The organism is Yoonia sp. F2084L (genome assembly GCF_023015625.1).
Taxonomy (GTDB): domain Bacteria; phylum Pseudomonadota; class Alphaproteobacteria; order Rhodobacterales; family Rhodobacteraceae; genus Yoonia.
In genome coordinates, this window is record NZ_JALKAH010000004.1 from 394,116 (window position 1) to 448,916 (window position 54,801).

At 57.0% G+C, this 54,801-nt stretch carries 63 protein-coding genes (2 of these 63 running past the window's edge); 38 read left to right on the forward strand and 25 right to left on the reverse strand.

What is annotated here, in order from left to right:
- A protein-coding gene (locus tag MWU60_RS13685; protein ID WP_247227926.1) for an endonuclease/exonuclease/phosphatase family protein crosses the window boundary here: on the forward strand, window positions 1–108 show its end. 807 nt of this gene lie to the left of the window's left edge; 108 of the gene's 915 nt are visible here — the last part of the coding sequence; its start codon lies off the left edge, out of view; it ends in the stop codon at window positions 106–108.
- A 10-nt stretch (window positions 109–118) separates the two neighbouring features.
- Here MWU60_RS13685 and MWU60_RS13690 read toward each other — a convergent pair whose 3' ends face one another.
- From MWU60_RS13690 to MWU60_RS13700, 3 genes are all read right to left on the reverse strand, one after another.
- Complete coding sequence (locus tag MWU60_RS13690; RefSeq protein ID WP_247227927.1) at window positions 119–487, reverse strand: ABC transporter permease; 369 nt, start codon at window positions 485–487, stop codon at window positions 119–121.
- Window positions 488–596: 109 nt separating this feature from the next.
- Window positions 597–935 (reverse strand): hypothetical protein, encoded by a 339-nt coding sequence (locus tag MWU60_RS13695; protein ID WP_247227928.1) that lies wholly within the window; start codon window positions 933–935, stop codon window positions 597–599.
- Window positions 932–1,630: a DUF599 domain-containing protein gene (locus MWU60_RS13700; protein WP_247227929.1), complete on the reverse strand. Its 699-nt coding sequence runs from the start codon at window positions 1,628–1,630 to the stop codon at window positions 932–934. The genes MWU60_RS13695 and MWU60_RS13700 overlap by 4 nt, the downstream gene beginning before the upstream one ends.
- Before the next feature lie 92 nt (window positions 1,631–1,722).
- Here MWU60_RS13700 and MWU60_RS13705 point away from each other — a divergent pair, with 92 nt between their 5' ends.
- The 5 genes from MWU60_RS13705 to MWU60_RS13725 all read left to right on the forward strand — a co-directional run bounded on the left by MWU60_RS13705 (window position 1,723) and on the right by MWU60_RS13725 (window position 7,120).
- Window positions 1,723–3,156, forward strand: a complete 1,434-nt coding sequence (locus tag MWU60_RS13705) for an FAD-linked oxidase C-terminal domain-containing protein (protein WP_247227930.1) — start codon at window positions 1,723–1,725, stop codon at window positions 3,154–3,156.
- A gap of 60 nt (window positions 3,157–3,216) precedes the next feature.
- Window positions 3,217–4,338: an FAD-binding protein gene (locus MWU60_RS13710; RefSeq protein WP_247227931.1), complete on the forward strand. Its 1,122-nt coding sequence runs from the start codon at window positions 3,217–3,219 to the stop codon at window positions 4,336–4,338.
- Entirely contained in the window at window positions 4,338–5,657 is a 1,320-nt protein-coding gene (gene glcF, locus MWU60_RS13715) for a glycolate oxidase subunit GlcF (protein WP_247227932.1), read from the forward strand. Before MWU60_RS13710 ends, glcF begins: the two co-directional genes overlap by 1 nt.
- Window positions 5,658–5,714: 57 nt before the next feature.
- Complete coding sequence (locus MWU60_RS13720) at window positions 5,715–6,521, forward strand: trypsin-like serine protease (protein ID WP_247227933.1); 807 nt, start codon at window positions 5,715–5,717, stop codon at window positions 6,519–6,521.
- Between the two features lie 131 nt (window positions 6,522–6,652).
- Window positions 6,653–7,120 (forward strand): Hsp20 family protein, encoded by a 468-nt coding sequence (locus MWU60_RS13725; protein WP_247227934.1) that lies wholly within the window; start codon window positions 6,653–6,655, stop codon window positions 7,118–7,120.
- A gap of 49 nt (window positions 7,121–7,169) precedes the next feature.
- Here MWU60_RS13725 and MWU60_RS13730 read toward each other — a convergent pair whose 3' ends face one another.
- The 3 genes from MWU60_RS13730 to MWU60_RS13740 form a co-directional block, all read right to left on the reverse strand.
- Window positions 7,170–7,529 (reverse strand): hypothetical protein, encoded by a 360-nt coding sequence (locus MWU60_RS13730; RefSeq protein ID WP_247227935.1) that lies wholly within the window; start codon window positions 7,527–7,529, stop codon window positions 7,170–7,172.
- Window positions 7,530–7,546: 17 nt separating this feature from the next.
- Window positions 7,547–10,363, reverse strand: a complete 2,817-nt coding sequence (gene polA / locus MWU60_RS13735) for a DNA polymerase I (RefSeq protein WP_247227936.1) — start codon at window positions 10,361–10,363, stop codon at window positions 7,547–7,549.
- A 61-nt stretch (window positions 10,364–10,424) separates the two neighbouring features.
- Window positions 10,425–10,604, reverse strand: coding sequence for a zinc-finger domain-containing protein (locus MWU60_RS13740; RefSeq protein ID WP_247227937.1), 180 nt, complete (start codon window positions 10,602–10,604; stop codon window positions 10,425–10,427).
- Between the two features lie 87 nt (window positions 10,605–10,691).
- On the opposite strand from MWU60_RS13740, the gene MWU60_RS13745 reads away from it, so the two are divergent.
- On the forward strand, window positions 10,692–11,621 hold the full coding sequence (locus MWU60_RS13745) for an ABC transporter ATP-binding protein (RefSeq protein WP_247227938.1): 930 nt from the start codon (window positions 10,692–10,694) through the stop codon (window positions 11,619–11,621).
- Between the two features lie 61 nt (window positions 11,622–11,682).
- Here the strand turns inward: MWU60_RS13745 and MWU60_RS13750 are convergent, their stop codons facing one another.
- Both MWU60_RS13750 and MWU60_RS13755 read right to left on the reverse strand, forming a co-directional pair.
- Window positions 11,683–12,045 (reverse strand): HIT domain-containing protein, encoded by a 363-nt coding sequence (locus tag MWU60_RS13750; protein WP_247227939.1) that lies wholly within the window; start codon window positions 12,043–12,045, stop codon window positions 11,683–11,685.
- A gap of 8 nt (window positions 12,046–12,053) precedes the next feature.
- Window positions 12,054–13,631 (reverse strand): DUF5928 domain-containing protein, encoded by a 1,578-nt coding sequence (locus tag MWU60_RS13755; RefSeq protein ID WP_247228025.1) that lies wholly within the window; start codon window positions 13,629–13,631, stop codon window positions 12,054–12,056.
- A gap of 144 nt (window positions 13,632–13,775) precedes the next feature.
- On the opposite strand from MWU60_RS13755, the gene MWU60_RS13760 reads away from it, so the two are divergent.
- Window positions 13,776–14,570 carry a sulfotransferase family protein gene (locus MWU60_RS13760; RefSeq protein ID WP_247228026.1) on the forward strand — a complete coding sequence of 265 codons (795 nt, stop codon included), beginning with the start codon at window positions 13,776–13,778 and terminating at the stop codon, window positions 14,568–14,570.
- 106 nt (window positions 14,571–14,676) lie between these two features.
- Entirely contained in the window at window positions 14,677–15,402 is a 726-nt protein-coding gene (locus MWU60_RS13765) for a hypothetical protein (protein WP_247228027.1), read from the forward strand.
- On the opposite strand, the gene MWU60_RS13770 is transcribed toward MWU60_RS13765, so the two are convergent.
- The gene (locus tag MWU60_RS13770; protein ID WP_247227940.1) at window positions 15,368–16,357 is read right to left on the reverse strand and encodes an adenosine kinase; all 990 of its coding nucleotides are present in this window, start codon (window positions 16,355–16,357) and stop codon (window positions 15,368–15,370) included. The two genes, MWU60_RS13765 and MWU60_RS13770, sit on opposite strands and share 35 nt — an antisense overlap.
- A complete protein-coding gene (nth, locus tag MWU60_RS13775) occupies window positions 16,354–16,998 on the reverse strand; it encodes an endonuclease III (RefSeq protein WP_247227942.1) in 645 nt (214 codons plus the stop codon). Before nth ends, MWU60_RS13770 begins: the two co-directional genes overlap by 4 nt.
- A 95-nt stretch (window positions 16,999–17,093) precedes the next feature.
- Between nth and MWU60_RS13780 the strand changes: the two genes are divergently transcribed.
- The 3 genes from MWU60_RS13780 (at window position 17,094) to MWU60_RS13790 (ending at window position 19,595) form a co-directional block, all read left to right on the forward strand.
- On the forward strand, window positions 17,094–17,948 hold the full coding sequence (locus MWU60_RS13780) for a bifunctional helix-turn-helix domain-containing protein/methylated-DNA--[protein]-cysteine S-methyltransferase (protein ID WP_247227943.1): 855 nt from the start codon (window positions 17,094–17,096) through the stop codon (window positions 17,946–17,948).
- Window positions 17,949–18,060: 112 nt separating this feature from the next.
- Window positions 18,061–18,717, forward strand: coding sequence for an OmpA family protein (locus tag MWU60_RS13785; protein WP_247227944.1), 657 nt, complete (start codon window positions 18,061–18,063; stop codon window positions 18,715–18,717).
- Window positions 18,718–18,827: 110 nt separating this feature from the next.
- The gene (locus MWU60_RS13790; protein ID WP_247227945.1) at window positions 18,828–19,595 is read left to right on the forward strand and encodes an FCD domain-containing protein; all 768 of its coding nucleotides are present in this window, start codon (window positions 18,828–18,830) and stop codon (window positions 19,593–19,595) included.
- Here the strand turns inward: MWU60_RS13790 and MWU60_RS13795 are convergent.
- The 7 genes from MWU60_RS13795 to MWU60_RS13825 all read right to left on the reverse strand — a co-directional run bounded on the left by MWU60_RS13795 (window position 19,592) and on the right by MWU60_RS13825 (window position 24,067).
- The gene (locus tag MWU60_RS13795; RefSeq protein WP_247227946.1) at window positions 19,592–20,332 is read right to left on the reverse strand and encodes a CPBP family intramembrane glutamic endopeptidase; all 741 of its coding nucleotides are present in this window, start codon (window positions 20,330–20,332) and stop codon (window positions 19,592–19,594) included. The two genes, MWU60_RS13790 and MWU60_RS13795, sit on opposite strands and share 4 nt — an antisense overlap.
- A 121-nt stretch (window positions 20,333–20,453) precedes the next feature.
- Window positions 20,454–21,014: a F0F1 ATP synthase subunit B gene (locus MWU60_RS13800; protein WP_247227947.1), complete on the reverse strand. Its 561-nt coding sequence runs from the start codon at window positions 21,012–21,014 to the stop codon at window positions 20,454–20,456.
- 4 nt (window positions 21,015–21,018) lie between these two features.
- Entirely contained in the window at window positions 21,019–21,564 is a 546-nt protein-coding gene (locus MWU60_RS13805; protein WP_247227948.1) for a F0F1 ATP synthase subunit B', read from the reverse strand.
- An 80-nt stretch (window positions 21,565–21,644) separates the two neighbouring features.
- Window positions 21,645–21,875, reverse strand: a complete 231-nt coding sequence (locus tag MWU60_RS13810; RefSeq protein ID WP_247227949.1) for a F0F1 ATP synthase subunit C — start codon at window positions 21,873–21,875, stop codon at window positions 21,645–21,647.
- 56 nt (window positions 21,876–21,931) lie between these two features.
- On the reverse strand, window positions 21,932–22,678 hold the full coding sequence (locus tag MWU60_RS13815; RefSeq protein ID WP_247227950.1) for a F0F1 ATP synthase subunit A: 747 nt from the start codon (window positions 22,676–22,678) through the stop codon (window positions 21,932–21,934).
- On the reverse strand, window positions 22,671–23,003 hold the full coding sequence (locus MWU60_RS13820; protein ID WP_247227951.1) for an AtpZ/AtpI family protein: 333 nt from the start codon (window positions 23,001–23,003) through the stop codon (window positions 22,671–22,673). Before MWU60_RS13820 ends, MWU60_RS13815 begins: the two co-directional genes overlap by 8 nt.
- 176 nt (window positions 23,004–23,179) lie before the next feature.
- Complete coding sequence (locus tag MWU60_RS13825) at window positions 23,180–24,067, reverse strand: LysR family transcriptional regulator (protein WP_247227952.1); 888 nt, start codon at window positions 24,065–24,067, stop codon at window positions 23,180–23,182.
- Window positions 24,068–24,177: 110 nt separating this feature from the next.
- Between MWU60_RS13825 and MWU60_RS13830 the strand changes: the two genes are divergently transcribed.
- Window positions 24,178–24,363 carry a hypothetical protein gene (locus tag MWU60_RS13830; protein ID WP_247227953.1) on the forward strand — a complete coding sequence of 62 codons (186 nt, stop codon included), beginning with the start codon at window positions 24,178–24,180 and terminating at the stop codon, window positions 24,361–24,363.
- Window positions 24,364–24,405: 42 nt separating this feature from the next.
- Window positions 24,406–24,729, forward strand: a complete 324-nt coding sequence (locus tag MWU60_RS13835) for a metalloregulator ArsR/SmtB family transcription factor (RefSeq protein ID WP_247227954.1) — start codon at window positions 24,406–24,408, stop codon at window positions 24,727–24,729.
- Between the two features lie 23 nt (window positions 24,730–24,752).
- Here the strand turns inward: MWU60_RS13835 and MWU60_RS13840 are convergent, their stop codons facing one another.
- Together MWU60_RS13840 and MWU60_RS13845 are read right to left on the reverse strand one after the other, a co-directional pair.
- Window positions 24,753–25,631 carry a DMT family transporter gene (locus MWU60_RS13840; protein ID WP_247227955.1) on the reverse strand — a complete coding sequence of 293 codons (879 nt, stop codon included), beginning with the start codon at window positions 25,629–25,631 and terminating at the stop codon, window positions 24,753–24,755.
- Window positions 25,631–26,509, reverse strand: a complete 879-nt coding sequence (locus MWU60_RS13845; protein WP_247227956.1) for a LysR family transcriptional regulator — start codon at window positions 26,507–26,509, stop codon at window positions 25,631–25,633. Before MWU60_RS13845 ends, MWU60_RS13840 begins: the two co-directional genes overlap by 1 nt.
- A gap of 105 nt (window positions 26,510–26,614) precedes the next feature.
- Here MWU60_RS13845 and MWU60_RS13850 point away from each other — a divergent pair, with 105 nt between their 5' ends.
- The 11 genes from MWU60_RS13850 to trmD all read left to right on the forward strand — a co-directional run bounded on the left by MWU60_RS13850 (window position 26,615) and on the right by trmD (window position 33,259).
- The gene (locus tag MWU60_RS13850; protein WP_247227957.1) at window positions 26,615–27,154 is read left to right on the forward strand and encodes an NAD(P)H-dependent oxidoreductase; all 540 of its coding nucleotides are present in this window, start codon (window positions 26,615–26,617) and stop codon (window positions 27,152–27,154) included.
- 37 nt (window positions 27,155–27,191) lie between these two features.
- Window positions 27,192–27,551: a hypothetical protein gene (locus MWU60_RS13855; protein ID WP_247227958.1), complete on the forward strand. Its 360-nt coding sequence runs from the start codon at window positions 27,192–27,194 to the stop codon at window positions 27,549–27,551.
- A gap of 24 nt (window positions 27,552–27,575) precedes the next feature.
- A complete protein-coding gene (locus MWU60_RS13860) occupies window positions 27,576–28,076 on the forward strand; it encodes a DUF4564 domain-containing protein (protein WP_247227959.1) in 501 nt (166 codons plus the stop codon).
- A 183-nt stretch (window positions 28,077–28,259) separates the two neighbouring features.
- Window positions 28,260–29,762 carry a signal recognition particle protein gene (gene ffh, locus MWU60_RS13865; RefSeq protein ID WP_247227960.1) on the forward strand — a complete coding sequence of 501 codons (1,503 nt, stop codon included), beginning with the start codon at window positions 28,260–28,262 and terminating at the stop codon, window positions 29,760–29,762.
- Window positions 29,763–29,848: 86 nt separating this feature from the next.
- Window positions 29,849–30,397 (forward strand): GNAT family N-acetyltransferase, encoded by a 549-nt coding sequence (locus MWU60_RS13870; protein ID WP_247227961.1) that lies wholly within the window; start codon window positions 29,849–29,851, stop codon window positions 30,395–30,397.
- Complete coding sequence (locus MWU60_RS13875) at window positions 30,394–30,906, forward strand: GNAT family N-acetyltransferase (protein ID WP_247227962.1); 513 nt, start codon at window positions 30,394–30,396, stop codon at window positions 30,904–30,906. Before MWU60_RS13870 ends, MWU60_RS13875 begins: the two co-directional genes overlap by 4 nt.
- Before the next feature lie 73 nt (window positions 30,907–30,979).
- Window positions 30,980–31,276 carry a chorismate mutase gene (locus MWU60_RS13880; protein WP_247227963.1) on the forward strand — a complete coding sequence of 99 codons (297 nt, stop codon included), beginning with the start codon at window positions 30,980–30,982 and terminating at the stop codon, window positions 31,274–31,276.
- 49 nt (window positions 31,277–31,325) lie between these two features.
- Complete coding sequence (rpsP, locus tag MWU60_RS13885) at window positions 31,326–31,748, forward strand: 30S ribosomal protein S16 (protein ID WP_247227964.1); 423 nt, start codon at window positions 31,326–31,328, stop codon at window positions 31,746–31,748.
- A gap of 65 nt (window positions 31,749–31,813) precedes the next feature.
- Window positions 31,814–31,960, forward strand: coding sequence for a hypothetical protein (locus MWU60_RS13890; RefSeq protein WP_247227965.1), 147 nt, complete (start codon window positions 31,814–31,816; stop codon window positions 31,958–31,960).
- A complete protein-coding gene (gene rimM, locus MWU60_RS13895; protein WP_247227966.1) occupies window positions 31,960–32,475 on the forward strand; it encodes a ribosome maturation factor RimM in 516 nt (171 codons plus the stop codon). Before MWU60_RS13890 ends, rimM begins: the two co-directional genes overlap by 1 nt.
- Window positions 32,468–33,259, forward strand: a complete 792-nt coding sequence (gene trmD / locus MWU60_RS13900) for a tRNA (guanosine(37)-N1)-methyltransferase TrmD (protein WP_247227967.1) — start codon at window positions 32,468–32,470, stop codon at window positions 33,257–33,259. The genes rimM and trmD overlap by 8 nt, the downstream gene beginning before the upstream one ends.
- A gap of 58 nt (window positions 33,260–33,317) precedes the next feature.
- Here trmD and MWU60_RS13905 read toward each other — a convergent pair whose 3' ends face one another.
- The 3 genes from MWU60_RS13905 to MWU60_RS13915 are packed head-to-tail and all read right to left on the reverse strand — an operon-like array spanning window position 33,318 to window position 36,274.
- The gene (locus tag MWU60_RS13905; RefSeq protein ID WP_247227968.1) at window positions 33,318–33,746 is read right to left on the reverse strand and encodes a DUF1801 domain-containing protein; all 429 of its coding nucleotides are present in this window, start codon (window positions 33,744–33,746) and stop codon (window positions 33,318–33,320) included.
- A 46-nt stretch (window positions 33,747–33,792) separates the two neighbouring features.
- Window positions 33,793–34,623 (reverse strand): hypothetical protein, encoded by an 831-nt coding sequence (locus MWU60_RS13910; RefSeq protein ID WP_247227969.1) that lies wholly within the window; start codon window positions 34,621–34,623, stop codon window positions 33,793–33,795.
- On the reverse strand, window positions 34,613–36,274 hold the full coding sequence (locus MWU60_RS13915) for an NAD+ synthase (protein ID WP_247227970.1): 1,662 nt from the start codon (window positions 36,272–36,274) through the stop codon (window positions 34,613–34,615). The genes MWU60_RS13910 and MWU60_RS13915 overlap by 11 nt, the downstream gene beginning before the upstream one ends.
- Window positions 36,275–36,413: 139 nt before the next feature.
- On the opposite strand from MWU60_RS13915, the gene MWU60_RS13920 reads away from it, so the two are divergent.
- Window positions 36,414–37,823 carry a 2-isopropylmalate synthase gene (locus MWU60_RS13920; RefSeq protein WP_247227971.1) on the forward strand — a complete coding sequence of 470 codons (1,410 nt, stop codon included), beginning with the start codon at window positions 36,414–36,416 and terminating at the stop codon, window positions 37,821–37,823.
- 67 nt (window positions 37,824–37,890) lie between these two features.
- Here MWU60_RS13920 and MWU60_RS13925 read toward each other — a convergent pair whose 3' ends face one another.
- From MWU60_RS13925 to MWU60_RS13935, 3 genes are all read right to left on the reverse strand, one after another.
- Entirely contained in the window at window positions 37,891–38,670 is a 780-nt protein-coding gene (locus MWU60_RS13925; protein ID WP_247227972.1) for a class I SAM-dependent methyltransferase, read from the reverse strand.
- Window positions 38,671–38,739: 69 nt separating this feature from the next.
- Window positions 38,740–40,257 (reverse strand): cryptochrome/photolyase family protein, encoded by a 1,518-nt coding sequence (locus MWU60_RS13930; RefSeq protein WP_247227973.1) that lies wholly within the window; start codon window positions 40,255–40,257, stop codon window positions 38,740–38,742.
- Window positions 40,251–40,913: an SDR family NAD(P)-dependent oxidoreductase gene (locus MWU60_RS13935; RefSeq protein WP_247227974.1), complete on the reverse strand. Its 663-nt coding sequence runs from the start codon at window positions 40,911–40,913 to the stop codon at window positions 40,251–40,253. The genes MWU60_RS13930 and MWU60_RS13935 overlap by 7 nt, the downstream gene beginning before the upstream one ends.
- A gap of 333 nt (window positions 40,914–41,246) precedes the next feature.
- Between MWU60_RS13935 and MWU60_RS13940 the strand changes: the two genes are divergently transcribed.
- The 12 genes from MWU60_RS13940 to MWU60_RS13995 all read left to right on the forward strand — a co-directional run.
- Window positions 41,247–42,806: a 2-isopropylmalate synthase gene (locus MWU60_RS13940; protein ID WP_247227975.1), complete on the forward strand. Its 1,560-nt coding sequence runs from the start codon at window positions 41,247–41,249 to the stop codon at window positions 42,804–42,806.
- Between the two features lie 308 nt (window positions 42,807–43,114).
- A complete protein-coding gene (locus MWU60_RS13945; protein WP_100367661.1) occupies window positions 43,115–44,152 on the forward strand; it encodes a rod shape-determining protein in 1,038 nt (345 codons plus the stop codon).
- A gap of 25 nt (window positions 44,153–44,177) precedes the next feature.
- Window positions 44,178–45,101: a rod shape-determining protein MreC gene (gene mreC / locus MWU60_RS13950; protein ID WP_247227976.1), complete on the forward strand. Its 924-nt coding sequence runs from the start codon at window positions 44,178–44,180 to the stop codon at window positions 45,099–45,101.
- Window positions 45,094–45,633 (forward strand): rod shape-determining protein MreD, encoded by a 540-nt coding sequence (locus tag MWU60_RS13955; RefSeq protein WP_247227977.1) that lies wholly within the window; start codon window positions 45,094–45,096, stop codon window positions 45,631–45,633. The genes mreC and MWU60_RS13955 overlap by 8 nt, the downstream gene beginning before the upstream one ends.
- Window positions 45,630–47,570, forward strand: coding sequence for a penicillin-binding protein 2 (gene mrdA, locus MWU60_RS13960; protein WP_247227979.1), 1,941 nt, complete (start codon window positions 45,630–45,632; stop codon window positions 47,568–47,570). The genes MWU60_RS13955 and mrdA overlap by 4 nt, the downstream gene beginning before the upstream one ends.
- Window positions 47,567–48,706 carry a rod shape-determining protein RodA gene (gene rodA, locus MWU60_RS13965; RefSeq protein ID WP_247227980.1) on the forward strand — a complete coding sequence of 380 codons (1,140 nt, stop codon included), beginning with the start codon at window positions 47,567–47,569 and terminating at the stop codon, window positions 48,704–48,706. Before mrdA ends, rodA begins: the two co-directional genes overlap by 4 nt.
- Window positions 48,706–49,638: a glyoxylate/hydroxypyruvate reductase A gene (locus MWU60_RS13970; protein ID WP_247227981.1), complete on the forward strand. Its 933-nt coding sequence runs from the start codon at window positions 48,706–48,708 to the stop codon at window positions 49,636–49,638. Before rodA ends, MWU60_RS13970 begins: the two co-directional genes overlap by 1 nt.
- A 452-nt stretch (window positions 49,639–50,090) precedes the next feature.
- Window positions 50,091–51,794, forward strand: coding sequence for an ABC transporter ATP-binding protein (locus MWU60_RS13975; protein ID WP_247227982.1), 1,704 nt, complete (start codon window positions 50,091–50,093; stop codon window positions 51,792–51,794).
- Window positions 51,791–52,618 carry an ABC transporter ATP-binding protein gene (locus tag MWU60_RS13980; RefSeq protein ID WP_247227983.1) on the forward strand — a complete coding sequence of 276 codons (828 nt, stop codon included), beginning with the start codon at window positions 51,791–51,793 and terminating at the stop codon, window positions 52,616–52,618. The genes MWU60_RS13975 and MWU60_RS13980 overlap by 4 nt, the downstream gene beginning before the upstream one ends.
- Window positions 52,615–53,613: an iron ABC transporter permease gene (locus MWU60_RS13985; protein ID WP_247227984.1), complete on the forward strand. Its 999-nt coding sequence runs from the start codon at window positions 52,615–52,617 to the stop codon at window positions 53,611–53,613. Before MWU60_RS13980 ends, MWU60_RS13985 begins: the two co-directional genes overlap by 4 nt.
- Window positions 53,610–54,659, forward strand: coding sequence for an iron ABC transporter permease (locus MWU60_RS13990; protein ID WP_247227985.1), 1,050 nt, complete (start codon window positions 53,610–53,612; stop codon window positions 54,657–54,659). The genes MWU60_RS13985 and MWU60_RS13990 overlap by 4 nt, the downstream gene beginning before the upstream one ends.
- A gap of 100 nt (window positions 54,660–54,759) precedes the next feature.
- Window positions 54,760–54,801 carry the 5' portion of an ABC transporter substrate-binding protein gene (locus MWU60_RS13995; RefSeq protein WP_247227986.1) on the forward strand. Its footprint extends 915 nt past the window's final position, so the window shows 42 of its 957 coding nt (coding positions 1–42); the start codon lies at window positions 54,760–54,762; its stop codon lies beyond the right edge, outside the window.

Genomic DNA, 54,801 nt, shown 5'->3' on the forward strand with positions numbered 1-54,801 from the left:
GGCAACACCCAACTGGTGGGCCCGCCAATCGTATTACGCCAAAAGTTTGCGGGCGAATGGCCAACCGACCACTATCCTGTCATCGCCGATTACCGGTTGGGTCAGTAGGCCGGAACGATTAGCACAGCGGGTTCAGGCGACAGTACCATTTCACCTCGTCCTCACTGCCGCTTGCTTCAACCTCAACTTCGGCATCACGACCCCAAGGCCACCAGCCTTTTGACTTTTCCGGTTCTTCCACGGGGTTTGGCGCACTGTTAAAAGGCCAGAAATCAAACCAACTGCTGAACCACCCGGTGAAACTGTCGACGACGTATGTGACAACCATCAGCGCAATAATCGCAAGCATGACGAAAAAGATGATGCGGCCAAATGATTTGCCGCCTTCTTTCGCTGCATTGAATGTAAAAAGCTTGAGCGAGCGGCTCAGCACTTCGCTCCACGGTTTCTTCGAAACACAGTCTTCGTCTTTTGGAGTTTCAGTCATGCGTCATCTTTTCATCGTGCTAATAAGTCGCGAAATGGTTGGCAAATGAATACGGCAACAATAAGAGTTGCAATAGAAAAACGATGTTCTTGTCGATCTCCCGCTGAGATTACTGGGGCAGCACGACCTCAAACAGGTCATCCGACCAGCCATCCACGTTGCAGCGCGCGCGGACATAGACGACAGATGCCCCGTCTGGCACCTGCACCCCTGACAGTGACCTTGTGAACGGTTGTTCGGTCACATGCGGATGCAAAAGTTCGCGGATACCAAGGCTGTTGCCATCAGCGTCCAGCACCTCCCACCCGTCGGCATAATGGTCCCATCCGGTGTCGGGATGTGACAGGGTCACGCTAAAGCGGTCACCGTTGACAGTGACATCTTCAACAACAGGGGCATCGGCGAATGCGGGACCAGCGATCAGAGCGGCAATCAAAGCGTATTTCATGGCATATCCTTTAGCAGGATACTGCGCGGAAGGGATGCAAATTCGCGTGACCAGACCACCCAGGCGACGATTGCCGTTGAAACCATCAACGCAATCGGCCCCAATAGCCATGCCAAAGCGCCCAGCGCAAAATACATCGCCTGCAAACCGCGGTTGAAATTGACTGCCGCGCGGATGTTCAACTCGGCCGCTTGGGCGGCACGTGGATAGGCGATCGGATCATCAGGGTCGTTTGGCACAGCGGCCATCATCACAGCGCAATACCCAAAAACACGGTTGGCCCAGACAAATTTCAGAAAGGCGTTGGTCAGAAAAAACGCAACCAAGGCAAGCTTCAGCTGAAAGATCACAACAGGCACCGCCATTTCCGTGACTTCGGCAGCAACACCGCGCAACGGGTCGGTATTGCCGGCAAGCGCCAGAACAGCCCCAAGGGCCAAAAGGCAGGTCGATGCGAAAAACGATGTTCCTTGCCGCAAACTGTTCAGTATCTGGCTATCAAAAATCCTGGGATCGCGCGTCACAAAGACCTTCATCCAGTCGCGTCGCCGCTCTGACATCAGAATCGTCACAGACGGGCGTTTGGCACCAGGATGTTCAATCATCCACCCCAGCACAAACCAAGCTGCGACAATTGCGCCCGATGCGGTCCAATCAAGGGGTGAAAGCAGCGCCATGTGATCCAGTATTTGCATGATGCATTGTGTAGCCTCTACAGTTGAGACTTGCCATATCGCAAAATTGGTAATATATTTTTACCAATCAACCGTTCGGGAGGAGTCGCCACATGGAAATGCCAGTACCAGACGCCAGCGTTCTGTCACGCAAAGCAAAGATTGTGGAGCGCTTGTCACAAGTCCTGCCACGCGACGCTGTCATCTCGGATGAACGTGAAACGCGGGCTTACGAATGTGACGCCCTGACGGCATATAAATGCCCGCCACTCTGCGCGGTACTGCCTGCCAACACCAAAGAGGTCGCGGACGTCCTGCGCGTTTGTCATGAAATGGGCGTGCCTGTTGTACCGCGTGGTTCTGGTACCTCCCTCGCTGGTGGTGCGCTGCCCACGGCCGACTGCGTCATCCTTGGTGTTGCCAAGATGAACGACGTGATCGAGACGAATTACGATGACCGCTATATTCGGGTGCAAACCGGGCGGACAAACCTTTCTGTGACCGGCGCTGTTGAAACAAACGGTTTCTTCTATGCCCCTGACCCCTCCAGCCAGTTGGCCTGTGCGATTGCGGGTAACATCGCGATGAATTCTGGTGGCGCGCACTGCCTGAAATACGGGGTGACGACGAACAACCTGATGGGGGTCACCATGGTCCTGATGGACGGCACCGTCGTCGAAATCGGCGGTGCACACCTGGACTCAGGTGGTTTGGACATCCTTGGCGTGATCTGCGGGTCCGAAGGGCAGTTGGGCGTCGTGACCGAAGCGACCCTGCGCATCCTGCACAAGCCAGAGGGCGCGCGGCCCGTGTTGATGGGCTACGACAGTTCAGAAGTGGCAGGGCAAGTTGTCACCGATATCATCAAGGCTGGCATCCTGCCTGTCGCTATCGAGTTTATGGACCGCCCTTGCATTGAAGCAACAGAGGCTTTCGCTAAGGCTGGCTATCCTATGTGCGAGGCCCTCTTGATCGTTGAAGTCGAAGGATCAGACCCCGAAATCGACGCGCAACTCAAGCTGATCATGGAAATCGCCGCCAGCCATAACCCAGTCGAGCTGCGCGAGGCCAAGGACGCTGAGGAAGCGGGCCGCATCTGGCTGGGTCGTAAATCAGCCTTTGGCGCGATGGGCCAGATCAACGATTATATGTGCCTTGATGGCACGATCCCTGTGTCTTCCCTCCCCTTCGTGCTCAAACGGATTGGCGAGATGTCCAAGGAATTTGGCCTCGATGTGGGCAACGTATTCCACGCAGGCGATGGTAACATGCACCCGCTGATCCTGTTTGATGCCAACAAACCTGGCGATCTGGAACTGTGCGAAGAATTTGGCGCGGAAATCCTCAAGCTTTGTGTCGAGGTCGGCGGTTGCCTGACAGGCGAACACGGGGTGGGCATCGAAAAGCGCGATCTGATGAACGTGCAATACGATCCGGCTGATCTGGAGGCGCAGATGGCCATTAAGGATATCTTTGATCCGGCTTGGTTGCTGAATGCCGCCAAGGTGTTCCCGCTAGAGACATCCGATGCGCGGCGGGCGGCGTAAAGGGGCTCTGCCCCCGCTCCGCTCCCCCGAGGTATTTTTGAACATGAGAAGAAGATAACCATGACGCCGAAAAGCGAAGAGGAACTGGCCCAGATGATCACCGGGGCCAACGGCCCCTTGCGGATCAAAGGGGGCGGCACCCGGCCCATCGGGCGGTGTGAAGGTGATGAGTTGAGTACCTCCGCGATGAGCGGGATCAGCCTTTATGAACCCGGCGCGCTGACGATTGTCGCCGGTGCTGGCACCCCGATTTCTGAGGTGGAAAAAGTGCTCGCCGCTGAGAACCAGCGTCTTGCGTTTGAACCGATGGATCACCGCACTTTGCTTGGCACCAAAGGCGAGCCAACCTTGGGTGGCATGGCCGCGGCCAACGTATCAGGCCCGCGCCGGATATCCGTCGGTGCTTGCCGCGATTTCATGCTCGGCGTGCGCTTTGTCGACGGGCACGGCAATATCATCAAGAACGGCGGCCGCGTGATGAAGAACGTGACCGGCTATGATCTGGTGAAACTGATGACCGGATCTTACGGGACGCTGGGCGTGCTGACCGAAGTGTCGCTGAAGGTGCTGCCGAATGTAGAGACCATTGGCACCGTCATGCTGCGCGGCCTGACAGATGCCAAAGCCATTCAAGCGATGTCTGCGGCCCTTGGGTCGCCCTTTGAGGCAACCGGTGTCGCGCATTTCCCCAAGAGCAAATTCGGCGATCCATTGACCATGATCCGTGTTGAAGGGTTCGAGACGTCTGTGACCTATCGCGCGGAGAAACTACGCGATCTGTTGACGTCTTACGGAGATGCGGAAATCCAGGTTGGCGCGACAGAAGGTCCGGGCTCTGCTGAAGGGTGGGCATGGGTTCGCGATGTGACCGCCTTTGCGGAACAGCCCGGCGACGTCTGGCGCATCTCTGCCAAACCGTCTGATGCGGCAGAATTGGCCGCAAAAATGGACGCCAAAGCCGTGCAATACGATTGGGGTGGCGGCCTGATCTGGGCCCTGACGGACGAAGGCCGCGACCTGCGCACCGCGTTGGGCGATTTCGATGGGCACGCGACGTTGATCCGCGGCACCGCCGATGTGCCAACCTTCCAACCTGAAGCCCCTGCCCTGGCCGCGATCACAGCTGGCCTGCGCGCGAAATTCGACCCACGTGGCATTCTTAACCCCGGGATCATGAACTGATGCAAACGACCTTTACCCCCGAACAGCTGACCGATCCTGCCATTAAGCGATCCAATGAAATTCTGCGGTCCTGCGTGCACTGCGGGTTTTGCACGGCGACATGCCCGACCTATCAGGTACTGGGCGATGAACTCGACAGCCCGCGCGGGCGTATATACCTCATCAAGGATATGCTTGAGAATGAGCGCAAGCCGGATGCCAAGACGGTCAAACACATCGACCGTTGTCTGTCTTGCCTTGCCTGCATGACGACCTGCCCTTCCGGCGTGCACTACATGCATCTGGTCGACCACGCGCGGGCGTATATCGAAAAGAACTATGACCGCCCTTGGTCCGACCGCGCGTTGCGTTGGATTTTGGCGCGCATTCTGCCTTATCCGATGCGGTTTCGCGTGGCCTTGCTGGGTGCCAAGATCGGGCGCCCCTTCGCGCGGCTGATGCCGGATGCGCGTCTGCGGGCGATGTTGGAAATGGCGCCCAAGACGATCCCACCCGTCAGCCGCAATGACGATCCACAGACCTTCCCTGCGCAGAACAAGAAAATGCGCGTCGCCTTGATGACGGGTTGCGCCCAAAAGGCGCTGAATACCGATATCAACGATGCCACGATCCGCCTGCTGACCCGACTAGGGGCCGAAGTCGTCGTTGCTGAGGGTGCAGGCTGTTGTGGCGCGCTGACCCACCACATGGGTAAAGAGGACGAAAGCCACGTGACGGCGGCCAAGAATATCCGTGCATGGGCCAAGGAAATGGACGGCGACGGGCTTGATGCCATCGTGATCAACACATCAGGCTGCGGTACGACAGTGAAGGACTATGGGCATATGTTCCGCAACGATGCACTTGCTGCGGATGCCGCGCGGGTGTCTGACATCGCGATGGATGTGTCTGAAATCCTGATGAAACTCGATATGCCTGAAGGCGAAAATAAGGGCACAAAGGTCGCCTATCATGCGGCATGTTCCTTGCAGCATGGACAGCAGATCAAGACGTTTCCCAAGGACTTGCTGAAAAAGGCCGGGTTTACAGTGTTAGAGCCTGCGGACAGCCATTTGTGCTGTGGTTCTGCGGGCACATATAACCTGATGCAGCCGGAAATATCCAAGCAGCTTAAGGATCTTAAGGTGCAGACGTTGGAGGCCCTGACGCCCGATATCATCTCAGCCGGGAACATCGGCTGCATGATGCAGATCGGCGGTGGCACAGACGTGCCTATCGTGCACACTGTTGAGTTGCTGGATTGGGCAACAGGTGGCCCGCAGCCCCCTGCCCTGACGGCACCCGGCAAGCAGGAACCACAAATCCCAATTTTGCGTTAATGTCATAATCCTGCCCCAACTGTCGGCCAAGTTTCGGAGACGAAGCGAGGACGACTGATGCGGCAACTTGTAATCTCGGCAATTCTGACAATCGCAGCGACCTTTGGGGCGCAGGCACAAGAATCCGGGCTGGTCGCGCTTGAAACCCGTCAGGATAGCCAAGGCTGGGAAGCCGTCGGACGTCTGGATATTCGCGGTAAAGGGTTTTGCACTGCCGCGTTGATCCGCGACCGGTTAATTCTGACAGCAGCTCATTGCCTTTACGACACTGACGGCACTTTGCTGTCCCCTGATCGCTTTCAATTCCGCGCCGGCCTGCGCGATGGCCGGGCCGAAGCCACGCGGGCCGTGGCCCGCGCGATTGCGCACCCTGAATATGACTTCAACGGTAACGCCACAATTCCCGAAGAGGTCGCGATGGATATCGCGGTGCTAGAATTGGACCTGCCCATTCGCAACACCCGCATTCGGCCCTATTTGATTGCGGCCCGCCCGATCACAGGGGACGAAGTCGGCGTTGTGTCATATGGGCGTGGGCGCGAAGACGCAGCCAGCCTGCAAGAGGTCTGCAACGTGTTGGGCCGCCAAACAGGCGTGATCGTAATGACCTGCGATGTGGAATACGGCTCAAGCGGATCGCCGGTATTCATTGTGCGCGATGGCGAAACGCGGATTGCGTCTGTGGTATCAGCGATGGCGCAGGTGAACGGACAGAAAGTCGCGCTTGGTACGTCACTGGAAGGGCCGCTGAACGCTTTGCTCAGCCATTTTGCAGCCCTTGGCCCGGCGCGTCCGGGTGGGACGCAACGGCTGATCAATGTCCAGGAACGCAACAATACAGGCGCAAAATTCGTTCGGCCTTAGGCCTCTTGAAACCCGGAAATGCTGTGCCCAAATAGGTGGTACGGGGACGCCAATGATGGGTCCCTGCAAACCGGCCTGTCCTCCATGGGAAGGCTACACAATTGTTATCGCTTAAGAAAAGGATGACCCAAATGCGTGCATTTGATATGACACCCCTCTACCGTGCCACCGTTGGCTTTGACCAGATTGCCGATCTTATGGATCGTGCGCTTGCCAGTGATGTCGGCCAGAACACCTACCCTCCATATAACATCGAAAAGACGGATGATGACGCTTGGCGCATCTCTATCGCGGTTGCGGGCTTTTCCGATAACGACCTCGCGATTGAGGTCAAGGACCGCGCGCTTCACGTTACAGGCCGCAAGGCTACCGACGAAGAAGACCGCAAATACCTGCACCGCGGCATCGCAACCCGCGCATTCGAGCGTCGCTTTCATCTTGCCGACCACGTCCGTGTAACCGGTGCAAGCCATGAAAACGGTATGCTGCATATTGATCTGATGCGCGAAGTGCCCGAAGCGCTAAAGCCGCGCCGGATTGAGATCACGGCTGCTGGCAAGACTGACGCAAACCTTGTTGAGGCAAAATCAGTTAACTAAACCGCTGACCTATGAAACCGCGCCATCCTTCGGGGTGGCGCATTTCGTGTCAGCCGCGACAGCGATTGCGGCTGACAACGTCAATCTCCTGACCCGGAAACACGACCTGAACGCCCGGAAATTCAACTAAAAAACCACCGTCCGTTGCTGACCATCGCCCGTCACCAAACTGCAGGCTAAACGCGTCACAAGACCGGCCCAAGTAAAGCGCGTTCCCGGGCGCGACCACCGATCGGCCTGAGGTCCCTGCCAAGAGTGACCCTCCGCTTGGATCAACTGATTTCAGAACAGCGCCATGGCGGTTCTTTTCATACGAAAACAGGCCGCCATCCGCAGACAGATATTGTGTATCTTGTGCCGCCGCAGCCCCTGCGATCACCATACACACACCAACTAAAACGTTCCGCATCCTGATCCTCTAACCTGTCAGTGGGCCTCGGCCCAGTTCAGTCCTTGCCCCGCATCGACCGCCAGTTTGACGTCAAGTTTGACCGCCGGGTCGCTTGCATTTTCCATGACCGCGCGCGCTGCATCAATGAGCGCATCGGTCGCACCTTCCTCAACTTCGAACAACAATTCGTCATGCACCTGCAAAAGCATTTTTGCAGGCAGCCCTTCGATTGCCGCTGGCATCCGTATCATCGCACGCCTGATCACATCTGCCGCAGTGCCCTGAATCGGCGCATTGATGGCCGCCCGTTTGGCAAACCCGGCGTGCGGGCCTTTGGCATTGATCTCTGGCGTGTTGATCTTTCGCCCAAACAATGTTTCCACATAATTGTGGTCTTTGGCAAAGGCGATTGTGTCATCCATATACTTTCGGATACCCGGGAAGCGCTCAAAATAGCGGTCAATGAACCCCTGCGCCTCACCACGCGGAATGCGCAGGTTCCGCGCCAGCCCAAAACCAGAGATACCGTAGATCACACCAAAGTTGATCGCTTTGGCCTGCCGCCGCACATCCGGAGTCATCTCATCCAATGGCACGTCAAACATTTCTGACGCGGTCATCGCGTGAATGTCGATCCCATCGAGGAACGCCTGCTTGAGCGCGTCAATCCCCGCGATATGCGCCAGAATACGCAGTTCGATCTGGCTGTAGTCAAGGCTGACAATCACCTTGCCGGGTTCCGCGACAAAGGCCTCGCGGATCCGCCGCCCTTCCTCGGATCGGACGGGGATGTTTTGCAGGTTGGGATCGGTCGAGGCGAGCCGTCCAGTGTTCGCACCCGCGATTGAATAGGACGTGTGCACGCGACCCGTCTCGGGGTTGATGTGTTCTTGTAAAGCGTCCGTATAGGTCGATTTCAGCTTTGAAAGCTGTCGCCAGTCCAGAATTCGGCGCGGCAGGTCATGCAGCGTGGCGAGGTCTTCCAACACATCGGCCCCGGTGGAATAGGCCCCCGTTTTCCCAGTCGATGGCTTTTTGCCATCGGGCATTTCCAGCCCCATTTCATCAAACAGGATTTCACCCAACTGCTTGGGCGAGCCCACGTTGAAAGGCCGCCCTGCCATTTCCTGTATTTCTGCTTCCAGTCCCGCCATCTTCTGCGCAAAGGCGTTCGACATCCGGCTAAGCGTATCGCGGTCTACCTTGATGCCGTGCCGTTCCATCTGCGCCAGCACCGGGACCAAAGGCCGCTCCATCGTTTCATAAACGGTCGTGACCCGGTTCACATGCAGTTGCGGTTTGAACTGCTGCCACAGGCGCAGGGTGATGTCGGCATCCTCGGCGGCGTATTTCACCGCGTCATTGACAGGCACCCGGTCAAAGGTAATCGCTGATTTACCGCTTCCCAACAACGGCTTAATCGGAATGGGCGTATGTCCCAGATAGCGTTCCGACAGCACATCCATCCCGTGATTATGCTTGCCCGCGTTCATCGCGTAAGACATCAGCATCGTGTCATCAATCGGGGCGACGTCGATATCCAGACGAGCGAAAATCTTGGTATCATACTTCATGTTCTGACCGATTTTGATGACCGCAGGATCTTCCAAAACCGGTTTGAGCATCGCGAGGCATTCCTCGAAACCCATCTGTCCTTCAGCCAGATCATCCGATCCAAACAGATCGTCAGAGGCCGCAGATTTATGGGTCAAAGGGATATAGCAGGCCTGCCCCGCCTCAACGCAAAGCGAGATGCCAACCAGATCGGCAATCATCTCATTCAGCCCGGTCGTTTCGGTATCAACGGCAACATAGCCACGCTCGCGAATACGGTCGATCCAGATCTGCAAGGCGGCGGCATCGCTAACACATTCGTAGAGGTCAGGATCAAAACCAACAGCCTCCGGCGTCGCTATATCCGCAGCAGCAGGTGCTGCGGGCTCAACCACTGGTGCTTCAACGCCCAATTTATCGGCTATCCGTTTGGTTACCGTGCGGAATTCCATCTCTGCAAGAAACCCCAGCAGAACCTCTGGATCAGGATCGCGCACTTCCAGATCATCCAGACCAAAGTCCAGCGACATATCACAATCCAGCTGCACCAGCTTCTTTGACAGCTCAATCTGCGCGCGGTTCTCGATCAACGTCTCACGGCGCTTGGGTTGTTTGATCTCTTCGGCGCGGTCCAACAGGCTTTCCAAATCGCCATATTCGTTGATTAGCAAGGCGGCCGTCTTGATCCCGATCCCCGGCGCACCCGGCACGTTATCAACGCTATCGCCAGCCAAAGCCTGCACGTCCACCACTCGATCTGGCCCCACACCAAACTTTTCAATCACCCCATCGCGGTCAATGCGCTTGTTCTTCATCGGATCAAGCATGTCGACGCCGTCACCGACCAACTGCATCAAATCCTTATCCGAGGACACGATCGTCACGCGGCCCCCGGCATTGCGGCCCTGATGGGCAAGGGTGGCAATGATATCATCGGCCTCAAAGCCTTCGACCTCTTCACATGCGATGTTGAACGCTTTGGTCGCCACACGGGTCAGCGGGATTTGCGGGCGCAGATCCTCTGGCATCGCCTCGCGGTTGGCTTTGTACTGATCATACATATCATTGCGAAACGTATGGCTGCCCTTGTCAAAGATGACCGCGACATGGGTGGCGGCGTCAGCCCCATTATTGCCGTCAACATAACGCTGGAGCATGTTCACAAATCCACTGACCGCTCCAACAGGCAGACCATCAGACTTGCGCGTCAGCGGAGGCAGCGCGTGGTAGGCGCGAAAGATAAATGCCGATCCATCAATCAGATGTAGGTGACAGCCTTTGCCGAATTGAGTGCTCATGGGGTGGCTCCTTCGCACGGGTACGCGGTGGTTCTGCTGCGATCAGGCATGATCCGCGAGGTCAGACTTTGCCTTCAAACTCTTTATGCACCAGCTTGGCGTCGCAATAGGGGCATTCGATCCAGCCATGTTCTTGCGGAATTTGCAGCCAGACACGGGGGTGGCCCAAGGCACCTTCACCACCGTCACAGGCCACACGCCAATCATGAACAATACGGGTCTCGGGTGCAGGTGTGGCCATGATTACTCTCATCTGGTTGCAGCAGGGGCAGCCCCGCCTTAAGTCTGCACCAGACATACCGCAGACGCGGACAAGGGGAAAGACGGCATGAGCGACAACGCCATAGAAATTCAAGGCCTGCAAAAGACATATGCCGCCACCGGACGCAGCCCCGCGAAAGAGGCGTTGAAGGGCATTGATCTGACGATCCCGCGCGGGTCGATATTTGGGCTTTTGGGGCCAAATGGGGCGGGTAAATCAACGTTGATCAACATCCTCGCCGGTCTCGTCGTGAAATCCGCAGGCAGCGTCAAAATCTGGGGTTTTGATCAGGACCAAAACCCCCGCCAATCGCGCGCTGCCATCGGGATTATGCCACAAGAACCGCATTTGGATCCGTTCTTTACGCCCGCCGGTTCGCTGGACGTCCAAGCGGGGCTTTATGGCGTGCCCAAAAGCCAACGCAAAACAGCCGAGATCCTCGAACTGATCGGGCTGACTGACAAAGCAGATGCTTATGCGCGCTCGCTGTCCGGCGGCATGCGGCGAAGGCTACTGCTTGGGAAAGCACTGGTGCATTCACCGCAAGTCCTCGTGCTGGACGAGCCCACCGCCGGGGTCGATATCGAGTTGCGCAACATGCTGTGGCAAAACGTGCGCAAGCTGAATGAAGACGGCATGACAATCATCCTGACGACGCATTACCTCGAAGAAGCCGAGGAAATGTGCGACGACATTGCCATCATCAACCACGGTGAAGTCATCGTGCGCGATAGTACAGCAAATCTGCTTGGGCGGTTGGATCGCAAAACACTGGTGATCACCCCAGAGACTGACGCGGCATTGCCCGCCTTGCCTGACAATATCACCGGCCAAAAACATGCAAACGGCACGCTGACCTTTACGTATCAAAGTGGGATCACACCGGCAGGCCAAATCCTGTCACTGGTGCAAGATGCTGGGATCACAATCAAAGACGTCAAAACCGAAGAAGCTCATCTTGAAGATGTGTTCCTATCACTCACGTCATCGCGCTGACCCGCATCTTTCTTCGTCCAATCAAACTTCCGCCGGAGGCATCAAAATTCTAGAATTTTGATCAACCCTGTAACATCCGCCCCAACTGACGCCCGCCTAGGATATGCATGTGATAGTGCGGCACATCCTGCACACCATGCACACGCGTATTGGAAATACTGCGGAAGCCCTGTGCAACATCCGTGATACGGCACACTTCTGCCAAGGCTTGCATAAAGCCTACCTGCTCTTCGGGCGAGGCATCACGGGCAAAGTGGTCAAGACTGACATAGGCACCTTTGGGAATGATCAGCACGTGCACCGGCGCTTGTGGGGCGATGTCCTCAAAGGCCAGCGCGTGATCATTCTCGTAAACAGTCTTATTCGGGATCTCACCGCGCAGGATTTTGGCAAAGATATTCTGGTCGTCGTAGGCGTATTCCATAGCGGTCCTCAATCAGCAAAAAGATGGGGGGTATCGGCAAGCGTGCGCGCCACCTCGGGCGACACGTTCAGGAATTGTGCAATAGCATGGGCGTTTTCATCAACTGCAGCGGTTTCTTTGATCCGGCTGGCTTGGGCAAACTTAGCATCGCGGATCGCGTCGCGTTCGTAGATCATGTCATGGCGGATCGTGGGCAGCAGCCGCGCCAGCGTCGCCTCGCTGGTCTGCGGTCCCGCAAGACCTACCCGCATCGCGTGACCCACTAAATAATCATCGTCAAAACTACACTCGATTTCCAGCAACCGAACCGTTGCACGGTCCGCAAAGAAATCCCGCATCAGATCAAGGCTTGAGGTATCCAGGCAGATCACCAAACGGTCACTGTCGTAGTGATCGAACAACATCCGCATCAGCGCCCTACGATGACGCCCGCGCTTTTGCAGCGAACTTTCAATCCCACCCAGATCAGGAAGGTTGGTATCATCCTCATTGAAGAGATACTCAATCGCCGGGATATTTGTGTGGTGCCCGATCGCCGCAACCAGCCGCTTTGCGACATGCCATTTCTTGCAGGCAATGATCATCAACTCGCGGCTACGGCCCAGCGTGGTTTCATTTTCCCAAAATCGCGGCGCAAAGCGGCGGCCACTGCGGCCGCGCCCTGTCAGGAACTCAAACAGATTGCGCCCTTCATCCGAGATCACAAAATCCATCTTATCGCTGGCATAAAGCGCGCCCAGACGGGTCCGTAGATCCGCAGCCTCTGCGCTGATCTTGCGCGCAAAAAGTGACCCTTGCCCCAAAAGCAGATCATAGTGGTCATTGTAAAACGTCACCGGCATCCCGTAGTCCGAGAACATCAGAAACGTCAGCGTCCGGTTTTCAATCTCGCGGGCGGGCACCAGATGGCGCACGAGCGTTTGAAAAAATGTCTCATCGGGAATCCACGTTGTACGAAAGAAACGCATCACATCACGGCGGGCATAGGCGAATTCAAGCACGGCTTCGACGGTTTGACGCCGCAGGCACCACCACTGACTGCCGATCATGATCTGCAAATCATCCGGGATTTTACGGGTCATCTTGAAGCGTTTTTGGAGTTCCAGTGCCGTGTAGAACCGCCGCTTTTGCGTGCGTTCATTAAAGAAGTGGCGATAGATCAGACGCTCTTCGCGAAAGCCCGTCTTGATCCAGTTGCTGTCAAAGAAATCATGGCTCTCGACATAATCGACGTCATTCTCGTCCAGCATCTGATGGGCGAAACCGGCAGACTTAATCGGCATGCAGTCACCTGACACCATGTAAAAATGGGTCGCGCGCGGAAAGCCATTCACTGCCGCTTCCACCGCATGCAGGGTCGCCTGCACCAGGCTCCACTCGCCCCAACCGCATTTCACGCGGCGCTTGGCAAAGGCCACATTGGGATTATCCGACAGTGATGACTGGATGCTGCGATAATCCTCTGCTGACGCGGACGCATCAAAATGGATCGCAATATAGTCACCCGCCGCCGTCAACTGCTCAGCCTGCCGCACAATGGCAGCTGGGTTCTTGTGACACAGCAGGATAAAGGCAATGCGGGCCATGGGTGCGCGATCAATCCTTACTTCGCAAATTCCGCCTAAGGCTGTCATAACGCGAACAGACATTGAAGTGACAGGGTTTCTTTGCTTTGAAGAAAGCGGAGTAGTAAGAGGAATAAGTTGGTGGCGCATTTTCCCGGAACATGGATGACCCAAAGCGAAAGCGTGGTGTATCGCGTCGTACCCAAATGCGCCTGTTCGACCATTGGTCAGATCATGTATTACTCGGATCATGGGGAATTCTTCGACGGTGACATTCACGACGCCAAGTCAGGCATTCACAAATGGGCGATGGACGACAGCAAGCCGGTGATTGCGGCAAATGTAAAAGCGCACAAAAGCTACGCCTTTACCTGTGTGCGTAATCCCTACACCCGTATTCTGTCGTCGTTTTTCGATAAGATCTGCGGCGTCCAACGAAACGGCAAGTATTATCGCGGCAACCTTGTACCACTTCTGATTCAGAAATACGGAATCGAAGTCGGCGATCCTGATACCGGTTTCGAATTCGATCAGATTAAAAGCTTCCGCCGCTTTTTGCTGTTTGCCCGCGATACCATCCGCTGGCGCCGTCCGATGGAGCCGGACATTCACTGGTCAGCCATGTCGGGTCACATCTCAACCTACATCGCCAATGGCGGGCGCTACGATAAGATCTTCTGGACGGAACAGTTCAACGACGGGATGCAAGATGTGCTGAACGGGATTGAGACCGCGCACCCTATCAATCTGGCAGAAATTCCACGCTTCAATGAAAGCGAAGGGCATGGTCCAAAGCGGGCGCACCCGGTTGAGGACTATTTTGACGATCTGTCGATGCATCTGATTTACGAGATCTACAAAAAGGACTTTCGGATCTTCAAATATGATTTTGAGAACCCCGCCAACAAGATGCCGATAGGCGAGATTGATCTGGACGAGGTGCACGCGAAACTGGGCTAGGCCCCGCCTGCAACTGACCACCGCAAATATTTTCAACGATGCAAAGCCTTTCGCCTCGACTGTGACAGGGCTGGGTCTACATGCTTGATCGTAAGCATAAAGGAACCTGTGCGTGTCAATTGTTCTTATTCTGGGCAGTGGCCCAAATGTGGTGGCCTGCCGCGATTGGCCGCGCGATCCATTTGATCGGATTATCGCGATCAATAACGCCTGGGCCGTGCGCCCCGATTGGGATGATCTGATCCATCCTGATGACTTTCCAGCAGAACGGATGCCGGTCGATATGACAGCCAGCCAGCGGATTATCCGCGCCGCGGACTATGTACCGCTGCAAAACACGCTTGGCGGGTTTGTCTATGCTGGTGGCACGATGGCGTTCACGGCGTCCTATTGGGCCTTGGCGGCGCTCAAGCCGCGCGTGATCGCCGTGTTGGGTTGCGATATGGTCTATGCCGGGGCCAGCAAGACTCATTTCTATGGCACAGGCACCGCCGATCCCTTGCGCGAGGATGTTACCTTGCGTTCACTTGAGGCAAAATCGGCCCGCCTGATGGCGATCGCGGCCCGTCAAAACTGCGCGATGGTGAACCTTTCAACCGATGAAAGCCGATTGATCTTTCCGCGCGGGACCCAAGACACTGTTGCGCAGGCAAAACCTGTCATACTCGATCAAGGCGCGATTGATGCGGCTTTGGCCGAGGAAACACGTTTGGATTACTATGTGCCGTCAGGCAAATACTGGAAAGAAGAAGACCGCTTTGATGTATCAGCCATCGATGCGCTGGATGCGCTTTGGCTTAAATCAGCCCTTCCGCTGCAAACAGGGTCTTAAGATCCGCCTTGGGGCGCGGCCCGATGTGTCCAATCACTTCTGCTGCCGCAACAACCCCCATACGCCCGCAAGTTTCAAGCGATTGACCGGTTGTGAACCCGTAAAGGAACCCTGCCGCAAACTGATCACCCGCGCCGGTCGCATCGACAGGCACAACCTTTTGCACCGGGACTTCAATCCGTTTATCGCCTTGAAGCAAAATCACCGGATCGCCTGAACACGTACAAACAACGGTTTCACAGACGGCACTGGCCTGAGCGAGTGCGGCTGACAAATCGTCCGTTTCATAAAGCGTGGTCCATTCGGCAGCATTGCCAAGAACGAAATCCATTTCTTCTGCCACCAAGCGTTGAAAGTCGGCACGGTGCCGGTCTGCACAGAACGGATCGGACAAGGTAATACCAGAGCGCCCACCGGCCGCACGCATGGATTGCGCAGCAGCAGTGAATGCGGTTTTGCCGTCTGGTTTGTCGAACAGATACCCTTCAAGAAAGAGTATCTTGCCGCCATCAAACAATGCCTCGGACACATCAACCTGTCCCAAATCCGCACCTGCGCCCAGATAGGTGTTCATCGAGCGTTCGCCATCAGGCGAGACGAAGATCATCGAACGGGACGTAGGGGCCGCTGCTACGGCGGAGGGTGGATTTGGAAAAGCCGTTCCTGCGTCCTCCATGCCCTTGGCGTAAAACCGGCCCAGCGCGTCATCCTTGACCTTGCCGATGAATGCGGTCGACAGGCCCAGACTGCCCAAACCTGCGATCGTATTTGCAACCGATCCACCGGGGGTTTCGGTCCGGTCAGTCATCGCGCCGTAAAGCACCTCGGCCCGGTCCCGTTCGACCAGTTGCATGATGCCTTTTTCGATCCCCATGTGATCAAGGAATGTATCGGCGGCATGTCCAATCACATCGACAATTGCATTGCCGATGCCGATGACGTCGTAATTACTCATAGGTTTTTGTCCTCAAACATACAAAGATCGCGGATCAAACAAGCCGCGCATTTAGGTTTTCGCGCCACGCAGATGTAGCGGCCATGCAGTATCATCCAATGATGTGCATGAAGTTGAAAATCAGCTGGTATATGATCCTCAATCGCGCGTTCCACCGCATCCACGTCCTTACCGGGTGCTACACCACTGCGGTTACCAAAACGGAAAATATGGGTGTCGACAGCTTGCGCGGGCTGGCCCCACCACATGTTCAGGACGACATTGGCCGTCTTGCGGCCCACACCAGGTAGCGATTGCAAGGCGGCGCGGGAGTTCGGCACCTCACCACCATAGTCATCGACCAAAATCTGGCTCATCTTGATGACGTTTTTCGCCTTTTGACGGAACAGGCCAATGGTCTTGATATGTTCGGTCACGCCTTCAAGCCCCAGATCGAGCATCTTTTGCGGCGTGTCGGCAATTTTGAATAGTTCACGGGTCGCCTTGTTCACGCCAGCATCTGTGGCCTGCGCGGATAAAGCGACAGCCACAACAAGCGTGTAGACGTTCACATGTTCCAATTCGCCCTTCGGTTCCGCCTCGGCGGCCTGAAAGCGCGTAAAAATCTCGCGAATGGTATGATAATCAAGCTGTTTTGCCATGCGAACCCGTATGCCTTGAAGGGCATGAGGGAGCAAGCGTCAGATGCGCAATTTCCGGGTCGCACTGCGGGGCGGTTGCCCCTAATTTGAACGGTATGGAACAGACAGAGACATATCACTACCAAGTCATGCGCCGCGCTATCGAAGCGATTGATGCCGCAGGCGACGAACCGCAAACGCTGGCTGATCTTGCCACCGACATGAACATGAGCCCTGCGCATTTTCAGCGGCTTTTTTCGACGTGGGTTGGTGTGTCCCCCAAACGCTATCAGCAGTATCTGACTTTGTCCCACGCCAAGACGTTGCTCCGGGACCGGTTCACGACCTTGGAAACAGCACATGCGGTTGGGCTGTCCGGCAGCGGGCGCTTGCATGACCTTTTCGTGCGGTGGGAAGCAATGAGCCCCGGCGACTATGCCCGCGATGGGGCAGACCTCACGATTTTCTGGGGATGGTTTGAAAGCCACTTTGGCCCCGCGATGGTCATGGGCACGGATCGCGGCATCTGCGGGTTGGCCTTCGCCGCTGAGGCAGGACCAGAACCCGCGATGGCAGACCTTCAGTCACGCTGGCCCAAGGCATCATTCGTCGAAGACCCCGCCTTCCTGCGCCCATGGGCCCAGGCCGCGCTTGGCATGACCGGCGAAACCAAGCTGCATATGATTGGTGCACCGTTTCAGTTGAAGGTTTGGGAGGCGCTGCTGACCATTCCGTCAGGGCATGTCACCACCTACTCCGAGATCGCACAATCCATCGGCAATCCAAAGGCCGTGCGCGCCGTTGGCACCGCCGTCGGGCGCAACCCGGTCAGTTGGCTGATCCCGTGCCACCGCGCCCTGCGCAAATCTGGCGCTTTGGGCGGCTATCATTGGGGTCTGCCGGTCAAGCGCGCGATGCTCGCGTGGGAGTCTGCGCGGGCGGATGCGCAAATCGAAAATGTCGTAAAATAGGCAAAACCCTGCTGGTCGCGGGGCCGTTATTGGATATCATGGGGGAAATGGGCATAAGCTGACCCATCGAACAGGTGCAATTTGCGCACCCATACAAAATGGAACCATGACCATGACAATTAAGAAATTTCCCCTCGTGCTGGCCGCTGCATCGCTGACATTCGTTGCTGCCTGTGACCCAGCGGGCCCGAACCAGATGCAAAACACCCAGCAAGGCGCGCTGATTGGCGCAGGCGCAGGTGCCGTCTTGGGTGCACTGACTAACAATGACGGCAGTGTGCGCGAGCGCAACCAGGCAGCGCTGATTGGTGCGGCCCTGGGTGCAGGCGTTGGTGCGGGCGTTGGTAACTCGCTTGACCGTCAAGCAGAAGAGCTGCGTCGCGCGCTGCGCAATGATGTGGGTGTGTCCAACAACGGAAACAACCTTGTTGTTGTCCTGAGCCAGGACCTTCTCTTTGCAACAAACAGCACGCAGGTATCCAGAGTATCCCAGAACGAATTGCGGATCGTCGCGAATTCACTCAACCAGTATCCGAACACAACCGTGAACGTCATCGGCCACACTGACAACGTCGGTGATGCATCCTTTAACCAAGGGCTATCCGAGCGCCGTGCGCAGGCCGTGTCTGCGATCCTGTTGGGTGGTGGCGTATCACCAAACCGCATCCGCTCTATCGGTGCAGGCGAGAACAACCCGATTGCGTCCAACCTGAACGCCTCTGGCCGTCAGATGAACCGCCGGGTCGAGATTGTAATCACACCCAACTAAGGGCTGCAAATAATTAGTCCTGTGAAGGGGTTGCAGAGATGCAGCCCCTTTCTTGTTGAAGATGCCCATTTTTGGTCATATCATTTGACCAATCCAAGGCGGTTGGTCTGATGCCATTTGAACCCATTCAGCAAGAAAAACTGTCGCACGGCGTCATTCGCCAGATCGAAGGGTTGATCCTGCGTGGCATCCTGCGCCCCGGTGAAAGACTGCCCTCTGAACGCGAGCTCAGCGAGCGAATGAGCGTGTCGCGCCCTTCTCTGCGTGAGGCGCTCGCGGATCTGCAAGACCGGGGTCTGCTAACCTCAAAGGCCGGAGCAGGCGTCTATGTGGCCGATGTCTTGGGCTCAGCATTTTCACCCGCGCTTGTGACCCTATTCGCGACGCACGATGAGGCCGTCTTCGACTACATCAGCTTTCGCCGCGACATGGAGGGGTTGGCCGCAGAACGCGCGGCGCGTCTGGCCAGCGATACCGACCTCAAGGTTATCAATACGATCTTTAAAAGGATGGAGGCCGCCCACCAAAAGCGGAACCCGGCGGATGAGGCCCATCTGGACGCTGATTTCCATCTGTCGATCATTGAGGCAAGCCATAACATCATCATGCTGCACATGATGCGGTCAATGTATGAACTGCTGCGCGAAGGCGTGTTCTATAACCGGACGATTATGTTCAAGCAGCGCATGACCCGTGACACGCTGCTGGACCAGCACCGCACGATCAACACCGCCTTGCAGAACCGCGATCCTGTTGGCGCACGCAAGGCGATTGAAGCCCATCTAAGCTTTGTTGAAGGGGCGCTATCAGATCAGCAAAAGGCCGACCGGAATGAAGCGTTTGCGCAAAAGCGGCTAGAGCATGAGGTGGGGCGCTAGCCCTGATGCGACCCCCGGATCAATTCTGCCCAAAGCCAGATCGCAATAACCGTCTGCATCGCAATTCCGATCAGGACAAACGGGTGCATGATGCCCGCGTATTGGCTTAGAAATACTGCGATATTCCACAGCCAGTGCCAGATAATTAAAGGCCAAAGGTTGCCAATCCGCACCGCAATCGGTGCAAGATAGAACCCAACGAGCACTGCAAAAAGCACTTGCTGCGATGCGCCCGCCAACTCTTGGTCGCCCAAACCGTTGACCAGATGGAATGCGCCAAAAAGCACCGCACTAAGCGCCATTGCCTGTGGTAGTGTTAGCTGCGCCATAGCACCGCGCAACAGGATCCCGCGGAAAAGAACCTCTTCCCCAAAGGCAACCAACAGCGGCGTGGTGATCAGCAGGAACAGAAAACCACCGCCCAAACTGCGCAGGTCGTTGAGCGTTAAGACATCGGTGAGGCTCCAACCTATCACGCCAAGCACGGCCCAAGACGGTAGAAGCCAGATCAAACCAGACCACCGCAAAGCACCAAAACCGACATGCCGCCAGCCAAAGTAACGCATCACAACCAAGCAACAGAAGACCACCGCGATGAGTTGAACCGGAAGCAATGCCGCCAAAGCGCCTTGGATATCAGCTGGTGCTTCGGAGATTTGGAAAACATAAAAAGTGGCCGCTGCGATCAAGGCGGTATAAGCTGCCGTCGCCCATATCCCGAGCCTGAGGCTAGGCATCGTCAAAACTCCTGCACTGCGCCCCGTTTGGTAGTGTCAAAGACCACCCTGCCCCTGTCAACGAAAAAGCCCAACTGCGGATTGCGCAATCGGGCTTTCAAATCTTAGTTTGCAAAAAGGCCTAGTGCAGTTTTTCACCAACCGTCGCGATAGAATCGTCGATCAAAGCACCGGCAGATTTTGCGTCCATCTGCTTGGCGATCACGTCTTTGGCGGCACCAACAGCAACGGCAATGGCTTGATCGCGGACTTCTTTTACAGCCGACGCCTCAGCGCTTGCGATCTGGTCTTCAGCAGCAGCAAGGCGGCGCGTGATGGATTTGGCGATATCTTCCTTTGCAGCAGTTGCCGCATTGGTTGCCTCTTCTTTGGCGGCGGCAACGATGCGCGCGGATTGCTCCTGCACTTCTTTTTGCTTTCGCTCGTAGCTGGCCAGCAACGACTGTGCTTCTTCGCGAAGCGCCTTGGCTTCATCTAACTCGGCTTTGATGCTGTTTGCGCGCTTGTCCAGCATGCCACCGACAAGGCCAGGGACCTTGAAGTACAACAGGATGCCGATGAAGATTGCAAAGGCGATCGTGACAACGAAGTCGGTGTTCGCTAGCGAAAAGAACGGTTTGTCACCAGCGGCCAGCGCAGGGCTTGCCGCAATGGCGAAAAGGGATGTGAGCATTACACGCATGGTCTTATCCCTTCATCCGCGCGGTGACCGCAGCGGTAATCGTTTTTGCGTCAGCAGTGCCACCCATGGCCGCAACCAATTCCTTGGCTGTGTCCTTGGCGACTTGCGTGACGCTTTTGACTGCACCGGCGCGAATTTCGCCAATGGCTGCTTCGCTTTCGGCTGTTTTGGCGGCGATCTGCGCATCGGCTTTCTGAAGCTCGACATCCAGTTCCGCCTGAATTTCTGCTTTCGCCTCGGCCACGATCTTTTGGGCTTCCGCGCGGGCATCCAGAAGGGCTTGGTCATAGGCAGCTTCGGCTTCGGCTGCTTTGTTCTTGAGCTCTTCGGCTGCGGCAATATCATTTGTGATCGTGCCAGAGCGTTCGGCCAGAACCGCACCAATGCGGGGCAGCGCGATGCGGGACATCACAAAGTAGATAGCGATCAGCGTAACCAGCAACCAGAAAATCTGGTTCGGCATCCAATCTGCGCAAAGTTGCGGCATGCCAAGGGCGGAACCCCCTGCATCAACGCATACTCCTGCGGCGTCTGTTGTTTCTGTTGCCATGATGGCCCCCGAATACCTTGAATGTTTACCCGGTGGTCGCGGTTACGCGACCACCAAGCCGTAAGGATATGGGTGTGCTATTAGCCGCCGACCGCAAACATAAGCAGAAGTGCGACAAGGAACGAAAAGATCCCCAAAGCTTCGGCAAATGCCAGACCGATAAACAATGTTGCTGTTTGACCAGCAGCAGCAGATGGGTTGCGCAATGCGCCAGCCAGGTAGTTGCCTGCGACTGTACCAACACCGATAGCGGCAGCGCCACAACCGATAGCTGCGAGACCTGCGCCGATGTGTGCGAGTTGACCTTCCATGAGTATTTCTCCTTACGATTGGAAGTTAATTGTAGGGTGGGTGAAACCCACCGTCGTTAGTGTGCGGGGTGCAGCGCGTCTTTCAGGTAGACGCACGTCAGAATTGTGAAAACATAGGCCTGGATACCGCAAACCAGCACCTCAAGCCCGTAGATTGCGACGATGCCAAAGATCGCGACAGGGCTGACCAGTGTCAGGGCAGCAAAGCCCGCGAACACCTTCAGAACCGCGTGACCCGCCATGATGTTACCTGCCAAACGAATAGAGTGGCTGACAGGGCGCACGAAGTAAGAAATAACCTCGATCACCGCAATGATCGGGCGCAGAATTGCAGGCGCATCAGACATCCAGAACAGGCCGAGGAACGCTGGGCCATTCTTGACGAAACCAAGGATCGTGACCGCGAAGAACACACCGAAACCAAGGATCGCTGTGACAGCGATCATCGAGGTTGGCGAATAGGACATCGGGATCAGCGCAAGGTAGTTCGAGAACAGGATGAACAGGAACAGCGTCATAATGTATGGGAAATACCGCAGACCGTCTTTGCCACATACGTCCTCGACCATCTTGTAGATAAAGCCGTAGATCAGTTCACCGATGGATTGCAAACGTGTCGGGATCACAGCGCGGCCGCGGCTGCCCAAGACGAAAACGGCGACAATCGCTGCAAGTGCGATGACCATCCAAACCGTCAGGTTGGTAACTGTGTACCAATGTACGGGACCGTTCCCGAACAGCGGCTCAACGATAAACTGGTCAAGCGGATGGAATACCAGACCACCTTCTTTTTCTTCAGCCACGTGCGTCACCCTTTTCTTTCGCAGCTTCAAGCTGCTTACGTTGGACCTCTTTGGCGGATCGCATCATGGTCAAAACACCAGCCGCGAGGCCAAAAAATATGAACAGCACCAGGAAAATCGGGGTTGTGCCCAAAAGGGTGTCGATCCCGTATCCGATGCCAAAACCAATCCCAAGACCGGCTACAAGCTCTATCACCATCCGCCAGGCAAGCTGTGCCTGAGAATAATGCTCTTCTGAATGGTGCTTTACCTCGTCCGGCTCTTTGAGCGCCGCGATTTTCGCTTCAAGTGCCTTGAGGCGGTCAGCGTCATGCGGATCAGACATCGGTTTGCACCCTTCACAAGGTTGGGCTTGGTCTATGATCTGCCCCATTTAGAGTCAAGCGCGCGTAGTGATCATATTATACCTATATTATCAAAGACTTACCGCTATGATGACCGGCGGAACCTATGGCGAATGACGCACAAGACGGGCAAAGAGATGTTCAACCAAATGGTTGACTAACGATTGACTGATCGCAGCCCGGCACTCTGGTCAAGTATCCATTCCCGAAACAGGCGCACCGCGCTGCGTCGCATCACACCCTCTGCAGAAACAAGATGGTAGCTTCCCATGCGAAAGCCGATATCCGAGCATTGGATCAGCCTGCCCGAAGCCGCATCAACTTCAGCGATCTCACTTGAGATCAGCAAGACGCCGTGACCCGCCAATGCCGTTTCATAGGCCAACCGCGCACGCATCCGCCAATCCGACGGCGCACCTGCAGGTGGCGCGCACCCAGCCAACCCAGCCCACTTGCGCCATGTATCTGCGTGCCGATCGCGCAACAGTGGCAGAGACAAAATCTTCTCTGGCGGCATCAATCTCGATACGACACTTGGCGCAGCAAAAGGATAAAGCGGCGCATTGCTCAAGAGCGGCGCATCTTGACCCTCGGGACCTGCGTGAAAAAACCGCAAGGCCAGATCAGCTTCATAGCGGCCCAAATCCGCAATCGCGCTATTGGCCTGCAAGCGGAGTTCGATATCCGGGTAGCGTCGATAGAAATCACCCAACCGCGGGATCAGCCACTTCATTGCAAAGAGAGGCTCTGCATCCACCGTCACCTGCCCAGTGGGTCTTTGATCGAAAACCTCTGACGCTTCAGCGATCCGATCAAACGACGGGCTAAGAGCGGCAAGATAGCGTGCACCAGCTTGCGTGAGCGCGACACCGCGTGGCAAATCACGAAAAAGCTGTGCGCCAAGCCTGTCTTCTAACCCGCGCACATGACGGCTGATGGCGGAATGGCTGACACCCAACTCTTCGGCAGCACCAGAAAAGCTTTGATGGCGGCCTGCGGCCTCAAAGGCGCGCAAGGCATTCAGGGGTGGTAAGGCTCGCGGCATATCAAAAGCGTGCCTTTTTCGCACATATCATGTCAAGGAATTGACTTTGATATCGCGCGATCATTGTCGCAGTCTTTATCTGGAAACATCAGGCCATGTCAGGAAAGCCCATGAAAATAATGACTGCTGCGGCAGGCATATGGTCACGCCTTGCCAAATGGATAAAGCCGGACCCGACAAAACTGCCCAAATCAATCAGTGATCGTATGGCACAGGATATCGGCATGACAAAAGCCGAACTAGAGCGTCATCGCTTTACCTGGCCCTCTGAATCCAAAGACCGGCCATTGTTATGAAACACTGGTATGACAGGCCGTTGATTGCTAGGACTTGGCCGCATGACGCAACCACTCGACACCATCTTTGCGGCGCTCGCCGATCCGACCCGCCGCGCGATCCTGGCCATGCTGCTAGAGGATGATATGGCTGTCACGGATGTGGCCGAACCATTTGAGATGTCGCTGGCCGCTATTTCGAAACACCTTGTGGTACTGACCACCGCCGGGCTCATCAGCCAGGAAAAGCGCGGACGGGTGAAGTGGTGCAAGCTTGAGCCGGACGCGATGCGCGAAGCATCTGTCTGGATGCAGGCCTTTGGGCAGATGGAAGCGATAGATCTGGACGCGTTTGAGAGTTTTCTGGCACAGGAGCTGAACACGTAAGGTGGATCATGATCCACCTTACGTCACTCCTCGCGCAGCAAAAGAACCAACGCGGTCACAGTCAGCATCACCCCTGCCAGAACCAACCCCGGCGGCGGTGTGCCACCCAAGGCCAGCTCCCACACAATCACCCAGGTCGGCACCAGATAGGTATAGGCCATAACCTTTGAACTGGGCAGGCGCAGCGTTGCGAACTGCAATAGCACGAAGGTCGCCGCGCTAGCGAAGATGGCCGTGTAAAGGATCGTGACCCAGACAATCCCCGGCAAACCCTGCCAATCCGTTGTCTGCAAGTCGCGCCAGCCCCAGACTGTCAGGATAACTGATCCCGCCAGCAACACCCCAAAGGAAAACACCACCGCCGTTTCGCCACGGTTCAGCTTGCGCACCAGTGGCGTATAGATCGCATGGGCCATGCAGCCCCAGAAATAGATGAATTCACCGCGTCCGACCGCAAACTGCAGGATCGCCGCGACATCTGCGCGGAAGATCACCCAGATCGCCCCCGACGCCCCGATCAGCAAGGCCAGCGCCATGCACGGTGTCAGCACCTGCCGTAGCAAAAGCCAGCCAAACCCTGCCGTCAGAATGGGGGTCAGGGTAAAGACCGCAGCGGCGCTGACCGGCGGCGCGGTCTTGAGCCCCTCGAACATCAGCACGAAGTAGGTCGTAAAGAACACCGCTAGCACGACATAGCGCCAAGGGGCCACCCACGCCGCCCGTGACACGCCCGAGGTCGCCAATGCCGCCGCCCCGATGATCGCCGTGGCGATCCAGAACCGCACCGCGTTGAGCGCGCTTGGTGAAATCTCATTCGCCGCCAATGATCCCAATGCAAACGATCCCGCAACCAGCATCGAGAACAACAGCATCGCCAGATGCCCGGCACGTGGCCCCGTCATCAGCACTCGAGCGACTTGATACGGTCTTTCAGGAAACGCAGGAAGGATTGCACCTTGGTTGTGCGATGCAGATCCACATGGGTCACGATCCACAAGGGCGCTGACCATTCATCATGACGCGGGATCACTTCGGTCAGCTCAGGATGGTTTTTCAGCTCTTGCGCCAGCACAAAGCCGATCCCAGCCCCGGCCACAATGGCGTCCTGCATGTTGCGGTTTTCTGTCGCGCGATAGGTGAACCTGTCATCCGACACCATCTCGCGCAGCCAACGGGTGAAGGGCGCGCGCGATTTTTCATTGTCATGGGTTACAAAGTAATGGTTCTTGAGGTCGGCCTCATCCTTGGGCATCCCATGCCGCGCCACATATGTATCAGAGGCCACCAAGGCCATTTGTTGTTGCAAGAACGGCTGCACGACATTGTCCGGCTCTTCCGGCATCGTACCTGCACGGATCGCCACATGCGCTTCACCATACTCCAACCGAAACACCCGGTCGCCAGTCCGGTAACGCACGCGCACCTCGGGGTGTTCGGCCTGAAAATCCACCAGGATTGGGGTCAACATGCGCGACGCCATGCCCAGCGATGTCACCACCAGATCGCCCGACACACCTTCGCCCTGCCCTTTGATCCGGCCCGCCAATTGTGTGAACTGATCATCAGTCGCTTGCGCCACCTGCAACAGATCCTGCCCCGCCTCTGTCGCTGTGTAGCCCCGCGCGTGCCGCTGAAACAGTTTCACACCCAAACGCTGTTCCAATGCATCAATGTGGCGGATGACGGTCGCATGGTGGACGCCCAACTCTTCCGCTGCACCGCTTACCGTTCCTTTGCGGGCAACCTGAAAGGCAGTTCTGATTTCGTCCCAGTTATCCATTGGCAATCCTGTGCGCTGGCAAACATATCATGTGGAAATTCGGCTATATCGTTCGCCAATGCAAGAGGTTACTTGCTGACCAAGGCGACATTCAGGAGACTTCGCATGACAACTGTTCTACACATCAATGCCTCAGGCACCGTTGACGGATCCATCAGCCGTGCTGCGACCGCGCAACTGCTGCAGGAACTGGCACCGACCAGCGTCATCACCCGCGATCTGGCGGAAACGCCACTGCCGTTGATTGACGCGACATGGATCACCACCCGCCTGATCCCCGAGGCCGACCAAACCGACGCCGACCGCGCCGTGCTGGCCCTGTCCAACGACCTGATCGCCGAATTGCAGGCCGCAGACGTCGTTCTGATCGGGATGCCCATGTATAATTTCGGGATGCCTGCCGCGCTGAAAGCCTGGATCGACTTAATCGCGCGGCCGAAGGTGACTTTTGCCTATAGCGAAAACGGCCCCGTTGGCCTGTTGGAGGGCAAGCGCGCCATCGTGGCCGTGGCATCAGGCGGTGTGGCCGTTGGCGCGCCTGCGGATTTTGCAACGCCGCATCTGCAACAGGTCCTGAGGTTTATTGGCATTGATGACATTACCGTGCACACGGCCAAAGACGTTATCGCCGAAAAGGCAGCCTGAGGCTGGACAATATGCCCAGCGCGCTAAGTCGCTGGGCATGACCAAGACATCCCCCTTCATCACCGCCCTGCGCGCGGCCCTCACACTGGCTTTCCTCTACTTTGGCCTGCGCAAACTGGGCAGTTTCAGCACCGATGTCGCTATTTATGAGGCCATAGGCTTTAGCCAGTTCCCCCGCTACATCACCGGATCCATCGAAGTGATCGGCGCAGGCCTGTTGTGGCTGAAGGGCTGGGAAGGCATCGGCGCACTGCTTTTGTTGCTGACGATGTTTGTCGGTCTCAGCGCCCTGCTGATCTGGGTCGGCCCGCCCTATTGGCACATGCTGCTTCTGATCCTTGGCACGGGCACAGTCACATGGGCATACCGCGATCAGATCGGGCGCTTGATTGCATAACGCTAGCCGCGCTATGTCAGCGGCATGAAGATTGTCGAAAATACCCCTGACAGGCTGGTGCTGAAATCAATACCCTGGATCGTCGCCATCATGCTGAGCGGTATGTTGTTGGCAGTCATCGCCTTCGGGCTGTCCGCCCTCTTTTCCGGCAACATGACTGATGCCTTTTGGGGGTTGCTGGCGATCCCCTTGTTTCTGTCGATCTTCCTTGTTGTCTTTGTGCGGCGCGACGACCTGATCCTTGACCGCAGAAGCAACCTGCTGGAACTGCGCCACTCCACCTTTCGTGGACGCACGCGGGTTCAACACAAGCTGGAACATCTTGACCGGGCGATGGTGCAAAGCAGCCAGAGCGATAGCGGCGGCAAAACCTACCGGATCGCATTGGTGCTGAACGGCGGCATGGACGCAGGCACGCACCCCGTGACGCAGGTTTACGCCAGCGGCAATGGGGCGAAACGCGGGGCAGATGCGATCAACGCTTGGCTTGCCCAAGATGTTGACTCGCAGCCCCGGCAGGCGTAAACGCCCCCCAACACCCGGATAGCGCCAGCTTTCCGGTCCCCGATATCAGGGGATCGCCCTCCGTCAGCGCGTCGCGCCCACGGGGGCGCGCTGCTTTGGGGATTGCCCACGGGGGCGCTACTGCTTTATGCCATGCGTTCTTATATACGCAGGGCAACGATAACGAGACGAGGGCCTTGGCCGATGTTTGAAAATCTATCTGAACGCCTATCAGGTGTCTTTGACAAGCTGACCAAGCAAGGTGCGCTGACGGATGATGACGTCAAGACAGCGCTGCGCGAAGTGCGCGTGGCCTTGTTGGAGGCAGACGTGTCGCTGCCCGTTGCCCGTGATTTCATCAAGGCGGTGCAGGAGAAAGCAACTGGCCAGGCCGTCACCAAGTCGATCACCCCCGGCCAACAAGTCGTCAAGATCGTCCATGATGAACTCAAGCACGTTCTGACCGGAGACGAAGACCCCGGCGCGCTGAAGATCGACAATCCACCAGCCCCGATCCTGATGGTCGGCCTGCAAGGCTCGGGTAAAACGACGACAACCGCCAAACTGGCCAAGCGCCTGAAAGAAAAAGAAGGTAAGCGGGTGCTGATGGCGTCACTCGACACCAACCGCCCGGCGGCGATGGAACAGCTGGCGATCTTGGGTGGGCAGATCGGTGTCGATACGCTGCCCATCGTAAAGGGCGAAGACCCGGTTGCGATTGCCAAACGCGCCAAGACCCAAGCCAGCCTTGGCGGCTATGACGTCTATATGCTGGACACTGCCGGACGCTTGCATATCGATCAGGAACTGATCGCACAGGCCGCCGCCGTCCGCGATGTGGCGAACCCGCGCGAAACATTGCTGGTCGTTGACGGTCTGACGGGCCAGGACGCAGTGAACGTCGCACAGGAATTTGACGACAAGATCGGCGTGACCGGCGTGGTTCTGACGCGCATGGACGGCGACGGGCGCGGCGGTGCGGCGCTGTCGATGCGGGCCATCACCGGCAAGCCGATCCGCTTTGTCGGCCTTGGCGAAAAGATGGACGCGATTGAGACGTTCGAGCCAGACAGGATCGCAGGCCGCATCCTTGGCATGGGCGATATCGTCGCCCTCGTCGAAAAGGCGCAGGAAACCATCGAGGCCGAACAGGCCGAACGCATGATGAAGCGCTTCCAGAAGGGTCGCTTCAACATGAACGACCTCAAGATGCAGCTTGAGCAGATGATGAAAATGGGCGGCATGGAAGGCATGATGGGCATGATGCCCGGTGCCGCCAAAATGGGAAAACAGATGGCCGCGGCGGGGATGGACGACAGTATCCTGAAACGCCAGATCGCGCTGATCAATTCGATGACCAAGAAGGAACGCGCCAACCCCGATTTGCTGGCCGCCTCCCGCAAAAAACGGATCGCCAAGGGCGCGGGGCTGGAAGTGTCCGAGCTGAACAAACTGGTCAAACAGCACCGGCAAATGGCCGATATGATGAAAAAGATGGGCAAAGGCGGGATGCTGAAACAAGCCATGAAAGGGATGTTCGGCAAAGGCGGCGGCATGCCCGAAGGCGGGATGCCCGACATGAACGACCCCAAAGCGATGGCGGAAGCCGCCAAAGCGCTGCAAGGCAAAATGCCCGGCGGTTTGCCGGGTCTGGGCGGCGGGGCACAACTCCCCCCCGGCCTCTCTGGTTTCGGGAAAAAGAAATGACCCAACCCCCCGCTCTTTCTTCGTCCAATCAAACTTCCGCCGGAGGCATCCTGTCTTTGGCCAAACACGCTGTCGTCTGAGGCAAAATGACCCCAGCCCCCACCCTCACAACAGCACGGCTTATCCTGCGCGGCCCGCAAAAGCGGGACCTTGCGGCTTTCACCGCTTGGGTTACCGGCTCTGCGCGGATGGAGGCCGTGGGCGGACCTGATACCGAAGGCCACGCATGGCGCGGCTTTATCGCGGGGATCGGGCACTGGCATTGGCATGGCTATGGGTTCTTTACGGTGACCGAGCGGAAAACGGGTGTAGCGACAGGGCGGGTTGGCATCATCAACCATATCGAGTGGCCGCAGCCTGAAATGGCATGGCATATGTTTGATGGGTTTGAAGGCAAATCCTACGCATTTGAAGCCGCATGCGCGGTGCGCGAATGGGCGGGCCGGACTTTGGGATTACAACCGCTTGTGTCGCTGATCTCGCCCAACAACACGCGTTCGCTGGCATTGGCGACCCGGCTGGGTGCGACGGAAGAAAGCCGCGATGTGGTAGACGGCGAAAGCGTCATCGTATTCCGCCACTTGGCGTACAACGACAGCCGGGCCATAGCCCAAGCCGCCGAGGCTATCGCATGATCCCGACGCTACACACAGATCGGCTGTCGCTGCGCGCGCCACGCTGGGATGACTTCGATGCCTATGCCGCCTTCCGTGCCTCACCGCGCACGGCAACGGTAGGTGGTCCTTTCTCACGATCCGAGGCTTTCACACAACTCTGTGCAATTCTTGGCCATTGGTCACTGCGTGGCTATGGCCGCTGGATGGTGGCGGAGCGCGCGACGGATGCGCCGGTTGGCATCGTGGGTCTTTACTATCCAGAAGGCTGGCCTGAACCCGAACTTGCATGGTCTGTCTTTGATACCGCCGAAGGGTGCGGATACGCGCATGAAGCAGCGATAGCCAGCCGTACATATGCATATGATACGTTGGGTTGGTCCAGTTTGATCAGCGCCGTAGACCCAGCCAATACGCGCTCGGTTGCTTTGGCCAAGCGGTTGAACTGCGCACAAGAAGCCCCGTTTGAACACGAGGTCTATGGTTCCCTTCATATCTGGCGACACCCCGCACCGGAGTTAACCGCATGACTCCGACGCTGCAAACCGAATGCCTGACCCGGTGCACACACAAGCGCTGCAATTTCGCACAAGGACCCGTCCAATGACCAACACCGCAACCCGTGCCGCCGAGATCCTGAAAGGGCATCGCGAAAGCATTGACCGGCTTGATGCCATTCTTGTCTATACGCTGGGCGAGCGGTTCAAACATACGCAAGCCGTGGGCCGCCTTAAGGCGGAACATGACCTGCCCCCATCCGACCCCGCGCGTGAAGCGACCCAGATCGCGCGGCTCACCGACCTTGCAAACCGGGCCGATCTGGACCCCGAATTTGCTAAGAAATTCCTCAATTTCATTATTGAGGAAGTCATCCAACACCACAAACAACACCAATCGTAAGGTGGATCATGATCCACCTTACAAGCATCATCTTTAAGGAGACTATCTGATGGCTATGAAAATCCGTTTGGCCCGTGGCGGCTCAAAGAAACGTCCATTTTATGCAATTGTTGCTGCTGACAGCCGCATGCCGCGCGATGGCCGCTTCATTGAAAAGCTGGGCACATATAACCCCATGCTGCCCAAAGACAGCGAAGAGCGCGTCAAAATGAACATCGAGCGCGTCAAGTATTGGTTGGGCGAAGGCGCACAGCCGACTGACCGCGTATCGCGCATGCTGGAAGCCGCAGGCGAGCTGCCCAAGAAAGACCGCAGCAACCCCAAGAAGGGTACTCCGGGCAAGGCTGCTCAGGCACGTGCAGAAGAAAAAGCCGCGAAAGTGGCTGCTGCTGAGGAAGCTGCAAACGCACCTGTTGAGGAAGCACCTGCAGAAGAAGCACCTGCGGAAGAAGAAGCCGCAGCGACAGAGTAAACCTCTGACAGGTTGCCCCGGCACACGCCGGGGCAACACCCCCCTTCCCCTTTGGGACCAGCCCAATGTTCCGCTTGTTGCGCACGATCATTTTGGTGATGTTTGCTTTTGTGGCCGGCATGCTGTTTGAACGTGAGGGCCAACAAGGCGTTTGCGAAAGCGGCGGCGGGCTATGGATCGAAAATATCTGTGTCGGACCGGAGTTTAAGTGATGAGCGATCGTGTGATTGTTGGTGCCATTGGCGGCGCATTTGGTGTTCAGGGCGAAGTGCGCCTGAAGTCCTATTGTGCTGATCCACAAGCAATTTCCAGCTATACCCCGCTTTATGTCGAAGATGGCCGTTCCTTTGCCCAAATTGTTCTTACGGGCCAGCTCAAAAACGGATTCACCGCACGGATTGATGGCGTTGTCACCAAAGAAGACGCTGATGCGCTGCGCAATGTGAACCTCTATGCCGAACGGTCGCTAATGCCGTCTTTGCCCGATGATGAGTATTACTACGCTGACCTGATGGGTCTGACCGTTGTTGATACGGGTGGCGTGACGTTGGGTACGGTCAAGAACGTGATGGATCACGGCGCGGGCGATCTGCTTGAGGTCACAGTACCGGGTCAGGCCGAGACGATCCTGCTGCCGTTTACCCAAGCCGCAGTGCCAACTGTTGATCTGACCGCAAAACGTATCGTGGCCGACCCGCCTGACGGGCTGTTTCCTTCCGATGACTAAGAAGACGCCAAAATCAGCGGGGCGCATTGCAGTACGCCCAACGCTGAAACCGCGCGAATTGATGTCAGATACACCTGATATTGCAGGTTCTTGGACCGCGCAGATCATCACCCTGTTTCCGCAGGCCTTTCCCGGCGTGCTGGGGGAAAGCCTGACCGGCAAGGCCTTGCAGGACGGCCTGTGGCAGCTGCGCACCTATGACCTGCGCGACTATGGCATCGGCAAGCATCGCAATGTCGATGATACACCCGCAGGTGGCGGGGCCGGCATGGTGCTGCGCGCCGACGTGCTGGAGAAAGCCATCATTGATGCGCGCCGTGGCACCAAAGGGACGGCACCACTGATCTATCTTTCGCCGCGCGGTCGCCCCTTTGATCAGGCCATGGCCCGCGATTGGGCGCGCATGGACGGGGTCACGATGCTTTGTGGCCGCTTTGAGGGTGTGGACGAACGCGTGCTACACCACTTTGGCATTCAGGAAGTCAGCCTTGGCGATTTTGTGATGACAGGCGGTGAGATTGCCGCGCAAGCGATGATTGATGCGACCGTGCGCCTGTTGCCTGGTGTGTTGGGCAATGCGGAAAGTGCGATTGAGGAAAGCTTCTCGACCGGGCTGTTGGAGCATCCGCAGTTTACCAAGCCAGCCGAATGGCAGGGCTTGCCGATCCCCGAGGTGCTTTTGTCTGGCAATCATGCAAAGATTGCCGAATGGCGCCGCGAAATGGCGGAGAAGATCACGCAGGAGCGTCGGCCCGATTTGTGGGGTAAGCACCAAAAGAGATAGGGGCGCTGCCCCTCCGCTTCGCCTCACCCCGAAGTTTGATTGGACGAAGAAAGACGGGTCAGGTCGGCGTGATCGGCCAGCGTTTTCCCAGATCATCAAGGCCCGCGCGAATGAGTTCTTCAAGCACCTTCAGGTCCACATCGGCAAGCTTATTGATATAGAGGCAGGATTTGCCAATCTTGTGTTTACCCAACCGTTTCAGAATTGCTGCGAAATCCGCATAACCGGGCATGATGTAAACCGACAGGTTAGACTTGCGCGGGCTGAACCCGGTTGCCAGAAAGTCACCGCTGCGCCCGCTTTCATAGGTATAGTGGTACTGCCCATAACCGATGATCGAAGGCCCCCACATCTGTGGCTGCCAGCCCGTGATGTCGCGGAACGTCTGGTCCAGCACCTTGGCATCAGCTGCGCGCGTGGGGTGTTCAACCGCCCCGATGAAGTCAGCGACGCTTTGCTGGGTCACTTGTGTTTTGTTCTCGGCCATAGCGCATAATAGCCGGTTTTGTCGCGCCGGCCAACTTGCTGCTGCCCTATGGGTTATCACCTGAAGACAGGAAGCCCGCGACCAGAGCATCAAACTTTCTCTGATAATCTGTCAGCCGCTTTTCATCTTTCTTGAGGTTCAGGAATGGTTTGCGCCGTCCGGTGACCATAACCTCATTGCTTCGCGAGATTGAGCCGGTGCTTTGATAGGCAACAAGGTCTTTGCAGCGCAGATCAGGGCATTTTGCGCGCAGGTAAGCGTAGTCTTCGGTCGGAAAGGTGTTTGGCAGGCTTAGATCGGTAAGAGCCGCGCAGTGGGCCAAGGGACGCAAGCTGTCATCACCCAGCTTAATCGCCGTCAGTCGTAATTCGCGCAAATGGCGCAGATGTGTCAGCGGCTCTAACGTGTTGATCAGCTGCGTCGTATTCATTCCGCCCGAAATTGCCAACGCCCGCAGTTTTTTGATCTGCGCAAGCGGTGTGATGTCATTGGCATAACGCAGGTCATCCAGCACGAGACAGTCCAAACAAAGATCGGCAAGTGGCGAAAGATTGGACAGCTTTTGCACCCACCAAAGCCCAAGCCCGGTAAGCCCCTTCATTTGGCGGAGCGGTGCAAGCGTAGTCGTGCGCAGCCCGTTGAAGCCCAGAGCCGTCACATCAACATGCGCACACAGATGAGCCAGTTCGTTTTCGTTGACGGAATAGGCGAAGGCCCCGGACCCTTTGATCAGGTCGCTGATATCAAGAATCCGGTGCAACGTGCCATCGACGAACACATGCCCACCCTTGCCCTCTGGTACTGTTGCCTGGCCGCGCGCTGCGGTCAGAGCATCATTAAGACGCGCCTGCCGCGTGAACTGCGGTTCAACTGCCATCACGCCAGCGGTTCACGATAGGATAGCGGCGGTCAAGCCAGAACGCCCGATCTGACAGGCGTGGGCCGGGCGCGGATTGGAACCGCTTGTATTCGCTGATGTAGATCAGATGTTCCACCCGTTTTACCGTATCACGGTCGTATCCAGCGGCGACGCAATCCGCGACCGACGCTTCTTGATCCACCAGCATCATCAGGATGCCGTCAAGCACGTCATATGGTGGCAGACTGTCATCGTCGCGCTGATCGGGTCGCAGTTCGGCCGAGGGCGGTTTGTCGATGATCGCCACCGGAACAACCTCACCTGCCGGGCCCATCATCCAGTCGCGGTGGTTGGCATTGCGCCAGCGCGCGGCATCGAACACGCGGGTTTTATACATATCTTTGATGGGGTTATAACCGCCAGACATGTCACCATAGATCGTGGCATAGCCAACCGCGACCTCGGATTTGTTGCCGGTGGTCAAAAGCATTTCACCAAACTTGTTGGACTGTGCCATCAGCAACAGGCCCCGCAGACGCGATTGGATGTTTTCCTCGGTCAGGTCCTCGGCCAATCCGTCAAAAAGCGGAGCGAGTGCTTCGGTCACCGCAGCACGGGGTCCTGCGATGCTGATGGTGTCATACTTGCAGCCCAGCGCATCGGCAGCCGCTGCCGCATCATCAAGCGAGCCCTGCGAGGTGTATTCCGATGGCAGCATCACACAGCGGACGTTTTCAGCGCCAAGCGCGTCCACCGCGATTGCGGCAACAATGGCACTGTCGATCCCACCAGACAGACCCAACAGCACCTTTTTGAACCCGGTTTTCGCCATGTAGTCGCGCAGCGCATGCACCATCACGCCGTAGTCTTGTTCCATCGCATCAGGATGAGTCGCTTTTTCGCCATCTTTTGCGGTCCAGCCTTCGTCCGTCAGCTCAAAATCGACATGTGTGACGGCCGTTTCCAGTACCGGCATTTGCACCGCCAGCTTGCCGCCACGGTTCAGCACGAATGAGCCGCCGTCAAACATCTGATCGTCCTGCGCACCCATCATGTTGATGTAGACAATCGGTACGTTGTTTTCGATGACCCGTGACACGATGGTATTCATGCGGATCGGAAACTTGTTGCGGAAATAAGGCGAGCCATTGGGCACGACCAGAATCTCGGCCCCGCTTTCGACCATCGCTTCGCAAACGTCCGGGTACCAGGCATCTTCACAGATCGGATGGCCGATGCGTGCGCCATTGTTGATCATATAGGGACCGGCGATCTCGGCGCTTTTGAACAGGCGGACTTCGTCAAAAACATTGAAATTGGGCAAAAAGTGTTTGCGGGCGGTGGCCGCAATCTCGCCTCCGCGCAGGGTGAAATAGGCATTGTAAAGTCGCTCGTCCTCAACCACTGGCGCACCAATAGACAAGGCCGGACCGTCCGCGCAATCGTGGGCCAAATCCATCAGATGTCTCATGGCATCCGCAACAAAGGCGGGTTTGGCCACAAGGTCCTGGGTCTGGTAGCCGGTCAAAAACATCTCTGGTAGTGCCACCAGATCAGCGCCCGCTTCTTTGCCCTTGGCCCAGGCCGCACGGGCCTGATCAGCATTCCCTGCAAGGTTGCCCACAGTAGGGTTCAATTGCGCAATCGTGAGGCGAAATAATTTTGTCATAGTTTTGTCCCAAAGCCTTGTCATGCATGTAGCAGAAAGAGGCGCAGGGGAAAGCTGTTTGCGACTGCGTGGTGTTAACCGTTGTCAGGTGACACCCCGTCCCATAAGCTGCGCCAACGTGATACAAACGGAGAAACCGATGACGATGTTTGGACTATCAAAAGGTATTGCTGTTGCCATCTTAGCAGCAGGTGTTGCGACCAGTGCGACCGCACAAGACGTCCAGACAAAGCAGTATGATGACGGCGGTATCTACGAAGGTACATTCGTTGATGGCAAGCAGGACGGCACGGGAACGTACCGCCTCCCCAATGGGTATGAATATACCGGTCAATGGGTCGAAGGTGAAATCCGTGGCGAAGGGATTGCGCGCTTCCCCAATGGCTCTGTCTATGAAGGATCGTTTGCCGCAGGCAAGCCAGAAGGCCAAGGGCGAATCACATTTGCCGATGGTGGCACCTTCGAGGGCGAATGGGTCGACGGCAATATCACCGGCCAGGGTGTCGCTGAATATGCAAACGGTGTGGTTTATCAAGGCGAGTTCCGCAACGCCCGACACAACGGTGTCGGCATCATGACAAGCCCCGGCGGCTATGTTTACGAGGGCGAGTGGATCAACGGCGCCAAAGAAGGCCAAGGCAAGATCACCTATCCCGATGGCGCGATCTACGATGGCACCCTGAAAGCAGGCGAGCGTCATGGCATTGGCACGCTGACAATGGCAGATGGTCTGATCTACAGCGGCGAATGGGTTGACGGCCAAATTCAAGGCGTGGGCACGTTGTCCCAGCCCAATGGCGACGTCTATCAAGGCGCGCTGATCAATGGCCGCCGCGAAGGCGAAGGGTCCGTCGTCTATGCCAATGGTGACACCTATGAAGGCACCTTTATGAATGACCGCCGGCATGGCACAGGTACCTTCCGCGGGACCGATGGCTATGTCTACACAGGCGCATGGGTTGAAGGCCAAATCGAAGGCGAAGGCCAAGTGACTTATCCCGACGGGTCGGTCTACGTTGGCAGATTCGTCGATGATCTGGCTGATGGCAAAGGCACGATCACCTACCCTGACGGATCGACCTATGAAGGCGACTGGCAAGTAGGCGTGATCAATGGTGTTGGCGTGGCAACTTACGTGAACGGCCTTGTTTATGAAGGCGAATTCCTGAACGCCAAGAACCACGGTCAGGGCAAAATGACTTATGCCGACGGCTACGTGTATGAAGGCCAGTGGTCCGAAGGCCAGCGCAACGGTCTGGGTCGCGCGGTCTATGCGGACGGTACTGTCTATGTCGGTGAATTCCTGAACGGTCAGCGCAATGGCGACGGTGAAATCACACTGCCCGACGGGTTCAACTATGTCGGCCAGTGGCAAGACGGCGAAATCAGCGGCGCGGGGCTTGCGACCTATGCAAACGGCGACGTCTACGAAGGCAACTTTGTGCGTGGTCGCCGCGAGGGCGAAGGCATCATGCGCTACGCCACAGGTCAGGAAAGCATCGGCATCTGGTCCGATGGGGCGCTGGTGTCAGAAACTGGCGAAAACTAAACACTGATTTTCGACTTAGATTAAGAGGCTCTTGGCATCAGCTGAGAGCCTTTTTTGTGCGTGATGCCTAACAGGGCGCAACTTTCGCAGCCGTTAGCTTTGTAAAGCTGCGAAACTGCAACTGCCCATTATCATCCGCGTGAGGACCCAGAAGCTCTGCAAGTTCTGCGTCAAAGCGATCCTTTTGATCACCCAGCTTTGAGAAGGCAAAAGTATCGCGTGAATGCTGGCACAGGATGAAATCATCCACTGTTTGCTTGATTGGGCCAGAAATGAACTCAAACTCTTGCGTCACATTCACGTGGTTCTGATAGTCTTCCCAAAATGACGTGCCACTGTTTCTTTGGAATATCTGCCCAGTAATCAAAGGCACCCACCTGCCTAGGAAACTTTGCCAATCCGCCTCCCACGGAGGTTCATGTGCGCCATCACCGACAATAACCGCAAAAAGATAGTGTGGTTTGAGATGCACGCCGAGCTTTGGAAACAAGCGTGCATAATCCATCCAGTGAATGCTTAGAGCGGCAACGACAACATCATACTGTCCCGACAGAGGCGCATCTTCAGCGATGCTCTCGATCCATTGGATATTGTCCGCGCACCCATTTTCCAGTGTTTTGCCCAATGCGATCATTTGCTTTGATGGATCAACTGCGGTGATGTCGCCAAAAGTATCGGCCAGCCGTCTGGCGATTTTCCCATGGCCACACCCCAGATCAAGCAATCTGTCATGTGCCGGTGCCAACTCTATCAGTTTGTCATAAAGCGCTTGCGGATAAGGCGGACGATGGAGGTAGAGATCAACCACCTCAGCATTTCTGAAAGACGTTCCGATCGACTGCGTCATTGTTCCTCCAGATGCTTTCCCACGGCCCGATATACGATTGTACTTTAGACAAAAACCGTTGCGCTGCGGCTAAACGACTTTACCTGCATCCATCCGGTCAAGGAAATCGGATGCCTCCTTCAGCACGGTTTCGCGCCGTTCTTCATCCATCCGGTCCCAGACCCGGTACATATTCCCCATGCGCGGATTGCCCTTGAACCGTTCCCGATGGCGATCCAGAAAGTGCCAGTAAAGCAGGTTGAAGGGACAGGCGTCTTTGCCCGTCTTGTCCTGCACCCGGTATGCGCAAGCCCCACAATGATCTGACATCTTATGAATGTAGTTGCCGGACGAGATGTAGGGCTTTGACGCGATAATGCCGTCATCTGCAAACTGGCTCATCCCGATCACGTTGGGCGCCTCAACCCATTCATAAGCGTCAGCATAGACCGCCAGATACCATTCATGCACCTCAGCCGGGTTAATCCCGGACAACAGCGCGAAGTTGCCTGTCACCATCAGGCGCTGGATGTGGTGGGCATAGGCCTCGGCCTGCGTTTGCCCAATGGCCTTGGCCATGCAGTTCATTTTGGTCTCAGCGCCCCAGTACATCGCCGGCAGCTTGCGGTCATGACCCAACGCGTTGCGCGATGTGTAGTCAGGCCCTTCGCGGAAATAGATGCCGCGCACATATTCGCGCCAGCCGATAATCTGACGAATGAACCCTTCGACAGCGTTCAGCGGGGCCTGTCCTGCCCGATAGGCGGCCTCAACCTGTTGGCAGACGTCAAGCGGATCAAGCAGTCCGGCATTCAGATAGAAACTGATCAATGAGTGATAAAGGAAACGATTGTCATTCAGCATCGCATCCTGAAAGTCGCCGAACTTTTGCAGGCCACCTTCAATCCAATGGGTCAGTTGTTCCTGGGCTTGTTCGGCATCTGTCGCAAACCAGAACGGGTGCAGGTCACCGAAGTTGTCACCAAAGCGAGCGTCAACCAGATTGAGTACATCCTTATCCGGCGCGAACTTTAACGGCCCTGCAAAATCCACCTGATCCGGGGCAGGTTTGCGGTTGTCGTGATCGTAGTTCCACTTGCCGCCCTCGGGTTTATCACCGTCCATCAGCAGGCCCGTCTTGCGGCGCATGTCGCGATAGAAATACTCCATTCGCAGCTGCTTGCGGCCTTCGGCCCAACCGTCAAACTCCTGATGCGTCGCGATAAAGCGGGTGTCGGGCAGGCTATGCGACTTTAACGGCATATCACCCAACGCTTCGATCAACCGCCATTCGCCGGGTTCGGTGTAAACAACGCCTGTGGCATCATGTTCAGTAGCACGGCGGATTAACTCGCCAGTGATGGAGCCGGTGTTATCTGCGTCATCAAGCTGCGTGTAGGCGACCGTCCAGCCCTGCCCGCGTAGTTTTTCGGCAAACTTGCGCATGGCCATGAAGGTGAAAGCGATCTTTTTGGGATGGTGAGGGACATAAGTCGCCTCGCCCGTCACCTCGGCCATCACGACAACATCCTGCGTCTTGTCTGTCTTTTGCAAAGCAGACAGGTTCGTCGAAAGTTGGTCACCAAGAACAAGAACAAGCCTCACCACGCGATCTCCTGTCCTGCATAATCAAAGAAGCCACCGCTTTGGTCAGGTGTCAGCTTTGACAGGACATCCAACAGGTTTGCTGCGGCTTCTTCTGCCGGAACTGTTTTGTGACGACCAGCGTAGTTTTGCGTGAACGGTGTCTCAACCGTGCCGGGATGCAAAGCGACGCAAACAGATTGCTTGTGGCTGCGCCCCAACTCAATCGCGGCCCCATGTACGATTTGGTTGAGGGCTGCCTTTGACGCACGATATGAATACCACCCGCCGATCTGATTATCACCAATCGACCCCACGCGGGCCGACAAGGTCGCAATCACACCACGCCCGTCCTTTGGCAAAAGCCGGGCAGCATGGCGCAGGATCAGCGCAGGCCCAATCGTGTTCACGGCCAATACACGGGCCATTTCATCAGGCTTGATGGCTGAAAGGTTCTTTTCCGGGTTGCCCCAAAGCGGCGCCAAAATGCCAACTGCCACAAAGATCAGATCAAAAGGCCCTGTCAGCTGGCCCATCCCGCGCTCAACTGATGCGGCATTGCCTACATCGAAACCATCAATCGAGCGCGACAGACCTGTCACATCCCATCCGTCATTTTGCAGCCGTTTGAAAACGGCGGACCCGATACCGCCACTTGCCCCAATAACCAATGCGCGCATGCAATTCTCCCTTAGTCTGCATAGACTTAGCGCCAGCCAACCAAGGGACAAGTCAGACAGCCATCACGCCAGATCAACTCTGCACAGGGTCTCTTGCTGCTGGTGCACCTTGGCAAAAAAACTCCTGCGCAGAATGTAATAAGCCCTTTTCAACAAAAGTTTCGCCGGTATAGTCGCGCCCATGATGACACGCGCACATATCACAAGCACAGCCTCCAAGGGGCTGCTTTCGCGCGACATCCTACTCCTTAGCTGCCTCTGAGCGTGCCTGTCGGCGCGACCGCTCAGAGGTGAAACGCGCCAAGACATGCTAAGGACCAAAGGAATTCAAAAATGACCAAATCGAACGAAGTGTTGATTTTCGACACAACCCTGCGCGACGGCGAGCAATCGCCAGGTGCGACCATGACCCACGACGAGAAACTGGAAATCGCCGAGATGCTGGACGACATGGGTGTCGACATCATCGAAGCGGGTTTCCCGATCGCATCCGAGGGCGACTTTCAAGCGGTGAGCGAGATTGCGAAACTGGCGAAGTCGGCCACGATCTGCGGCCTATCCCGCGCCAACTACAAAGATATTGACCGGTGCTGGGAGGCCGTGAAGCACGCCAAATCCCCGCGCATCCACACCTTCATCGGCACCTCACCCCTGCACCGCGCGATCCCGAACCTGAATATGGATGAGATGGCCGAGCGTATCCACGACACCGTGACCCACGCGCGTAATCTTTGTGAGAACGTGCAGTGGTCGCCAATGGATGCAACCCGGACGGAGTGGGATTATCTGTGCCGTGTGGTCGAGATTGCGATCAAGGCCGGTGCGACCACGATCAACATTCCTGACACTGTGGGTTACACTGCGCCTGTTGAGAGTGCGGATTTGATCCGCAACCTGATCTCCACCGTTCCCGGTGCCGATGACGTGGTCTTTGCCACGCATTGCCACAATGACCTTGGCATGGCGACCGCGAACTCGCTGGCCGCCGTTGAAGGCGGTGCCCGGCAGATCGAATGCACGATCAACGGACTGGGCGAGCGCGCTGGCAATACCGCATTGGAAGAGGTCGTCATGGCGCTGAAAGTGCGTGGCGACATCATGCCCTACACCACCAAAATCGACACGCGCAAGATCATGAGTATCTCTCGCCGTGTGGCGACGGTTTCGGGTTTTGCGGTGCAGTTCAACAAAGCCATCGTCGGCAAGAACGCCTTTGCCCATGAAAGCGGCATCCACCAAGACGGCATGCTGAAGAACCGCGAGACATTTGAGGTCATGAAACCCGAAGATGTGGGTTTGGCAGGGACCTCTCTGCCCTTGGGCAAACACTCTGGCCGGGCGGCGTTGCGCGCGAAGCTGAAGGAGTTGGGATTTGATCTGGCCGACAATCAGCTGAACGATGTGTTTGTCCGTTTCAAGGATTTGGCCGACCGCAAGAAGGAAGTCTTTGACGACGATTTGATGGCGCTAGTTTATCAAAATGACGCCGAGGATGACCGGTTGAAACTGAAATCCTTGCGTGTCGTTTGCGGCACCGACGGCCCGCAAAAGGCCGATATGGTGATGGAGGTTGACGGCGCCGATGTTGAAACATCGGCCACGGGTGACGGTCCGGTGGATGCCACATTCAATGCGGTCAAAGCGATCTTTGCCCATGGTGCACGCCTGCAACTCTATCAAGTAAGCGCCGTGACCGAGGGCACCGATGCGCAGGCGACTGTGTCTGTTCGTATGGAAGAAGATGGGCGCATTGCGACCGGTCAATCTGCCGACACAGATACCGTTGTGGCGAGTGCGAAAGCTTACATCAACGCGCTGAACCGTTTGTTGGTCCGGCGCGAACAATCCGAGCCCGGATATGATGTGAAGGGCGTGAGCTACAAGGACGCCTAGTGTATCTGGTCCGACTCAATCTCAAAGCGGCGATCCATTTGTTTGGGTCGCCGCATTTCGTTTCCGGTAGACCACGGTGGCCGTAAGATCACACTCGCTTCGCCCATATAGTTGTAAAAGTATAACTTCTATTGCTAGAAATTCGCAAAATCGCCCCAGATTGAACAGAAAAGTATAAGCGGCAGATTGCCGCCGCGTATCTTTTCAGCAGGGGTTCTATCCTCAACCCACTGTCTCTATAACCAGATGAAACCCGCAAAACAGGGCATTTGCGGAAAAGGGACACTGGGATTGGGAAGGCCACTGAAATGGCAGGCTTCGGCGGATTGTTTTCATCAGATATGGCGATTGACTTGGGCACAGCGAACACGCTGGTCTATGTCAAAGGCAAGGGCATCATTTTGTCTGAACCTTCGGTGGTCGCCTACCATGTCAAAGATGGGGTCAAGAAGGTTCTGGCCGTCGGTGAAGACGCCAAACTGATGCTGGGTCGCACCCCCGGCAGCATCGAGGCAATCCGCCCGATGCGCGACGGTGTGATCGCGGATTTTGATACCGCTGAAGAGATGATCAAGCATTTCATTCGCAAGGTGCACCGCCGGTCCACGTTCTCGAAACCGAAGATCATCGTCTGCGTCCCACATGGCGCGACCCCGGTTGAGAAACGCGCGATCCGTCAGTCTGTTCTATCCGCAGGCGCACGCCGCGCTGGTCTGATTGCGGAACCCATTGCAGCCGCTATTGGTGCTGGCATGCCCATCACGGACCCGACTGGCAACATGGTTGTCGACATCGGCGGCGGCACAACCGAGGTCGCCGTTCTGTCGCTCGGCGACATTGTCTATGCCCGCTCCGTCCGCGTCGGCGGTGACCGCATGGATGAGGCGATTATCAACTACCTGCGCCGCCAGCATAACCTGCTGATCGGTGAAAGCACGGCGGAACGGATCAAGACATCCATCGGAACCGCGCGGATGCCGGATGACGGCCGCGGCCAGTCGATGCATATTCGAGGCCGCGATCTGCTGAATGGTGTGCCGAAAGAAACTGAGATTTCCCAAGCGCAGGTGGCCGAAGCTTTGGCTGAACCCGTGCAGCAAATCTGCGAGGCTGTGATGACCGCCTTGGAAGCGACCCCGCCGGACCTTGCCGCTGATATTGTAGATCGTGGCGTGATGCTCACAGGTGGCGGCGCATTATTGGGCCAGCTTGATCTGGCGCTGCGTGAACAGACCGGATTGGCGATTTCTGTCGCGGACGAGTCACTCAATTGTGTAGCATTGGGCACAGGCCGCGCACTGGAATATGAAAAACAGCTGCGGCATGTGATAGACTACGACAGCTAACACTAACGCGAGGGAACAACGGCCCTTGGCACGCGACAAGAACAGCGAAGATTTCGTCGGCCCGATCCGCAGATTGCTGGTCGGGGTGTTGGTGTTGGCGCTGGTCGGGTTGTTCCTGATCTGGCGCATTGACAGCCCCCGCGTCGAACGCCTGCGCGCTGCTGTCATTGATGCGGTCGTGCCATCTTTCGATTGGGCGATGGCCCCGATCACTGGGGCAGCTGATCTGATTAGCGATTTTGAAAGCTATCAGCAGCTGCGCGCACAAAATCGGGACCTGCGCCGCGAATTGCAGCAAATGAAAGCGTGGAAAGAAGCGGCCCTGCAACTTGAACAGGAAAACGCCAAGCTGCTTGACCTCAACAACGTGAGCCTTGATCCGCAGCTGACCGTCGTCACCGGCGTCGTGATTACAGACAGCGGCTCGCCTTTCCGCCAATCCGTTTTGGTAAACGTAGGTGCGCGCGACGGCATCATTGATGGCTGGCCCACAATGGATGCCATTGGTCTGGTGGGCCGCGTGGCTGGGGTTGGTCAGAATACCAGCCGGGTGATGTTGCTGACAGATACCTCAAGTCGCATTCCGGTGACGATCCAACCGTCCGGACAAAAGGCCATCCTTGCCGGTGATAACTCGCTCAATCCACCGCTGGAGTTTCTGGATGACACCGCGCTGGTGCGTCCGGGCGACCGTGTTGTGTCATCGGGCGATGGCGGGGTCTTCCCTGCCGATTTGCTGGTGGGCCAAGTCGCCCTTGGCACGGATGATCGGCTGCGCGTCCGGCTTGCTGCGGATTATCAGCGATTGGAATTCCTGCGCGTCCTGCGCTCGCAACCGCATGAAGAAATTGCAGATCCCGATAACCTGCTGACTCCGGAAGCCGAATTCTTTGGCCCAGCGGCGATCAACCCTGCGGCGCTCAGTACATCGGAGCTCACCGATGGCTGAGCGTACAGATGGCAAAACATGGATGAACCGGGGCCTCTTTGTCCTTTTGGCGTTTGTCCTGATCGTCGTCGATCTGGTGCCGCTGGATATGCGCCCCACACTTTGGGCAGCACCCGACCTTTTGCTGGTGGCGACCCTTGTGTGGGTGGCGCGCAAGCCACACTACCTGCCTGTGCTAACGATTGCTGTGCTTTTCCTGATCACCGATTTTCTATTCATGCGTCCGCCGGGTCTTTGGGCAGCTTTGGTCGTTATCCTGACCGAAGCGATCCGCCGTCAGAACCGTGACTTTCGCAATATGCCGCTTTTGGTGGAATGGGGTACGGTCGCTTTTGGCATCGTCGCAATCACTGTGGCCAACCGGATCGCCATTGCCGTGGTGATGACCCCGCAAGCGCCGCTCGCACTGACGTTGATTGAGATGGTTGCCACGATTGTCGTTTACCCGATTGTCATCGTCGTCGCGCATTTCGTCTTTGGCGTTTCACGAACGGCACCCGGTGAAATTGGCAGCAGAGGGCAGGTTCTATGAAACGCCCCCCCAAAGATGTCATAGAAAGCGTCCGCACAGTCAGCCGCCGTGCATTGGTGATGGGTGGTGTACAACTTGGTGTGATCGGCGCATTGGGCTGGCGGTTGCAATCAATGCAGGTCGAACAAGCCGACCAATTCCGCCTTTTGGCCGAGGAAAACCGGATCAATATCCGTCTGCTGCCTCCTGCGCGCGGCCTGATCTTTGACCGCAACGGCATTGCCATTGCCGACAATGAGCAGAACTACCGCGTTGTCATGGTTCGCGAAGATGCCGGTGATGTGGGTGAAGTGCTCGCTAAACTGACCGAGATCGTGGACATCGACCCCGATGATCTGTCCCGTGCGATGGAAGAGATGCAGCGCAGATCGCCCTTCGTCCCGGTCACGATTGCGGATCGCTTGTCTTGGGAAGATGTCGCAGAGATCAATCTGAACACCCCCGCCCTACCCGGTATTCAGGCAGAGGTCGGGCTGAGCCGGGTTTATCCGTGGGGCGCTGATCTGGCTCATGTTGTGGGCTACGTGGGTCCGGTCAGCGACTTTGATCTCAGTCGGATCGACGATCCTGATCCTTTGTTGCAAATCCCCAAGTTCCAGATCGGCAAAACCGGTGCTGAAAACAAGCTGGAACAAACCTTGCGCGGCAGTGCTGGCACCCGCAGGATTGAGGTGAACGCAGCAGGCCGCATCATGCGCGAGCTGGACCGCCAAGAAGGTGATCCGGGCAAAGACATCCAACTGACGCTCGACAGCCGTCTGCAAAGCTATGTGCAGGCTCGGATGGACGGCGAATCCGCCGGTGCGGTGGTTATTGACCTTGAAAACGGTGATCTGCGGGCGATTGCTTCTGCACCTGCGTTTGATCCGAACCTCTTTGTGCGCGGTATTTCAGTGCCCGACTGGACCGCGTTGAACGAAGATAAATATCGCCCGCTGGCTGCAAAGGCTGTCCAGGGTACTTATCCGCCCGGCTCTACCTTCAAAATGGTCACATTGATGGCCGCGATGGAGGAAGGTTTCGTCACCGCTGATGAAACGGTTTACTGCCCCGGTTTCACGGATGTGTTCAATATCCGCTTCCACTGCTGGAAACGTGGCGGTCACGGCAATATCAACTTGCATGAAAGCCTTAAGCAAAGTTGCGATTGCTATTACTATGAAATCGCGCAGCGTGTCGGCATCGACAAGATGGCAGAGATGGCCCGCAAGCTGGGTCTTGGGGTGCGCCATGATTTGCCGCTCTCCGCTGTGGCCGAAGGCCTCGCACCCGATAAAGAATGGAAGGCACGCGTACGCGGCGAAGACTGGCGGATCGGCGATACAGTCAACGCCTCAATTGGGCAGGGCTATGTGCTGAGTTCACCCTTGCAACTGGCTGTTATGTCAGCGCGCATTGCAACGGGCCGCGTTGTCACGCCAAGGCTGATCCGCTTGGTCGATGGGGTTGAACAGCCTTCCGGCCTTGGTGAAAGCCTTGGCATCAACGAAAACACATTGCGCCGCGTCCGCGCGTCAATGGAAGACGTTTGCAACCATCGCCGCGGTACGGCCTACGGGTCGCGGATCGTTGATGAGGCGCATAAGATGGCAGGCAAGACGGGCACCAGCCAGGTACGCCGGATTACGCCCGAAGAACGCGCCGCGGGTGTGACCAAGAACGAAGACCTACCTTGGGAACGCCGCGACCACGCGCTTTTTGTGGGCTATGCGCCTTACGACAACCCGCGCTATGCGGTGTCGGTTGTCGTGGAACATGGTGGCGGCGGGTCACGGGCCGCGGCGCCCATCGCCCGTGATATTCTGTTGCAAGCGCAGTATGGCGGGCCGCCCCCGCTTGAGGCCTATCCCGCTGGTGTGCGTGACAAGATCGCGGAACAACAACGCCGTATCGCAGCGCGCGTGCCACCGGGCGCCAAAGGGCGAAGCCGCGCATGAGCTATCTTGAGTACAACACCAAATACGTCCCGACCGGGCTGCGCAAACTGCTGCATCTGAACTGGCCGATTATTCTGCTTTTATGTGCTGTCGCCTGTGCCGGATTCTTGATGCTCTATTCCGTTGCTGGCGGCTCTATGACGCCGTGGGTTGAACCGCAGATGCAGCGCTTTGCATTTGGCTTGGTGCTGATGCTGATCGTCGCGATGGTGCCGATCTGGTTTTGGCGCAACATGGCTTTCGTGGCCTACGGTGGATCGCTTTTACTGCTTTTGGGCGTTGAGTTCTTTGGCGAGGTGCGGATGGGCGCGCAGCGCTGGATTGATCTGGGCTTCATGCGGCTGCAACCCTCCGAGTTGACCAAGATCACGATGGTGATGTTTCTGGCCGCCTATTATGACTGGTTACCCAACAAGAAAACGTCACATCCCTTTTGGGTTGTTCTGCCGGTATTGTTCATTCTTACACCCACAATGCTGGTGCTGAACCAGCCTGATCTGGGAACTGCACTTTTGTTGCTGCTTGGTGGAGCCACGGTTATGTTCCTGGCAGGTGTGCATTGGGCCTATTTCGCAACCGTTGTCGGTGCTGGTGTAGCCGGTATTATGGCGGTGTTCCAAAGCCGGGGGACGACATGGCAATTGCTGAAAGACTACCAGTACCGCCGCATTGATACATTTCTTGATCCAGCCAACGATCCTTTAGGCGCAGGTTACCACATCACCCAAGCCAAGATTGCGCTGGGATCCGGTGGCTGGACCGGACGCGGTTTTATGCAAGGCACACAATCGCGGCTGAACTTTCTGCCCGAGAAGCACACCGACTTTATCTTCACCACCTTGGCCGAAGAATTTGGCTTCGTCGGTGCCTTCACGCTGCTGGTGCTTTATCTGCTGATCGTCATATTCTGCATCATCTCTGCATTGGGTAACCGCGACCGGTTCGCATCCTTGCTGACACTTGGCATTGCGATGACGTTCTTTTTGTTTTTCGCCGTCAACATGGCGATGGTAACCGGCCTTGCGCCGGTGGTGGGCGTCCCGCTGCCGCTGGTCAGCTATGGGGGGTCGGCGATGCTGGTGCTGCTTGTGGCTTTCGGGCTGGTACAAAGCGCGCATATTCATAGGCCCCGCTAATGATAAATATCCTCTTTTCCGCCAAATCAGAACGCTGGGACGAGTATGAAAGCCCTCTGACCAACGCGCTGGCACAGGCAGGAGTGCAAGCGAACCTATCGCGCGACCATGACCCGGTCGATGTGGACTATATCGTCTTTGCGCCCAATGGACCGGTCACTGACTTCACACCTTACACAAAGACCAAAGCCATCATGAGCCTTTGGGCCGGGGTTGAAACGGTGGTGGACAATGCGACCTTGACCCAGCCGTTGTGTCGTTTGGTCGATGACAGCCTGACCAACGGCATGGTCGAATGGGTGGTCGGTCATACCCTGCGCCATCACCTTGGTATAGATGAACACATCACCAAACAGGACGGGGTCTGGCGCGATTTTGTATATCCACCGGTCGCGGCACATCGCCCTGTCACCATCCTTGGGGTCGGCGCGTTGGGGGCCGCGTGCGGGCAAGCCCTGCACCAGCTTGGCTTTCCGGTCACGGGCTGGAGCCGCAGTGCGAAAGACATTCCCAACATCACATGCCTGCATGGCGATGACGGATTACGCGCCGCGCTTACGGGGGCGGAGGTCGTTATCCTGCTGTTGCCGCAGACACCAGAGACCGAAAACATTCTGAATGCCGAACGCATGGCTTTGCTCGCAAAAGGCGCATTCATCATCAACCCCGGGCGCGGGCCGTTGATTGATGATGATGCATTGCTTGCAGCACTTGATAGCGGACAAATCGCTCATGCAACTTTGGACGTGTTTCGCACTGAACCTCTGCCTGCGGCGCATCCGTTCTGGGCCCACCCAAAGTTGACCGTGACCCCGCATATCGCGTCCAGCACGCGGCCCGAAACGGCATCGCATGTCATTGCCGAAAACATCGCGCGCGGCGAAGCAGGCCAGCCGTTCCGCTATCTGGTTGATCGCAGGCGGGGATATTAAGGCGCGATGTCGCCCATCTTTAAGAGGATGCGATAAGCTTTCCGAGTTTATCAGGGTGCCACGCCATACCGTATCAGCCCAACCGTCAAGTGTCTCGCAGCGCAACCCGACCTTCATCACGATCTGTGCCAAGGTGGGCAATGCGGATGCAGTGGACTTGTGCACCTGCGGCTATTGCTGACGCAGCATTCTCTCGCGAAGGCAGCACTTTAAACGTTGCGTCGTAGTCGATGTCGCCAGAACGGTCATCCTTAGTTGCGGCCTGATTCCGATGACAAACATTCCGGTTGCTTTTCATAGTTCCTGACAATAAAAGTCGGATATAGCCAGGGTAATTTTGATACTGCGCCGCCGCGTCCCCAAGCCACACTAGCATCACCAGAAAGGGAAGCTTCACCGTTTCCCGGGGGGGGCACTTGGCTTTTGCGACCATGAACAGGCTTGTGACGTATATGCTGCCCTATCGCGGGACGATGATCGTCGTCGTACTGGCGATCCTCGCCGTGACGGCAACAGGTCTGCTGGCGCCTTGGATGATCCGCGAGATCGTATTGATCATTGAGACGGGCGCGCAAGATGCGGGCGCTCGTCTGACGTTGATCGCTGCGGTCCTTGTCAGGATCTATGTCGGGCGCAGCACAGCGGAAGCCGCCGTGTTTCACTATTCCCATGTTGTTGCCTTCAAGACCTGCCGCGATTTGCGCGATGCGGTCTACGCCCACCTGCAACGGCTGTCGCCAAGCTGGTTTGCCGCGCGCAAATCGGGCGACATCACCAAGCGGGTGATTGATGACACGCTTAAGCTGGAACCTGTGATTGCCGATGCGGTCTATGGGTTCGTGGTCTCCATCATTCTGTCGCTTGGCATTCTGATCATCCTGTTCAACCTCTCGCCGGTCTTGACGCTGCTTGCACTGATCCCTTTGCCGGTTGCCTTGATCATCATGTTCTTCGTTGGTCGCAAGGCGATCCCATCGTTTGACAACGAGGCGGACCGCGAGGGCGATCTGGCCGCATTGGTGCAGGACCACGTCAGCGGCATTCGCGAGATACAGATTTTCAATCAAGAGGCCGCAGCGCAGCGCAGGTTCATGCGGAAATCCGACTTTCTGGCACGTCGGCAAATCCGGTCGCGCACGCTGATTGCTCCGTTTGATCCTGCGGTTGAAGGCGCGATTGGGGTGTCCACGGCTTTGGTCGTGCTTGTCGGCGGGCGCATGGCCTTGGCGGGTGAGCTTGCCGTGGCGGATCTGGTGGCATTCATCCTGTATATCGTGACGCTCTATCAGCCCTTGTTCACGGTTGTTGAGGCAACCGAGGCGGTGCAGCGCGGCCTGTCCAGCCTTAAGCGCGTCAATGATCTGTTGGACACGCAGCCAGGGGTCGCGGACCCTGTGACACCGCGCAGTTTGCCCTCACCATTGCGTGGTGAGATTGCGCTTGAGGGTGTCAGTTTCCGGTATCGCGATGACGCACCCGTCTTGCGGGACCTGACACTTACTATTCAGCCCGGTGAAACCGTGGCGGTGATTGGCCAAACGGGGGCTGGCAAATCGACACTCGCACATCTGATTGCGCGCTTCTATGATGTGACGTCGGGCAGGATTACACTGGATGGTGTCGACCTGCGCGATGTCCCGCTTGCCGACCTGCGGCGCAATACGGCGATGGTGTTGCAGGATGTGTTCCTGTTCAACGGGTCGATCCGTGACAACATCCGGTTTGGCGATCAAATGGCCGATGAGGATGCGCTGATCGCCGCGGCAAAGGCCGCTGGCGCGCATGACTTCATCACAGCACTCCCGAAGGGCTATCAGACGATTGTCGGCGAACGCGGCGTGCGGCTGTCGGGTGGGCAGAAACAGCGTATTTCCATCGCGCGCGCACTTCTCAAGAAGGCCCCGCTTTTAATCTTGGATGAGGCGACCAGCGCGATTGATGCCGAAACCGAAGCCGCCATTCAGGACAACCTCAATGGTTTGCTGACAGGCTGCACCGCAATTGTGATTGCCCACCGCCTGTCCACGATCCGCCGGGCTGACAGGATCGCTGTGCTGGAAAACGGACGGCTGACGCAGCTCGGGTCTCACGATGAAATTGCAAGGCAAACCGGTGCCTATGCGCGTCTTTTGCAAGCACAGGAGACTGCTGCATGACACCCGATTCACCTTTGACAGCCAGCGGACTTTCGGTCGACTATGGCGACGCAACCATCGTCAAAAACATTGATCTGAAGATCGCGGCAGGCCAGATCACGGCGCTTGTGGGTCCGAACGGGTGCGGAAAATCGACCTTGCTCAAGGCTTTTGCGCGGATCCTCAGACCCAAGACCGGCCATGTCACGTTGCAAGGCCAGCCGATCACGTCCTACGCCACGCGCGATGTAGCGACCCGCCTTGCGATCCTGCCGCAGGGGCCTGTTGCCCCGGAAGGATTGACCGTGACCGAATTGGTGGCGCAGGGGCGGTTCCCGCACCAGACACTGTTTCGCCAATGGTCGCCTGGTGACCGCGCGGCGGTCGAGCGGGCTATGGACATGACGGATCTGGCAGAGTTCGCTGACCGCCCTGTCCACAGCCTGTCTGGCGGGCAGCGCCAGCGCTGTTGGCTGGCGATGGTGTTGGCGCAGGATACGCCGCTTCTTTTGCTTGATGAACCGACGACCTTTCTTGACCTCAAGGTGCAGGTAGACCTGATGGCGCTGCTGTCGCGCATCGTGCACGAGGACGGGCGCACCATGGTTCTTGTCCTGCACGAGTTGAACCTTGCTGCCGCCTTTGCTGATCGCATCGTGATGATGCGCGAAGGAGAGATCGTTGCGGAAGGCACCGGCGCAGAGGTCATCTGCCCCGACCAACTGCGCGCAGTTTTTGATCTGCGGGCTGATGTGATCGCGGACCCTGAAACGGGCCGCCCGGTGTGTCTGCCGCGCACGCCCGATCATGTGCCCATGCACGCGCTGGCGGCTGCTGCGGAATGAACGCGACACGCACCATATTTGCCGCCACCGGGTTTTGGCTTTGCCTTGGAGGGGTCGTGCTGGCGTTCTTGTGGCACATCTCGGTTGGCGCAAAGGCGATCCCGCTGGGGGTTGTTTGGCAGGCCATCACAGCCCCGCAAGACGGGGTGTTTGACCATGTTGTCGTCCGCGATCTGCGGATGCCCCGTGCGATCTTTGCGATCAGTGTGGGTGCGGCGCTGTCGGTTGCTGGTGCTTTGATGCAAGGGGTGACGCGGAACCCGCTGGCGGAACCGGGGATACTGGGGCTGATGGCGGGGGCGACCTTTGCGGTGATCATCGGGATTGGCTGGTTCGGGCTGGCCGGTAGCGCATATGTGCCGTTGTTCGCGGCCATTGGTGCCTTGATCGGTGCGGTGCTGGTCTGGACCATCGCGAGTGCGGCACCGGGGGGTGCGACGCCACTGACGCTGATCCTTTCCGGGGCTGCGGTGGGTGGATTTCTTTATGCGATCGAAAGTGCGGCGATCTTGCTGAATGAAGATACGTTCCGCAATTTCCGGGTGTGGTTGTCCGGTTCATTGACCGGGCGGGACATGCAAACCTATCTTTGGGCGCTACCGTGGTTCATCGCCGGTTTGATCGCCGCATTGGTGATCGCCCGTCAGGTCACAGCACTGGCCATGGGCGAGGAAACGGCCGCAGGACTGGGCGTCGACACGTTCCGGATCAAGGTTATCGCGTTGGGGGCGGTGGTTGTTCTGACCGCGGCGGCGGTATCGGTCGCCGGGCCACTTGGGTTTGTCGGACTGGTCATCCCGCATGTGGTGCGCCTGTTCGTGGGATCGGACTACCGCCTGATTGTGCCATTCTCGGCGATTGTCGGGGCGGGCTATGTCACGGTGGTTGATATCGCAGCCCGTGTCGTTCTGGCGCCCGTCGAAATCTCAACCGGGATCGTCACTACAATGCTGGGCGCGCCAATGTTCATCTGGCTGGTGAGGGCCAAGTTATGAGCATGACAACGTTAGAGGGCTTTGGCGGGCGGCTTGCCCTGCGTGTGCCGTACCGCGCGGTGCTTGTCAGCGTAGGTCTGACTGTCGCCATCATCGGCGTGCTGACATGGAGCCTGATGACGGGGTCTTACCCGCTTGATGGCGCGCAAGTCTGGGCAACTTTGCTTGGCGACGCACCCTCTGACACGGCCACCACCGTTGTCTGGGAATTTCGGTTTCCGCGCACCCTGGTCGCATTTATCGTTGGCGCGTTTCTGGCGCTTTCAGGGGCCGCACTGCAATACGTCACGCGCAATCCTCTGGCAGATCCCAGCCTTGTGGGGGTCAGCCAGGGTGCGGCGTTGGTTGTCGTTGCGGTCACAATTCTGGCCCCAGGCATGGGCTATTATATGCGGCCAATTCTGGCGTTTGGTGGGTCACTGGTCGTCGCGGCATTGATCCTGTTGGCATCATCATCACGGCGCGGGGGCGAAACGCTGCGCTTCATTCTGATGGGGATCGGGGTTGCGGCGCTGATTTCATCGGTGACATCAGCCTTGCTGACCTACGGTGATATCGACCGCGCGATGTCGGCACTGGGCTGGCTTGCCGGGTCGGTGCATTCGGTTGGCTGGGACGAAGTCCGCTGGCTCACCGTAACTGCGATCTTTGTCGTCCCTGCGTTCATGGCAGCCGCACGCCCGCTTTCCGCGATCCGGTTTGGCGAAGACGTCGCCACGGGTCTTGGCATCCGGGTGCGCATGGCGCGCTGGGGCTTGATCATCCTCGCCGTAGCACTGGCCGCAACGGCGGTTGCTGCCGTCGGACCTTTGGGGTTCGTGGGCCTCGTCGCGCCGCATCTTGCCCGCCGTCTGGCGCATTCCGGCGTCGGTATGCATCTGGTGCTGACCGGACTGACCGGTGCTTTGCTGGTCGGTCTGGCTGATTTCGCAGGGCGCGCCGCCTTTGCCCCTGTTCAGATCCCCGCCGGACTGGTCACCGCCATGATCGGCGTGCCTGTCTTTGTCGCCTTGATCCTTAGAACACAGGCGAGGAGCCAGCTTTGACAGATCAGATCAAGACGACAGGGCATCCGAGTAGCCAAATCAACCGCGAGGCAGCGCCTTTCCGCGTCACCCAGCCAATCACATGACAAAGGAAGTGAACATGAAACCTCTTTACGGGGCCTTTGCTGCCGCTCTTGTTCTT

Excerpts from the sequence above, each read along its gene's own strand:
- MWU60_RS13690 (WP_247227927.1), bottom strand. The coding sequence starts at position 487 with ATGACTGAAACTCCAAAAGACGAAGACTGTGTTTCGAAGAAACCGTGG.
- MWU60_RS13695 (WP_247227928.1), bottom strand. The coding sequence starts at position 935 with ATGAAATACGCTTTGATTGCCGCTCTGATCGCTGGTCCCGCATTCGCC.
- MWU60_RS13700 (WP_247227929.1), bottom strand. The coding sequence starts at position 1,630 with ATGCAAATACTGGATCACATGGCGCTGCTTTCACCCCTTGATTGGACC.
- MWU60_RS13705 (WP_247227930.1), top strand. The coding sequence starts at position 1,723 with ATGGAAATGCCAGTACCAGACGCCAGCGTTCTGTCACGCAAAGCAAAG.
- MWU60_RS13710 (WP_247227931.1), top strand. The coding sequence starts at position 3,217 with ATGACGCCGAAAAGCGAAGAGGAACTGGCCCAGATGATCACCGGGGCC.
- glcF (WP_247227932.1), top strand. The coding sequence starts at position 4,338 with ATGCAAACGACCTTTACCCCCGAACAGCTGACCGATCCTGCCATTAAG.
- MWU60_RS13720 (WP_247227933.1), top strand. The coding sequence starts at position 5,715 with ATGCGGCAACTTGTAATCTCGGCAATTCTGACAATCGCAGCGACCTTT.
- MWU60_RS13725 (WP_247227934.1), top strand. The coding sequence starts at position 6,653 with ATGCGTGCATTTGATATGACACCCCTCTACCGTGCCACCGTTGGCTTT.
- MWU60_RS13730 (WP_247227935.1), bottom strand. The coding sequence starts at position 7,529 with ATGCGGAACGTTTTAGTTGGTGTGTGTATGGTGATCGCAGGGGCTGCG.
- polA (WP_247227936.1), bottom strand. The coding sequence starts at position 10,363 with ATGAGCACTCAATTCGGCAAAGGCTGTCACCTACATCTGATTGATGGA.
- MWU60_RS13740 (WP_247227937.1), bottom strand. The coding sequence starts at position 10,604 with ATGGCCACACCTGCACCCGAGACCCGTATTGTTCATGATTGGCGTGTG.
- MWU60_RS13745 (WP_247227938.1), top strand. The coding sequence starts at position 10,692 with ATGAGCGACAACGCCATAGAAATTCAAGGCCTGCAAAAGACATATGCC.
- MWU60_RS13750 (WP_247227939.1), bottom strand. The coding sequence starts at position 12,045 with ATGGAATACGCCTACGACGACCAGAATATCTTTGCCAAAATCCTGCGC.
- MWU60_RS13755 (WP_247228025.1), bottom strand. The coding sequence starts at position 13,631 with ATGGCCCGCATTGCCTTTATCCTGCTGTGTCACAAGAACCCAGCTGCC.
- MWU60_RS13760 (WP_247228026.1), top strand. The coding sequence starts at position 13,776 with ATGACCCAAAGCGAAAGCGTGGTGTATCGCGTCGTACCCAAATGCGCC.
- MWU60_RS13770 (WP_247227940.1), bottom strand. The coding sequence starts at position 16,357 with ATGAGTAATTACGACGTCATCGGCATCGGCAATGCAATTGTCGATGTG.
- nth (WP_247227942.1), bottom strand. The coding sequence starts at position 16,998 with ATGGCAAAACAGCTTGATTATCATACCATTCGCGAGATTTTTACGCGC.
- MWU60_RS13780 (WP_247227943.1), top strand. The coding sequence starts at position 17,094 with ATGGAACAGACAGAGACATATCACTACCAAGTCATGCGCCGCGCTATC.
- MWU60_RS13785 (WP_247227944.1), top strand. The coding sequence starts at position 18,061 with ATGACAATTAAGAAATTTCCCCTCGTGCTGGCCGCTGCATCGCTGACA.
- MWU60_RS13790 (WP_247227945.1), top strand. The coding sequence starts at position 18,828 with ATGCCATTTGAACCCATTCAGCAAGAAAAACTGTCGCACGGCGTCATT.
- MWU60_RS13795 (WP_247227946.1), bottom strand. The coding sequence starts at position 20,332 with ATGCCTAGCCTCAGGCTCGGGATATGGGCGACGGCAGCTTATACCGCC.
- MWU60_RS13800 (WP_247227947.1), bottom strand. The coding sequence starts at position 21,014 with ATGCGTGTAATGCTCACATCCCTTTTCGCCATTGCGGCAAGCCCTGCG.
- MWU60_RS13805 (WP_247227948.1), bottom strand. The coding sequence starts at position 21,564 with ATGGCAACAGAAACAACAGACGCCGCAGGAGTATGCGTTGATGCAGGG.
- MWU60_RS13810 (WP_247227949.1), bottom strand. The coding sequence starts at position 21,875 with ATGGAAGGTCAACTCGCACACATCGGCGCAGGTCTCGCAGCTATCGGT.
- MWU60_RS13820 (WP_247227951.1), bottom strand. The coding sequence starts at position 23,003 with ATGTCTGATCCGCATGACGCTGACCGCCTCAAGGCACTTGAAGCGAAA.
- MWU60_RS13825 (WP_247227952.1), bottom strand. The coding sequence starts at position 24,067 with ATGCCGCGAGCCTTACCACCCCTGAATGCCTTGCGCGCCTTTGAGGCC.
- MWU60_RS13830 (WP_247227953.1), top strand. The coding sequence starts at position 24,178 with ATGAAAATAATGACTGCTGCGGCAGGCATATGGTCACGCCTTGCCAAA.
- MWU60_RS13835 (WP_247227954.1), top strand. The coding sequence starts at position 24,406 with ATGACGCAACCACTCGACACCATCTTTGCGGCGCTCGCCGATCCGACC.
- MWU60_RS13840 (WP_247227955.1), bottom strand. The coding sequence starts at position 25,631 with ATGACGGGGCCACGTGCCGGGCATCTGGCGATGCTGTTGTTCTCGATG.
- MWU60_RS13845 (WP_247227956.1), bottom strand. The coding sequence starts at position 26,509 with ATGGATAACTGGGACGAAATCAGAACTGCCTTTCAGGTTGCCCGCAAA.
- MWU60_RS13850 (WP_247227957.1), top strand. The coding sequence starts at position 26,615 with ATGACAACTGTTCTACACATCAATGCCTCAGGCACCGTTGACGGATCC.
- MWU60_RS13855 (WP_247227958.1), top strand. The coding sequence starts at position 27,192 with ATGACCAAGACATCCCCCTTCATCACCGCCCTGCGCGCGGCCCTCACA.
- MWU60_RS13860 (WP_247227959.1), top strand. The coding sequence starts at position 27,576 with ATGAAGATTGTCGAAAATACCCCTGACAGGCTGGTGCTGAAATCAATA.
- ffh (WP_247227960.1), top strand. The coding sequence starts at position 28,260 with ATGTTTGAAAATCTATCTGAACGCCTATCAGGTGTCTTTGACAAGCTG.
- MWU60_RS13870 (WP_247227961.1), top strand. The coding sequence starts at position 29,849 with ATGACCCCAGCCCCCACCCTCACAACAGCACGGCTTATCCTGCGCGGC.
- MWU60_RS13875 (WP_247227962.1), top strand. The coding sequence starts at position 30,394 with ATGATCCCGACGCTACACACAGATCGGCTGTCGCTGCGCGCGCCACGC.
- MWU60_RS13880 (WP_247227963.1), top strand. The coding sequence starts at position 30,980 with ATGACCAACACCGCAACCCGTGCCGCCGAGATCCTGAAAGGGCATCGC.
- rpsP (WP_247227964.1), top strand. The coding sequence starts at position 31,326 with ATGGCTATGAAAATCCGTTTGGCCCGTGGCGGCTCAAAGAAACGTCCA.
- MWU60_RS13890 (WP_247227965.1), top strand. The coding sequence starts at position 31,814 with ATGTTCCGCTTGTTGCGCACGATCATTTTGGTGATGTTTGCTTTTGTG.
- rimM (WP_247227966.1), top strand. The coding sequence starts at position 31,960 with ATGAGCGATCGTGTGATTGTTGGTGCCATTGGCGGCGCATTTGGTGTT.
- trmD (WP_247227967.1), top strand. The coding sequence starts at position 32,468 with ATGACTAAGAAGACGCCAAAATCAGCGGGGCGCATTGCAGTACGCCCA.
- MWU60_RS13905 (WP_247227968.1), bottom strand. The coding sequence starts at position 33,746 with ATGGCCGAGAACAAAACACAAGTGACCCAGCAAAGCGTCGCTGACTTC.
- MWU60_RS13910 (WP_247227969.1), bottom strand. The coding sequence starts at position 34,623 with ATGGCAGTTGAACCGCAGTTCACGCGGCAGGCGCGTCTTAATGATGCT.
- MWU60_RS13915 (WP_247227970.1), bottom strand. The coding sequence starts at position 36,274 with ATGACAAAATTATTTCGCCTCACGATTGCGCAATTGAACCCTACTGTG.
- MWU60_RS13920 (WP_247227971.1), top strand. The coding sequence starts at position 36,414 with ATGACGATGTTTGGACTATCAAAAGGTATTGCTGTTGCCATCTTAGCA.
- MWU60_RS13925 (WP_247227972.1), bottom strand. The coding sequence starts at position 38,670 with ATGACGCAGTCGATCGGAACGTCTTTCAGAAATGCTGAGGTGGTTGAT.
- MWU60_RS13935 (WP_247227974.1), bottom strand. The coding sequence starts at position 40,913 with ATGCGCGCATTGGTTATTGGGGCAAGTGGCGGTATCGGGTCCGCCGTT.
- MWU60_RS13940 (WP_247227975.1), top strand. The coding sequence starts at position 41,247 with ATGACCAAATCGAACGAAGTGTTGATTTTCGACACAACCCTGCGCGAC.
- MWU60_RS13945 (WP_100367661.1), top strand. The coding sequence starts at position 43,115 with ATGGCAGGCTTCGGCGGATTGTTTTCATCAGATATGGCGATTGACTTG.
- MWU60_RS13955 (WP_247227977.1), top strand. The coding sequence starts at position 45,094 with ATGGCTGAGCGTACAGATGGCAAAACATGGATGAACCGGGGCCTCTTT.
- mrdA (WP_247227979.1), top strand. The coding sequence starts at position 45,630 with ATGAAACGCCCCCCCAAAGATGTCATAGAAAGCGTCCGCACAGTCAGC.
- rodA (WP_247227980.1), top strand. The coding sequence starts at position 47,567 with ATGAGCTATCTTGAGTACAACACCAAATACGTCCCGACCGGGCTGCGC.
- MWU60_RS13970 (WP_247227981.1), top strand. The coding sequence starts at position 48,706 with ATGATAAATATCCTCTTTTCCGCCAAATCAGAACGCTGGGACGAGTAT.
- MWU60_RS13975 (WP_247227982.1), top strand. The coding sequence starts at position 50,091 with ATGCTGCCCTATCGCGGGACGATGATCGTCGTCGTACTGGCGATCCTC.
- MWU60_RS13980 (WP_247227983.1), top strand. The coding sequence starts at position 51,791 with ATGACACCCGATTCACCTTTGACAGCCAGCGGACTTTCGGTCGACTAT.
- MWU60_RS13985 (WP_247227984.1), top strand. The coding sequence starts at position 52,615 with ATGAACGCGACACGCACCATATTTGCCGCCACCGGGTTTTGGCTTTGC.
- MWU60_RS13990 (WP_247227985.1), top strand. The coding sequence starts at position 53,610 with ATGAGCATGACAACGTTAGAGGGCTTTGGCGGGCGGCTTGCCCTGCGT.